40 protein-coding genes are annotated in these 56,764 nt (G+C 70.8%); 21 read left to right on the top strand and 19 right to left on the bottom strand.

Annotated elements, in window-relative coordinates:
• The first annotated feature begins 152 nt into the window (after positions 1-152).
• Positions 153-563: an RNA-binding S4 domain-containing protein gene (locus AAH991_RS34770; RefSeq protein ID WP_346230178.1), complete on the top strand. Its 411-nt coding sequence runs from the start codon at positions 153-155 to the stop codon at positions 561-563.
• 145 nt (positions 564-708) lie between these two features.
• Here the strand turns inward: AAH991_RS34770 and AAH991_RS34765 are convergent, their stop codons facing one another.
• A complete protein-coding gene (locus tag AAH991_RS34765) occupies positions 709-1,545 on the bottom strand; it encodes a helix-turn-helix domain-containing protein (protein WP_346230177.1) in 837 nt (278 codons plus the stop codon).
• Between the two features lie 157 nt (positions 1,546-1,702).
• On the opposite strand from AAH991_RS34765, the gene AAH991_RS34760 reads away from it, so the two are divergent.
• Positions 1,703-2,929: an MFS transporter gene (locus tag AAH991_RS34760; RefSeq protein ID WP_346230176.1), complete on the top strand. Its 1,227-nt coding sequence runs from the start codon at positions 1,703-1,705 to the stop codon at positions 2,927-2,929.
• Complete coding sequence (locus AAH991_RS34755; RefSeq protein ID WP_346230175.1) at positions 2,821-3,207, top strand: beta/alpha barrel domain-containing protein; 387 nt, start codon at positions 2,821-2,823, stop codon at positions 3,205-3,207. Before AAH991_RS34760 ends, AAH991_RS34755 begins: the two co-directional genes overlap by 109 nt.
• A gap of 26 nt (positions 3,208-3,233) precedes the next feature.
• On the opposite strand, the gene AAH991_RS40575 is transcribed toward AAH991_RS34755, so the two are convergent.
• A complete protein-coding gene (locus AAH991_RS40575; protein WP_428834062.1) occupies positions 3,234-3,440 on the bottom strand; it encodes a hypothetical protein in 207 nt (68 codons plus the stop codon).
• Between the two features lie 309 nt (positions 3,441-3,749).
• Between AAH991_RS40575 and AAH991_RS34750 the strand changes: the two genes are divergently transcribed.
• The 5 genes from AAH991_RS34750 to AAH991_RS34730 all read left to right on the top strand — a co-directional run bounded on the left by AAH991_RS34750 (position 3,750) and on the right by AAH991_RS34730 (position 10,272).
• Entirely contained in the window at positions 3,750-5,132 is a 1,383-nt protein-coding gene (locus tag AAH991_RS34750; protein ID WP_346230174.1) for an aminotransferase-like domain-containing protein, read from the top strand.
• A 399-nt stretch (positions 5,133-5,531) separates the two neighbouring features.
• Positions 5,532-6,860 carry a class II 3-deoxy-7-phosphoheptulonate synthase gene (locus AAH991_RS34745; RefSeq protein ID WP_346230173.1) on the top strand — a complete coding sequence of 443 codons (1,329 nt, stop codon included), beginning with the start codon at positions 5,532-5,534 and terminating at the stop codon, positions 6,858-6,860.
• A 67-nt stretch (positions 6,861-6,927) separates the two neighbouring features.
• On the top strand, positions 6,928-8,061 hold the full coding sequence (locus AAH991_RS34740) for an NAD(P)/FAD-dependent oxidoreductase (protein ID WP_346230172.1): 1,134 nt from the start codon (positions 6,928-6,930) through the stop codon (positions 8,059-8,061).
• Positions 8,062-8,112: 51 nt separating this feature from the next.
• Positions 8,113-9,045, top strand: a complete 933-nt coding sequence (locus AAH991_RS34735; RefSeq protein ID WP_346230171.1) for a cucumopine synthase-related protein — start codon at positions 8,113-8,115, stop codon at positions 9,043-9,045.
• A gap of 48 nt (positions 9,046-9,093) precedes the next feature.
• Entirely contained in the window at positions 9,094-10,272 is a 1,179-nt protein-coding gene (locus AAH991_RS34730; protein ID WP_346230170.1) for a cytochrome P450, read from the top strand.
• 239 nt (positions 10,273-10,511) lie between these two features.
• On the opposite strand, the gene AAH991_RS34725 is transcribed toward AAH991_RS34730, so the two are convergent.
• Complete coding sequence (locus tag AAH991_RS34725) at positions 10,512-13,289, bottom strand: ricin-type beta-trefoil lectin domain protein (RefSeq protein WP_346230169.1); 2,778 nt, start codon at positions 13,287-13,289, stop codon at positions 10,512-10,514.
• A gap of 509 nt (positions 13,290-13,798) precedes the next feature.
• Between AAH991_RS34725 and AAH991_RS34720 the strand changes: the two genes are divergently transcribed.
• The 4 genes from AAH991_RS34720 (at position 13,799) to AAH991_RS34705 (ending at position 18,855) form a co-directional block, all read left to right on the top strand.
• The gene (locus AAH991_RS34720; RefSeq protein WP_346230168.1) at positions 13,799-14,623 is read left to right on the top strand and encodes an ArsR/SmtB family transcription factor; all 825 of its coding nucleotides are present in this window, start codon (positions 13,799-13,801) and stop codon (positions 14,621-14,623) included.
• Positions 14,624-14,799: 176 nt separating this feature from the next.
• Positions 14,800-16,404, top strand: a complete 1,605-nt coding sequence (locus AAH991_RS34715; protein ID WP_346230167.1) for a serine/threonine-protein kinase — start codon at positions 14,800-14,802, stop codon at positions 16,402-16,404.
• Positions 16,405-16,499: 95 nt separating this feature from the next.
• Positions 16,500-17,213, top strand: coding sequence for a VOC family protein (locus tag AAH991_RS34710; RefSeq protein WP_346230166.1), 714 nt, complete (start codon positions 16,500-16,502; stop codon positions 17,211-17,213).
• 169 nt (positions 17,214-17,382) lie between these two features.
• Complete coding sequence (locus tag AAH991_RS34705) at positions 17,383-18,855, top strand: M48 family metallopeptidase (RefSeq protein WP_346230165.1); 1,473 nt, start codon at positions 17,383-17,385, stop codon at positions 18,853-18,855.
• Positions 18,856-19,001: 146 nt separating this feature from the next.
• On the opposite strand, the gene AAH991_RS34700 is transcribed toward AAH991_RS34705, so the two are convergent.
• The 7 genes from AAH991_RS34700 to AAH991_RS34670 form a co-directional block, all read right to left on the bottom strand.
• Positions 19,002-19,916 (bottom strand): alpha/beta fold hydrolase, encoded by a 915-nt coding sequence (locus tag AAH991_RS34700; protein ID WP_346230164.1) that lies wholly within the window; start codon positions 19,914-19,916, stop codon positions 19,002-19,004.
• A gap of 295 nt (positions 19,917-20,211) precedes the next feature.
• A complete protein-coding gene (locus AAH991_RS34695; protein WP_346230163.1) occupies positions 20,212-22,134 on the bottom strand; it encodes a YehQ family protein in 1,923 nt (640 codons plus the stop codon).
• Positions 22,131-23,249: a VWA domain-containing protein gene (locus AAH991_RS34690; protein ID WP_346230162.1), complete on the bottom strand. Its 1,119-nt coding sequence runs from the start codon at positions 23,247-23,249 to the stop codon at positions 22,131-22,133. The genes AAH991_RS34695 and AAH991_RS34690 overlap by 4 nt, the downstream gene beginning before the upstream one ends.
• Positions 23,246-25,489, bottom strand: a complete 2,244-nt coding sequence (locus tag AAH991_RS34685) for a DUF5682 family protein (protein WP_346230161.1) — start codon at positions 25,487-25,489, stop codon at positions 23,246-23,248. The genes AAH991_RS34690 and AAH991_RS34685 overlap by 4 nt, the downstream gene beginning before the upstream one ends.
• A 2-nt stretch (positions 25,490-25,491) precedes the next feature.
• Entirely contained in the window at positions 25,492-26,568 is a 1,077-nt protein-coding gene (locus AAH991_RS34680; RefSeq protein WP_346230160.1) for an ATP-binding protein, read from the bottom strand.
• On the bottom strand, positions 26,565-30,080 hold the full coding sequence (locus AAH991_RS34675) for a DUF4132 domain-containing protein (RefSeq protein ID WP_346230159.1): 3,516 nt from the start codon (positions 30,078-30,080) through the stop codon (positions 26,565-26,567). Before AAH991_RS34675 ends, AAH991_RS34680 begins: the two co-directional genes overlap by 4 nt.
• Before the next feature lie 237 nt (positions 30,081-30,317).
• The gene (locus tag AAH991_RS34670) at positions 30,318-31,289 is read right to left on the bottom strand and encodes a hypothetical protein (RefSeq protein ID WP_346230158.1); all 972 of its coding nucleotides are present in this window, start codon (positions 31,287-31,289) and stop codon (positions 30,318-30,320) included.
• 567 nt (positions 31,290-31,856) lie between these two features.
• Between AAH991_RS34670 and AAH991_RS34665 the strand changes: the two genes are divergently transcribed.
• The 3 genes from AAH991_RS34665 to AAH991_RS34655 all read left to right on the top strand — a co-directional run bounded on the left by AAH991_RS34665 (position 31,857) and on the right by AAH991_RS34655 (position 37,023).
• Positions 31,857-33,185, top strand: a complete 1,329-nt coding sequence (locus AAH991_RS34665; RefSeq protein ID WP_346230157.1) for a hypothetical protein — start codon at positions 31,857-31,859, stop codon at positions 33,183-33,185.
• 13 nt (positions 33,186-33,198) lie between these two features.
• On the top strand, positions 33,199-35,373 hold the full coding sequence (locus tag AAH991_RS34660; RefSeq protein WP_346230156.1) for an outer membrane protein assembly factor BamB family protein: 2,175 nt from the start codon (positions 33,199-33,201) through the stop codon (positions 35,371-35,373).
• A gap of 120 nt (positions 35,374-35,493) precedes the next feature.
• Positions 35,494-37,023 (top strand): hypothetical protein, encoded by a 1,530-nt coding sequence (locus AAH991_RS34655; protein ID WP_346230155.1) that lies wholly within the window; start codon positions 35,494-35,496, stop codon positions 37,021-37,023.
• 66 nt (positions 37,024-37,089) lie between these two features.
• On the opposite strand, the gene AAH991_RS34650 is transcribed toward AAH991_RS34655, so the two are convergent.
• From AAH991_RS34650 to AAH991_RS34640, 3 genes are read right to left on the bottom strand one after another with little or no spacing between them, the layout of a single operon-like run.
• The gene (locus AAH991_RS34650) at positions 37,090-39,270 is read right to left on the bottom strand and encodes a CotH kinase family protein (protein ID WP_346230154.1); all 2,181 of its coding nucleotides are present in this window, start codon (positions 39,268-39,270) and stop codon (positions 37,090-37,092) included.
• On the bottom strand, positions 39,261-40,085 hold the full coding sequence (locus tag AAH991_RS34645) for a polyphosphate polymerase domain-containing protein (RefSeq protein WP_346230153.1): 825 nt from the start codon (positions 40,083-40,085) through the stop codon (positions 39,261-39,263). Before AAH991_RS34645 ends, AAH991_RS34650 begins: the two co-directional genes overlap by 10 nt.
• Positions 40,082-40,687, bottom strand: a complete 606-nt coding sequence (locus AAH991_RS34640) for a DUF4956 domain-containing protein (protein WP_346230152.1) — start codon at positions 40,685-40,687, stop codon at positions 40,082-40,084. The genes AAH991_RS34645 and AAH991_RS34640 overlap by 4 nt, the downstream gene beginning before the upstream one ends.
• A 714-nt stretch (positions 40,688-41,401) precedes the next feature.
• On the opposite strand from AAH991_RS34640, the gene AAH991_RS34635 reads away from it, so the two are divergent.
• Complete coding sequence (locus tag AAH991_RS34635; RefSeq protein WP_346230151.1) at positions 41,402-42,862, top strand: M14 family zinc carboxypeptidase; 1,461 nt, start codon at positions 41,402-41,404, stop codon at positions 42,860-42,862.
• Positions 42,863-43,008: 146 nt separating this feature from the next.
• Positions 43,009-43,899, top strand: a complete 891-nt coding sequence (locus AAH991_RS34630) for a MurR/RpiR family transcriptional regulator (RefSeq protein WP_346230150.1) — start codon at positions 43,009-43,011, stop codon at positions 43,897-43,899.
• On the opposite strand, the gene AAH991_RS34625 is transcribed toward AAH991_RS34630, so the two are convergent.
• Positions 43,878-44,195: an ArsR/SmtB family transcription factor gene (locus AAH991_RS34625; protein WP_346230149.1), complete on the bottom strand. Its 318-nt coding sequence runs from the start codon at positions 44,193-44,195 to the stop codon at positions 43,878-43,880. The two genes, AAH991_RS34630 and AAH991_RS34625, sit on opposite strands and share 22 nt — an antisense overlap.
• Before the next feature lie 89 nt (positions 44,196-44,284).
• Between AAH991_RS34625 and AAH991_RS34620 the strand changes: the two genes are divergently transcribed.
• The gene (locus tag AAH991_RS34620; protein ID WP_346230148.1) at positions 44,285-45,286 is read left to right on the top strand and encodes a zinc-dependent alcohol dehydrogenase family protein; all 1,002 of its coding nucleotides are present in this window, start codon (positions 44,285-44,287) and stop codon (positions 45,284-45,286) included.
• A 208-nt stretch (positions 45,287-45,494) separates the two neighbouring features.
• Complete coding sequence (locus AAH991_RS34615) at positions 45,495-46,424, top strand: MBL fold metallo-hydrolase (protein ID WP_346230147.1); 930 nt, start codon at positions 45,495-45,497, stop codon at positions 46,422-46,424.
• An 8-nt stretch (positions 46,425-46,432) separates the two neighbouring features.
• On the opposite strand, the gene AAH991_RS34610 is transcribed toward AAH991_RS34615, so the two are convergent.
• The 3 genes from AAH991_RS34610 to AAH991_RS34600 all read right to left on the bottom strand — a co-directional run bounded on the left by AAH991_RS34610 (position 46,433) and on the right by AAH991_RS34600 (position 52,313).
• Positions 46,433-49,903: a discoidin domain-containing protein gene (locus AAH991_RS34610; RefSeq protein WP_346230146.1), complete on the bottom strand. Its 3,471-nt coding sequence runs from the start codon at positions 49,901-49,903 to the stop codon at positions 46,433-46,435.
• Positions 49,904-49,920: 17 nt separating this feature from the next.
• The gene (locus AAH991_RS34605; RefSeq protein WP_346230145.1) at positions 49,921-51,693 is read right to left on the bottom strand and encodes a discoidin domain-containing protein; all 1,773 of its coding nucleotides are present in this window, start codon (positions 51,691-51,693) and stop codon (positions 49,921-49,923) included.
• A 191-nt stretch (positions 51,694-51,884) separates the two neighbouring features.
• Positions 51,885-52,313, bottom strand: a complete 429-nt coding sequence (locus tag AAH991_RS34600; protein ID WP_346230144.1) for a MarR family winged helix-turn-helix transcriptional regulator — start codon at positions 52,311-52,313, stop codon at positions 51,885-51,887.
• 133 nt (positions 52,314-52,446) lie between these two features.
• On the opposite strand from AAH991_RS34600, the gene AAH991_RS34595 reads away from it, so the two are divergent.
• Both AAH991_RS34595 and AAH991_RS34590 read left to right on the top strand, forming a co-directional pair.
• On the top strand, positions 52,447-53,478 hold the full coding sequence (locus AAH991_RS34595; RefSeq protein ID WP_346230143.1) for an aldo/keto reductase: 1,032 nt from the start codon (positions 52,447-52,449) through the stop codon (positions 53,476-53,478).
• Positions 53,475-54,632, top strand: a complete 1,158-nt coding sequence (locus AAH991_RS34590) for a Gfo/Idh/MocA family protein (RefSeq protein ID WP_346230142.1) — start codon at positions 53,475-53,477, stop codon at positions 54,630-54,632. Before AAH991_RS34595 ends, AAH991_RS34590 begins: the two co-directional genes overlap by 4 nt.
• Positions 54,633-54,642: 10 nt before the next feature.
• Here the strand turns inward: AAH991_RS34590 and AAH991_RS34585 are convergent, their stop codons facing one another.
• Entirely contained in the window at positions 54,643-55,299 is a 657-nt protein-coding gene (locus tag AAH991_RS34585) for a response regulator (protein ID WP_346230141.1), read from the bottom strand.
• Positions 55,296-56,408: a sensor histidine kinase gene (locus AAH991_RS34580; RefSeq protein WP_346230140.1), complete on the bottom strand. Its 1,113-nt coding sequence runs from the start codon at positions 56,406-56,408 to the stop codon at positions 55,296-55,298. The genes AAH991_RS34585 and AAH991_RS34580 overlap by 4 nt, the downstream gene beginning before the upstream one ends.
• Between the last annotated feature and the right edge of the window lie 356 nt (positions 56,409-56,764).

The raw sequence follows: 56,764 nt of genomic DNA, 5'->3' as shown, positions 1-56,764 counted from the left end.
TGCAGGGGGCACCAGCAGAAGGGAAACACCTCCCGGCGCCGATCCGCCATCAGGCGGGTCGGCGATTTGCTTTGTGCGCACCTGTATCGCGGGCCGCCCTGGCCAGGCGGGCTCGCCTGCCGGCAGCGCGCCGCCCTCAGTACAGTGGCGGGGTGTCGGGTGAGCAGGTGGGCGCGCGGGTGGACATCTGGATCTGGTCGGTACGGCTGACCAGGACTCGTTCGATCGCGTCCGACGCCTGCCGGGGCGGTCACGTCCGGGTCAACGGGGTGCGGGTCAAGCCCGCGCACGTCGTCCGGGTCGGTGACGAGGTCCGTCTGCGGCACGAGGGGCGCGAACGCATCGTGGTCGTCTCCCGCGTCATCACCAAGCGCGTCGGCGCCCCCGTGGCCGCCGAGTGCTACGTCGACAAGAGCCCCCCGCCTCCTCCGCGCGAGGAGGCCGTGGCGGTCGCCGTTCGGGCTCGTGGCGCGGGACGTCCCACCAAACGCGAGCGCCGCAGCATCGACAAACTGCTCGGGCGTCCGGGAGCGGAGGGACGGAACCGCCGGACGCCGGAGTGAACAGGCATCCCGCACCGACCTGGTGCGGGCGTTCTCCCGTCGCCCACGTCGGCGGCGCTGGTCTCCGTCGGCCTTCTGGCCCTCAGGAACACCACCGCACTGGAGAAGTGCTGAGCCCGGCTTCGCCGGACGGGATCGCCGTGCGTCAGGAGATGGACCGGAGCCGGCCGTGGGACTGGCGCTGGAGTTGCTCGATGGCCTCGGCCGTCTGGTCGTCGGCCGGAAGGAAGACGACGACTTGTTGGGCCTCCATGGGGAGTTCGAGCGTCTCACGAAGCAGCCGAAGCTGGTGCCCGGCCGGGTGGTTGAGCCGGAGAACGCCACGTCGCGGCACCACATGACGGTTCAGGCGGCGAGTGAAGTCGGAGCCGGCGACGGGTGTGAGCTCCGCGGTGAGCCACTCGAGATTCTCGAGGGACGGCGCCTGCCACAGGTCGAAGGCCTGCTCGTCCGCGACCTCGTCCCAGTCGACGAAGAACGTCCGGGCGCGGGGGTCGGTGAACAGGTAGCGGTTGAGGTTCGGACGGGCGGAGTCGAGCAGTCCGGTTCCGCTGGTGACCAGACGGTAGCCGCTGGTGTGGGCGAGGACGTCGCCCAGCCGGTTGGTCACGATGGCCACGCCGGGTTCGAGGAGGCCGAGTGTCCGCAGGACAGCCGGGCGCACGCGCCGGGGCGGTGGCACGGGCCGGATCTGGACGGAGCATCCGTCACCGGTGATCTTCGCGAGGTAGCGCAGGTGGTTGCGCTCCGAGGGGTCGAGGCGGAGCGCGTCGGCGAGGGCGTTGACGACCGCCAGCGATGGATTGCGGTCGCTGCCCTGCTCGATGCGGGTCAGATATTCGACGCTGATGCCGGCCATGGTGGCGAGATCCACCCGGCGCAGACCCGGTGACCGGCGGCGGCCGCGGTCCGGCAGTCCAAGGGATTCCGGCTGGATGCTGTCGCGCTTGGCCCGGATGAAATTCCCCAGTGGCGTCCCCACGCCGACAGGCTACCCGGCCTCCCTTTGATCGCGCAGTGTCTTATCGCGTGGTGTCTCATCACGCGCTCATCCTGAGGTTCCTCATCCTCTCGTGCGGAGGGTAGCCCTCAGAGGGCTAGCCTGAGCACGGCCTGGTTGCCGGCAGCGGCGCGGCTTGATGGTGGTGTTCATGGAGAACACGTCGAGACGGCGTTCCGGTCAGGCGTTGCTGGTATGGGGACTGCTCGTGGTGGCAGCGAACCTGCGGGCGAGTCTGACCGGCGTCGGGCCGTTGCTGGATCGCATACAGGCTGATCTGGGTCTGGCCCCGGCCGTGGCGGGCCTGCTGAACACGCTGCCGTTGCTGGCGTTCGTGGCCCTGTCTCCACTGGTGCCTCGACTGGCCGCGCGGTGGGGAGCCGAGCAGCTCCTCGGGGCTGCGCTCGTGGTGCTGACGCTGGGGATCGCGCTCCGGTGGGTGCCGACGGCAGCCGGCCTGTTCGCGGGAACCGTGCTGATCGGGGCGGGCATCGCCGTGGGCAACGTGCTGCTGCCCAGCCTCATCAAGCGCGATTTCCCCACCAAGGTGGGACTGCTCACCAGCGCTTATGCCACTGTGATGGGCGGTGTCGCCGCAGTGGCGTCCGGGGTGGCGGTGCCGATCAGTGAGGTCGCTCCCGGCGGCTGGTACACCGCGTTGGGGTGCTGGGTCGTGTTCGCGCTGGTGGCTGTCCTGCTGTGGATTCCCCAGATGCGGGCTCCGCGGCGGGCCGCACAGGCGATTCGCGGACACCGGTTGCCGTGGGGTTCCGGGCTGGCGTGGGCGGTTACGGCCTTCATGGGATTGCAGTCGCTGGGCTTCTACGTCGTCGTGACGTGGTTGCCCCAGGTTTTCCAGGACAACGGCATGAGTGCGGCCACCGCGGGATGGCTGCTGTTCCTGTTCCAGGCGGTCGCGGTGCTGACCAGCCTGGCGGTGCCCGGCGCGCTGCGCTGGGCGCGTGACCAGCGCGCGCTGGCGACGATCTGCTCGGCGGTCATGCTCCTCGGTTACCTCGGACTTTTCGTGGCGCCGGGATTGGCGTTGCTGTGGAGTGTCATCCTCGGGCTGGGCGGTGGAGCCTGCCTCGTCCTCGCGTTGGCCTTCATGAGCCTGCGCGCCCAGGACGCGACCGTGGCGGGCGCGTTGTCCGCGATGGCGCAGTCGGTCGGCTACCTGCTGGCCGCCGTGGGGCCGGTGATTTTCGGGCTGCTGCACACGATGAGTTCCGGCTGGCAAGTGCCGATCATGTTGATGTGCGTGGCCGCGGCCGGCCAGACGCTGGTCGCCCTGGTGGCCGGCTCGGGCACGGTGAGCTCGGCCGACAGCCAGGTGCCCGATCGCGTCCCCGCGCCCGGACACTGATCCAGCCGACGGCGGGGCAACCGAACGTGGCGGATGGCGCGGCCGCGATGAGCGTGCTGAGCGACAGGAGGCACTTCGGCGGCCACTCGGACGACCTGCGCGCCGTGTGCGAGGTGGGAGGTGTTCCTCTGCCGCGCAAGGTTCTCGTCCCACGTCCCTGTCGCCGTCCCGGGGCCGCCGTCGCCGGGGCCGACCCGGTGCTGCTGATCGTCGCGGTATCGTGCCACCGGCGGGGTTCGCCGGGCATCGGCGACGGCGTCCGTTCGCCCGGTCGATGAAGTCGGGTTCTCGGCCCGTCCGGCAATCACGCCGGGCCGAAGGCCGCGGGACCGGTCAACGGGGCGAGCATGTTGAAGACCGCCGGCACGCCGAGTCGCCTGCGTGCCGGGAGAGCGTGACGCACCGACGGATGGAGCACGGGGGAGACCCACAAGGCGTGACCCGCCTCGGCGAGCACTCGCGGCACCGCCGCCGGCGGAAGGTCGACGACGACGACCGGTTTCCCGGGCAGGTCCGCAGGAACGCAGCCGAGTTCGGCGAGGTCCAGGCCGTCCGAGAGCGCGAAAGATTCCGCTTATCGTCTCCGAGCCGTGCCGACTGTGGTTTCCCGGGCGGTCATCGCTGCTTCTTCACTGTTCTTTCGCGTCAAGCGTTCAAGTCGGCAACGGCGCCGGCCAAGTCCAGTTCGCACCCCCGTGGGCGGGCCATTCCTCGGTGCTGAGAGGAAAGCCATCACTGGCCGGGTGAGAGTCAGCGCTCAAGAAGTCAGCGCCCGGGGGAAAGCCGGCGCCGCGGGGGACAGGAGCGTCGAGGGGGAACAATGTTACCGATCGCCATCGACCGGAATTCACGGCTGACCATGACCGAGCAGATCCAGTCAGCCATCCGCGGATGGATACAGGACGGCACCCTGCATCCGGGTGTCCGGTTGCCGTCGAGCCGCGATCTCGCCGGAGACCTCGGGGTCTCGCGCAGCGTCGTGGTCCAGGCCTATGTACAGCTGATCGCCGAAGGCTACCTCCGGGCCACTCAGGGGTCGGGCACCAGGGTGGCGACCCATCTGCCTCATCTCGGCCGACCCGGGAGCGAGCCGGCCAGAAGCACGGAACCCCGTTTCGACCTGCGGGTCGACGCGACAAGCACGGTGTTCTTCCCCTCACGTGAATGGTTGCAGGCCTACGAGCACGTGGGCCGATCCATCGGTGAACCCGGCCCGCGGCGGCACCCCCTCGGTGTTCCGGAACTGCGAGCCGAACTCGCGGCGTACCTCGGCCGTTCCCGGGGAGTCCTGGCGACCGCGGGGGAGGTCGCGATCACCGCGGACTCCGATCACACCGTCGGCGTCGTGTGCCACGTCCTCCGCGAACTCGGAAGCAACCACATCGCCGTCGAGAATCCCGGCGCGCCCTGGCAGGCCAGGCTCGCCGAGCAAGCCGGCCTGGCGGTGACCGCTGTGCCCGTGGACGGCGAGGGCATCGACGTCGACGCGCTCGAGCGGTCGGGGGCGCGCGCGGTCCTGGTCACTCCGGTGTCACAGGTGCCGACAGGGGTCGTGCTGTCATCGCGCCGACGGGAGGCGCTGCTGCGCTGGGCCGCCGACGTGGACGGCTGGGTGATCGAATACGACCGGGACGGGCACCTGTGGCTCGGCGTCGGCAGCGGTCCGCTCGCCCTGCAACGGGACTGTCCGGAACGGGTGATCTACGTCGGGGCGACCGGGGCCCTGCTCGGTCCGTGCGTACGGCTCGGCTGGGCGGTGGCGCCGGCCTCGGTGGCGGACCGGCTCGGCCGGATGCAGTTGGGCGCCCCGGACCCGCTCACCCAGCTGACGTTCGCCCACTTCGTCTCGTCTGGCGTGCTCGATCAGCACGTCCGACAGGTAAGGAGCATCTTCCGGGCACGGCGCTCGGCGCTGCGGGACGCCGTCGAGCAACACCTGCCGGGCGCCAGGATGACCGGCGTGCCTGCCGGTACCCACGCGTACATCCAGTGTCCCAGCGGAGTCGACGACGTCCGGCTGACCGCTGTCGCGCGGGCGAGGTCGGTCCTCGTGCATCCCGGCAGGCACTTCCAGCTCGGCCGCCGTCCGTCCGCACCCGGCGTGGTGGTCGGCTACGGCGCGGTGCGCAGTGGCCAGCTCCCGGATGCCGTCGGTGTGCTCGCCGCCGCGATGCGCCAGGTCACCGGTTTGCTCGCGTCGTGACGCGGGGCGGGTAGCCCGCCGCCATCGTCATGCCGTCGATGGCGGCGATGCTCTCCGGGTGGAACGGCACACCCTCGATGGGCAGGTCCCGCTGGCGCGGTCCCGTCAGCGGGCCTGGTCCTCGCCGGAGTGGGCAGATCCTCCCGCAGGAAGACCTCCTCGGCGCCGAGCCGTCGCCACAGCTCGTTTCGCACCGGCGGCCTTTGGCGGTGGTCCGCATGGGGATCCCCGTCACGGCGATATCCAGTAATTCGTCATTCCGGAAATCGGCCACATCCTTTCTCGCCTGCAAATGCATCAAACGCCATCTTTGTAGGGCAGACCATTCAATGCCCGACTGACCGGACCACTCGGACAATTCATTGCCTGTCGGCGAGGGATTGTGATGATCTGCTCTGCGTGACGAATTCCGAGTTGCTCGTCTCCTGGCGTGACGCGCCCGCGACGCACCAGCCGGAGTGGCCGGACCTCGCAGCCCTGGGGCATGTGCTGGCCCGGCTGGCGGCCGCGCCCGGTCTGGTGACGCCGAGCGCATGCGACAGCCTGCGGTCCAGGCTGGCGGCGGTGGCCGACGGTGAGGCGTTCGCGTTACAGGGCGGCGACTGCGCGGAGACGTTCGACGGCGTGACCCCGGACGCGATCCGCAACAAGACCAAGACCTTGCTGCAGATGGCCGTCATCCTCACCTACGCGACGGCGAGGCCGGTCGTGAAGATCGGCCGGATGGCGGGGCAGTACGCCAAACCGCGCTCCAGTCCCAGCGAGGCCCGGGACGGCGTGACGCTCCCGGTGTATCTGGGCGACGCGGTGAACGGCTTCGCCTTCGACCCGGCGGCCCGGGTGCCGGACCCGGCCCGGCTGTGGCGGATGTACGAGGCGTCGCGGTCCACATTGGACATCGTGGCCGGCCACGCGCGCGACGGATACGCGGGCCTGGACCAGCTGCACCGATGGAACAGGGACTTCGTGGCGAGCTCGCCGGCAGGCGCCCGCTACGAGGAGCTGGCCTACAAGATCGACCACGCGCTGCGGTTCATGGGCGCCTGCGGGGTCCAACTCGACGAGCTGCGTTCGGCCGAGATCTTCGCCAGCCACGAGGGCCTTCTGCTGGACTACGAGGACGCGCTCACCCGCGTCGACCCCGGGAGCGGGCTGAGGTACGCCACCAGCGGTCACATGCTCTGGATCGGCGAGCGTACGCGCGCGTTGGACAGCGCGCACGTCGCCTACTTCCGGAGCATCGCGAACCCCATCGGAGTCAAGCTCGGCCCGACGACCACGCCGGCCGAAGTCCGCGCCTATGTGGACATCCTCGATCCGGAGCGGCAGCCGGGGCGGTTGACCTTCATCACCAGAATGGGTGCGCGGCGGATCCGCGACCGACTGCCCGAACTGGTCCGTGCCGCCCGGGAGACCGGCGGGAGGCCGGCCTGGATCAGCGACCCCATGCACGGCAACACGTTTCTCGCGCCGAGCGGCCACAAGACCCGGCACCTCGCTGACATCCTCGACGAGGTACGCGGATTCTTCGAGGTGCATCGCGCCCTCGGCACCCACCCCGGTGGCATCCACGTCGAGTTCACCGGCGAGGACGTGACCGAGTGCATCGGTGGCGGCACCGGAATTCAGGCCGATGACCTGCACCACCGTTACGAGTCGACGTGCGACCCGAGGCTCAACCGCAGCCAGGCTCTCGACCTGGCCTTCGAGATCGCCGAACTCCTGTGACCACGCGCCCGCTGTGGGCCGGATTCGATGCTGCGATCACGCTCTGCCACAAGACATGGAGGGGACAGTGAAAACCGTAGGGGTGGTGGGGGCCGGCGTCATCGGAGCCTGCGTGGCTTTCTCCCTCGCGCAACGCGGGGTGCGGGTTCATTGCGTGGAGCGCGCGCGACCAGGGATGTTGACCACGGATGTCAGCTTCGCGCGGTTGAGCGCCTACCAGCAACCGACATACCCGCGGTTCGAACTGAGCCACACCGGGATGATCGAACACCTGCGCTTCGCCCGGCAGTTCGCCTCCGCGCCCTGGTGGCATCCCACCGGCAGCTTGGCGTGGAGTGACACAGCCGGCGCGGGCGGCGCCGGCACCGGCGAGTCGTTCGTGGAGGTTGTCGATCGACTCAGCGCTTGGGGTTATCGCGCGATCTGGTGCGAAGCGGCCCGGGTGAACCGGGAGTGGGAGCCGGGCATCGCGTTCTCGGACGCTCAAGCACCGATCGTGCGATTCCCGGACGAAGGATGGATCGACGGGCCGAAACTGGTCTCCACATTGCTCGAGACCGCGAAGCAGTCCGGCTGTCTGCGGTTGTGGAACGGCAAGGTCGAACACGTCGAGGTCAACGGCGACCGAGTCGTGGCGCTCCGGCTGGAGAACCAGGATCGCATCGAGGTCGATGCCGTCGTCAACGCCGCCGGCCCGGAGGCCGTCGCGGTGGCCGAGACGCTCGGAGCTCCCCTGCCCGGGGCGGTCGCGACGCGCAGCAGCCTCGTGATCGACCTCGCTACCGACGGCGATCCCGTGAAGCATGTCCTGCGCGGGGCGGAGGCGCATGTCAGGTCGGCGGGGCCGGGCCGCGTCCGGGTGCGATCCGATCAGGTCGATGCCCGCCTTCCGGCCGGAAACCCGGCCGAGCCCGGCGACGAGATCGTCAAGGACCTGCTGGAGCGGGCGTACCGCACGGTTCCGGCGTTGGCGTCGTCCACCGTCGAGCGGACTCGCGTCGGCACCGCGGTGTTCCCGGCTGACGGCTTTCCCAGCGTCGGCGCGCTGTCCGGCGTCTCCGGCTACTACGAGGCGTTCGCCAACAGTGGCATCACTCTCGCTCCGTTCATCGGGCGAACCCTGGCAACGCAGATCGTCACAGGGGAGATCCATCCCCTGTGGGCCCGATGCTCGCCCGATCGTCTGCGGGCGGCGTCGTAAGGGTCATCGAGAGAGCAAGGCGCATCATCGCGTACATCGATTGGGGGACAGGTGTCTGCATTTCCAGAACTCAGAGAGCTCACCGCCAGGTTCATTACCGAGGAACCCTCGGAAATCCAGAAGATGCGAACCGGAAAGCTTCCCGACCTGCCCGGGTCGTACGATCAGTACTTCACCGCCTGGGATTTCGCGAACAGCATCGTCCGCGACTATTCCATGAACCTCTACCAGCTGGTGAAAATGGCGACGGACGAGAGCCTGTCCGTCGAGAACGTGCTCACGGTCTTCCGCACGCTGGATCCCATCTACAGCACCTTCCTCGGCTACAACGGCTTCCCGACGCTGGCGGAGTACGCCGTCAAGGTCGGGCAGCCCGCAGCCGATCGCCGAGAGCTCGTGGACAGGCTGTCGACGTTCACCGAATACGTGAACCGGTTGACCGCCTGGTCGCATCACTACTTCCCGTGGCACGTCGGCGAGCACTACCGGTACGCCTCGAGCGACGTCACGACGCGGCCGGACTACATTCCCGCGCCGGTCGACGCCGAGGGAGACCCGCTCCGGCGCCTTCCCATCAAGCTCACGTGGCAACCGCTGGGGATCGAGGTCGACGCCGAGCTTGCTTACGATCTCAATGAGCAGCTCTGCGTGGACTTCATCAAGTCGCTGCCGTTCACGGTGCTGCAGGACCACGCGGTCGTCAGCGGCGAGTCCATGTACGCCTGGGTGCCGCTGGTGAGCGTGGCGCCGACGCCGGTCCGGGAACGCATCTGCGACGCGCCCATCGGCAGGCTCCGGTTCAGCCAGGCGACGGGTAACAAGCTCGTCGTCCAGTACGGGCCGACCTCGGAGACACTCAGCAGTCCCGTGCTGGGCAAGGTGATCGACGATCACACGTACCGGCTTCCCGAGGTCGGCAAGGCCGTGTGGGAGAGCACGTTCCGCACGAAGGAACACATCTGGCTCACTGTCGAGCTCCTGTAGCGGCACCACGTGTCAGGACGCGTGGCCGGCCGGAGAAAAGGTGAAGGCATGACCAGCACATCAAACAAGCCGACCAGGGATCTGCTGTTTCCCGAGCTGAGCGACTCGATCGAGGAGCGGATCTCCTGGTTCCAGGAGATGCACAAGAACGAACCGTTACGCTTCCGCCCGGAGCACAACCTCTGGGAGGTGTTCCGGTACGAAGACGTCAATCACGTGCTCAAGAACCCCGACACCTTCTCGGTGACGAACAAGACCCACATGGGCCTGCCGTTCTCCTTCGGCCGGGCGGACATACCGGAGCATCGCTTCCTACGAGGTTTTGTGGCGCGATCGTTCGTCCCGGGAAACATCGAGAGCCGGGCGCCGGAATTCACCTCGATGGTCGACTCGCTGCTGGCGAGCGCCCTCGCCTCCGGCAGGATGGAGATACTCGGGGAGCTGTGCTACCCGCTCATGGAGCGCGTCATCGCGGACATGTTCGGACTGCGGATCACGGGTGCCGGCCGTTTCCGTGAGTGGTCCGACCAGATGTTCGGCCAGCTGATCGGAGTTCGTTCTCCGGATCACGCCGACGTGGTCGAACTGTTCACCGAGCAGCTCGACGCGCGTAAGCGCAACCCGGGCGACGACCTGATGAGCGTGCTGCTCGCGGAGCGGAGCAAGGACGGACGATTGGCGGAGGAGAAAATCGTCCACATGTGCCTGGATCTGGCAACCGCCGGCAACGCGCCGCTTTCCCTCATGCTGGCCTACGCCGTTGCTCGCTTCTGCCTGGACCAGGAGTTCTACCAGACGCTGCGGCGGGACCCCTCGCTGATTCCGGGGGCCATCGAGGAGATCCTGCGCTACGACTTCTCGTGGTTCAACCTGTGGCGTACGGCACGGCACGACACCGTCCTCGGCGGGCACGAGATCAAGGCGGGTCAGTACGTGGTGGTCTGGGACTCGGCGGCCAACTTCGACGAGAGCTACTTCCCCCACGCGCAACGATTCGACATCAGGCGCTCCCCGAATCCTCATCTGACCTTCGGGCAGGGCATGTACATCTGTCTTGGCCTGCCTCTGGTGCGGGTGCTGGGGCGCATCGTGCTGGAGCGGCTTGTCGCCTCCTTCTCCGACATTCGCTTCGACTCGGACAGGCCCATGCGCTCTCTGGATCAGATGAAGGACTACATCGTGTCGATGGATGTGGTCGTGACGCCGTCGGCCGCGACCGTCTCCTGACGTCCTGGCCGCCGGCCCGCGACGAGGGCGGCACAGGTGGCACGACGAGGCGGCGGAGGAGGTGACGATCGCTCGCCTTCTTGGCCGCCTCGGTCGGCTTTCGCGCCGGACACCGTCGTCCGGCAGCGCGTCCGGGCCGCCGGATCCGGGCAGTCCCCTGCACGGACTCCCGACCGCCGGCAGGAGTGGGCCGCGGGCGGTGCGCGTGTGACCGCCCGCGGCCCGGTAGGACCCTCACATCAGCTGCGCAGGCTCCACTGCTGGTTCGCGCCGCCGTTGCACGCCCAAAGAATGAGCTTCGTACCGTTGGCGGTGCCGGCCGCGTTGGCGTCCAGGCACAACCCGGACTGCACACCGGTGATGGTGCCGTTGGAGTTGAGGTTCCACTGCTGGTTGTTCTGCCCGTTGCAGTCCCAGATGATCACCTGGGTGCCGTTCGAGGTGCCCCGGTTGTAGGCGTCCAGGCACTTGTTGCCGAACACCTGCAGTTGCTTGCCGGACGTGTACGTCCACCGCTGGTTGGTCTGTCCGTTGCAGTCATACAGCTGGACCTGGACGCCGTTGGTCGCCGAGGCGCCGGTGACGTCCACGCATCGGCCGGACTGGCCACCGACGATCGAGCCGGTCTGCTGGCCGGTCCCGCCGCCGTTGCCCTGCCTGACGAGCGACTTCGACTCGGCCGATCGGTTCCCCTGGGCGTCCACGACGTAGAGCCGATAATCACCGGCCGACGCCGGGACGGCGATGGAGGTCGCGGTTCCGCCTGCCCGGGTCATCGTGGTGCCGGCGGTGAAGGAGGTCGTGCCCGAGGGGGCCAGCCACACCGTCTTGCTCGCATCGCCGGTGCTGCGGATGGGAACCGATGTCACCCCGGCGCCGACGAACGTGCTGGCGGGCAGGACATAATCCGGCAGAGAGAGATTGCTCTGGGGAATGATGTTCCGGTACGCGTCCTCGAGTCCGGAGTTCACGGCGATGCCGTAGGCCTGCGACGGCCAGACGTAGTCAGAGGATACGAGGATGTCCTGGACCGTGCTGTTCGGCAGGTTCTTGTTCGAGACTTTGTTGATGGGGCCGTACGTCTGCGTGATGCTCAGATCATGCTTCCGGCCGAAGTCGTCGGAGTTGATGAGCCACGTGACATTCTTGTCCACGCTGAGGACGTTGTCGCGGAAAGTCATGTACGCCGAGCCCTCGTCCGGATGGAGTCCGTACTTGTGCCCGGACGGAACGCCCTGCAGATAGTTGTCGGTGATGGTGGTGCCCGGCTGGCTGCCCAGCGTGTAGATGGGAGCCGTGTCGCTCAGCCGCTGCACCGTGTCGATGATGTGGTTGTAGCTGATGGTGTTGTTCTTCGCCGTGGTCGTCGGCCGGTTGGGCGCGATCGAGCCTGATGATCCGTCGAAGTTCCACCACCCCCAGCCGAGCGTTATCCCGGACCACGGGCTTTTCTCGATGCGGTTGTGCTGGATGGACAGGCCGTCGGCGAAGTACGCCGAGATGGGGCTGTGCCCGTTGAACAACACGGCGCTGTCGTAGATGTAGTTGTTCTTAATCTCGATGTTCTTGGGCGCCCCTTCGACCTGGGCGGGATACTTCTCGCGATTCGTCGAGGTGTAGTCCCCGATGTAGACATGCTGGGGATGGCCCACGGAGATGGCGGATCCGGCGATGTCGTTGGTGTAGTTTCCGATCAACTGTGTGTTCACCACGTCGTTGGCCATGGTGATCCCGTCGACGCCGGTGTGCTGTATCCGGTTGTTCTGCAGGACGAGCCCGTCGGCGTTCTCGATCTGGACCATCCCGGGTGCCAGGTCGACGTTGCGGTAGTAGTAGACGTGGAAGTTCTGCTTGGCATAGGCGAGCGCGCCGAGGTTGCCCTGCTGGGCCTGCTTGAGCACCGAGCCGGCCACGTTGAACAGGTTCCAGTCGGAGTGCTGGACCGTGAGGCCGGAGAACGTGATGTTCCGGACGCGGCTGCTCGTGGAGGCGCCGGCGACCCTGATGAGGGTGGACACGTTGTTCGGTGCCCAGACCGCCGCGGTCGTCATGTCCTCCGAGCTCGCCTTGTAGTAGTACAGCGTGCGGCTCGTCTTGTCGAAGTAGAACTCGCCCGGCGTGTCCAGGAACTCGTAGGCGTTCATGACCTTGTGGGTGCCGCCGATCTGGGCGTTGCCGTTGAAGGCGCCTTGGGCGATGGCCGCTCCCGGCTGCTGGAACAGCGCGATGCGGTTCGAGCCCTCAGTGGTGACCTGCCGGACTCCCACGATGGCCGTGGTCCAGGTCGTCGACGTCTCTATCTCGATGTCGTCCTGATTGGCCGCGATGGCGGGAAAATCGCTCAGACTGTATTTCGCTCCCGCGCACTGCGAACCCGATTCCCACGCCCAGGACGCCTGCCCTGCCGTGATGGTGTAGGTGCCGTAGCACCCCTGCGAGCCCATCGATTTCGATGCCATGTACGCCCGCTTGTCGTTGACGTAGAGCGCACGGAGCTTGTTGCTGCGATTCAGCGGGGCTTTCCAGATGTTGCCGCTGTGCTGCGTCCACCCGGTCACCTGGACGCCTCCGGTGAGGATCGGCGTCTCGTTCTGGTACGCGGCGTAGACGACCCGGAATCCATTCGTGCCGGAGTCGGCCGGCGTGAAGTCGATCGTGCTGCCGACCGAATAGGTGCCCCCGCGGAGATACACATAGATGTCGCCGGTCATGCCGGCGTTCACCGTACGGACGACGTCCCTCGCGCGCTGCAGGGTTCTGAACGGCGACGTAATCGTTCCAGGGTTGGCGTCGTTGCCGTCGGGAGCGACGTAGTAGGTCGCCTGGGTCGCCGCCGAGGCCGGGGTACTACCGGTGAAAGCCGGCAGCAACACAGCGGCGACGAACACCGCAAGCGCTGCCAACGCCTTCCCAGTGGTGGACAGGGCTGACTTCACGCTCTGTTCCTTTCGCTGGTTCCGAGCAGATTTCCGCCGCGAAATCACCCCGCCCTGGCAGGAATCCATCGGGGTGTGCATTGCGCGGACGTGGCGCCTTGTCGTGCAGTTGCGGACATCGATCGGCGGGCCGTGCGCCGTTGCGGGCCGAGGGGCCGGCCGCCCTCACCCATGCGCGGCGATCGCCGTAGAGCGTGGGCCTCGGCAGGCTCGCCGTCGGGAAGGCCGAGTGTCCTCACCGCGGGAGAGCTGCGCACCGAGTATTTGACGAGGGTCACGCCGCCGGCGCGCGAGGTCGCCTCATAACACGCCCTAAGGATCTGTGGCAGACGTGGCGCTGCCATTTCGAGACGAAACGTATGACGTATGCCGACTGATGTCTAGCGGCGCGGTCGCTCAGCGGTGATGAATCACATCCCCGATGAAACTTTCATCCGTGAATCACATTCCACCGTCCTGCGGGCGGGGCCGGAAGCGTGACCGTCCGGTGGTGCGTGTGCGCCTCTTTGGCGGAGGTGCGGCGTGGCCGCGTCTCTTGACAGGCAACCATCTGGTTGCCTAACTTACAGGCAACCGAAAGGCTGCATATCGTGGACGGCAACCCGGGTACGAGGGCGGGCATGGACGAGGTGTTCAAGGCGCTGGCCGATCCGAGCCGGCGCGCGCTGCTCGACTCGCTCAACGCCCGCAACGGGCAGACGCTGCGCGAGCTGTGCGCCGGACTCGACATGACCAGGCAGTCCGTCAGCAAGCACCTCGCGGTGCTGGAGGAGGCCGGGCTCGTCGCCACCGTACGGCGGGGCCGGGAGAAGCTGCACTACCTCAACGCCGCGCCCGTGCACGAGATCGCCCATCGGTGGATCAGCCGCTACGACCGGGCCAGGGTGCAAGCCCTGGCGGACCTGAAACTCGCCCTCGAGGAGACCCCGATGGACGCGCCGACCTTCGTCTACACCACCTACATCCGCACCACGCCGCAGAAGCTCTGGCAGGCGCTGACCGAGCCCGCCTTCACCCGCCGCTACTGGGCCACGGAGTTCACCACGGACTGGTCCGTCGGCTCACCGATGACCTGGGACAACCACGGCGTGCTGATCAGCGACCCGGAGCAGGTCGTGCTGGAGGCCGAACCCTACAGCCGGCTCTCCTACACCTGGCACGCCATCACCCCGGAGCTCGCCAAGCGCTTCGGCTGGGACGAGGAGTTGCTCGCCCGGCTGTCGGGCGAGGCCCGCTCGAAGGTCACCTTCACGATCGAGGAGGCCGCCGCGCAGGTCGTGAAGCTCACCGTCGTGCACGACGGCTTCGAGCCCGGATCGAGCATGGCCGAGATGGTCAGCCACGGCTGGCCGAACGTGGTGGCGAGCCTGAAGTCGCTGCTGGAGACCGGCGAGCCGCTGCCGGAGGATGCGTGACCTCCCCGATCAGGGCTCGACGACGTCACGACGTGCCGTCCGGAGGAGGGCCGCGGAGGTGCTCGATGAGAGTCTGTCCGGGCGACACGGAGTGGCGTGGGCTCGTCTCCGTGGCCGGCGTCCGGTCGTCGTGAGGCATACCGGACCGCGCCTCCGCGTCGCTAGGGTTCGGTGCCATGGTCACTCCTCTGGAGCCCGACGACCCGCGCGTCCTGGGTGAGTTCACACTCGGCGGACGGCTCGGCGAGGGCGGGCAGGGGGTGGTGTTCCTCGGCCGGTCGCCGCGCGGGGAACCGGTCGCGGTGAAGGTGCTCAAGTCGGGGCTCGACTCGCCGGTGAGGGAGCGGCTGGTCCGCGAGCTCGACGCGATGCGCGAAGTCGCGCCCTTCTGCACCGCGAGGGTGCTGACGGCGGTGGTCGACGGGCGGATGCCGTACGTGGTGAGCGAGTTCATCGACGGGCCGTCTCTGCAGCAGCGGGTCGACTCGGGCGGTCCGCTGCGGGGCGGTGAGTTGGAACGCCTCGCGGTCGGCACGGCCACGGCGCTGGCGGCCATTCACGCGGCCGGGATCGTGCATCGGGACTTCAAGCCGGCCAACGTGCTGCTGGGGCCGGACGGCCCCCGGGTGGTGGACTTCGGCATCGCCAGGCACGGCGCGAGTGACACGATCACCGCGGGCCCGGTCGGCACCCCGGCCTACCTCGCTCCCGAACAGATCGCCGGGGACCCGGCCACGCCCGCCTGCGACGTGTTCGCCTGGGGAGCCACGATCGTCTTCGCCGCCACGGGCCGCGCGGCGTTCGGCGCCGCCGGCGTCCCCGCCGTCATGCATCGGATCCTGACCGCGGAGCCCGACACGTCGGCACTGCCCCGGTCGCTGCGCGGGGTGGTCGAACGATGCCTCGCCAAGGACCCCGCGCACCGGCCGGCCTCCCGCGACCTGCTGCTGGAACTCGTCGGGTCCGCACCCGACCCGCTTCAGGCGGGCGCGGCCGCGGCGGCCACCAGGCCGGAGGGCGTACGGCAGGCCGGGACGACCGCGATCCTCCCGGCCTTCCCGGCTCCCGGCTCGGCCGGAACGGTCCCGTCGGGCCCGGAGACCACCGAGGCGGGCGGCCGCAGGCAGCCTTCCCGCGCCGGGATCGTCGCCGGGGTGGTGGCCGCCGTGGCCGCGGTGTCGGTCACCGCCGCGCTGCTGGGACCGCGCCTGCTGTCCGGCGGCACGGCCGCCGGCTCGCCGCACACCGCCCCGACGACGACCGTCTCGCGCACCGCCGGCTCACCCGCGCCGCCCGCCGACGCCACGCCGGAGGAAAGCGTCACAGACTACGGCGACGGCGCGGGGCAGGACGACACCGCGACGACGGACGACACGGCGACGACCGACGACACCGCGACGACGGGCGACACCGCGGGGGACGCCACGACGACTCCGAAGGCCGCTCCCGTGCCGTCGACCACGCCGGGCGGGACGGTTCCGGCCGCGTTCGCCGGCACCTGGGGTGGCCATCTGGAGCCCGACCAGCTCGTGGGAACCAGCGAGACCGACGTCCAGATCGTGCTGGAACCGGGCACGCGCACCGGAAGCTGGAAGGACACCAACAACTCCTGCCGGGGAAGCCTGACGCTGACCCGTAGCTCCGGCACGGCACTGGTCTTCCGGCTGGACGCGTGCGCCGCGGGCAGAGTCACCCTGATCCAGGACGGCGAAGGACTCGCCTACCGATGGGACGGCGACGAGGGCGACGTCACCTTCCGGGGCCTCCTGGTCAGGGACTGACCGTTACGAACCGGATCTTCTGCCCGCTCGAGCCGGAGCTGCGCGGGGTCCGCGGCCGATCTAGGGTGGGCGGCGTGGCGCTGCGACTTGGTCTGGTGAATGTTAAAGCCCGGGACAGCTCGGCGCTCGGCCGGTTCTGGGCGGAGGCGCTCGGCTGGGGTGTGTTCAGCGAGGGACCCGCTGTGACAGGGGTCGGGCCCGTGGGCTCCGTCTGGCCTGACTGCCTCGCCGTCTGTGTCGTCGCCGTGCCGGATCCCGAGACGGTGCGATACCGCGTGCACCTCGACCTGGCCACCGCTTCCGCGGCTCATCAGGCGGAGTTGGTGGCGCGGCTGAAGGAGCTCGGTGCCACGCCCGCCGACGTGGGCCAGGGCGAGGTCCCGTGGACGGTGATGGCCGATCCGGAGGGCAACGTGTTCTGCGTGCTGGAGCCCCGGGAGGTCTACCGCGACACCGGGCCGATCGCCGCGGTCGTGGTCGCCTGCGCCGACCCGCGGGCCATGGCCCGGTTCTGGGCCGAGGCGGTGGACTGGACGCTGCACGAAATCACCGACGACTACGCGCGGCTGCGTTCGGCCGAGGGGGTCGGGCCGTACCTCGAGTTCGTCCGCACGACGCCCGGTGCGACGCCGGTGTGGACCCGCGTCCATCTCGACGTGCTGCCCCGCCCCGGCGACGATCAGGCGGCGGAGGCGGCCCGGCTGCGGGCCCTCGGCGCGACGCCCGCCGACGTCGGCCAGGGCGAGGTCTCGTGGATCGTCCTCGCCGACCCGGAGGGCAACGAGTTCTGCGTCCTCGCTCCGGCCTGACGCGGAGCGTCCGTGCCGCTCCTCCGCTGCTGACGCCGAGCGGGACGACCGGTGACGCGTCTCCGCCCTGGGCAGGTGCGGGCCCCGCGGTCTTTCGTACTCCGGATGACAAATTCGACAAGATCCGTTAATTTCGGCCTCCCGTCCCCACCGCCTCCGGAGTAATGACATGGTCACCGCCTTGCGCGCGACGATCGCGTTCGGCCTGCTGGCGGGCTTCTACGTGCTGGTAGCCGCCGTGTTCGGGGCCACGGTGCTCGTCGACGTCGCCGCCCTGCGGCACGTCACGGCGGGCTCCGTGAAGATCGCGATCGTGCTCACCCTGGCCGCCCTGGCGCTGCTGCGCGGACTCGTCCTGGTCAACCGCCGCGGACGTCAGGAGGAGCCGGGCGTCGCGGTCGGCCGCGGGGACGAGCCGGTGCTCTGGCAGACGGTCGAGGAGCTGGCGGCACGGGTGGGGACCCGCCCGCCGGACGAGATCCGGCTGGTCGCCGAGGTGAACGCGGCGGTGCGGGAGGACACGAGCTGGCTCGGGCTGCGGGCGGGCCGACGCGTCATGTACGTCGGTCTGCCCCTGCTGATGACGCTTTCGGTGGACGAGATGCGCGCGGTGCTGGGGCACGAGCTCGGCCACTACAGCGGTGCGCACACGCGGCTGGGCGCACCGGTGTATCGCGGCAGGATCGCCGTGCTGGCGGCGGTCGCCTCCCTGCGTAACCACGCCTTCGTCCAGAAGCTCTTCTCCTTGTACGCCAAGCTGTTCCTGCGGGTCTCCCAGGCCGTCTCCCGGCGGCAGGAGCTGGAGGCCGACCGGTTCGCGGCCGCCGTCGCGAGCCGTGAGGCGGCCGGGACCGCCCTGCGCAAGGTGCACGGCACGGCGGACGTCTGGAACCTGTTCATGGAGAGGTACGTCGGCCTGACCGGCATGGCGGGCAGCCGTCCGGCCGATCTGTTCGGCGGCTTCCACGCCCTCGCCGACGTGCATCGGGCGGAGATCGCCCAGGCGGACGGGGGCGGCGAGGATGCCGGGCCGTACGACTCCCACCCGAGCCTGCCGGAGCGGCTGGCCGCGCTCGCCGTCCTGCAGGACGTCCCGCACGCCCGCGATCCGCGTCCCGCGCTGGCGCTCCTGCGGGACCCCGCCGTCGCCGCGCGCGCTGTGGAGCACACCTTCTGGACCGAGGAGGCGCTCCGGCTGCGCCCGCTGCCCTGGGAGGAGATGGTGGCCCAGGGCATGTACGTGGGCGTCAACGACGAGGCGCTGAAGGACCTGTCGGCCGCCGGCCAGCGGATCGCCGGCGGGCCGGAGCCGTCCCTGGACGCCGCCCTGGAGGCGCTGGCCCGCGGCCAGGCCGCCGCCCTCCACGAGGAGCTCGTCCGCCTCGGGTGGCGGCCGTCGCCGGACCTGGTGGCCAAGGTCCTCGCCCGCGCCGTCGAGGGCGTGCTGATCGGCAGTGGCCGGGCCCGGTGGACGCTGTCGTGGACCGGCCCCGCCACCTTGCGCGACGCGACGGGCAAGGAGGTCGACGTCGAGGAGTACGCCGCCCGGGTCGCGGCCGATCCCGCCCATGTGCCGGGCCTGCGCCAGTGGTTCGCCCAGATGAACATCTCGCTGCGGCCGCGGACGCCCGTCACCTCCTGACGCCCGCCGCGAGCCGGACAGGTCGTCCGGCCGGTGGTCCGGAACCCGCATCTGAGCGACCACTGCTTCATCGCCTGGCTGCGCCGGCCCCTGTTCGGCGCGGCGAGGGCGTGACGGGCGTCGGGCCCGAGTCACCGGGGTGTGTGTTATTCACCGTGCGCTTGACGCGCGGCCTGCGCGGTGACGCGTTCGATGGCCTTGACGGCGACATCGGGCTGGTCGACGTAGATGTAGTGGCCGCTTTTCGCGGCCGTGGTCAGCTTGGCGTCGCTGGACAGCGCGAGCCACTTGCGCTGGCCCGCGGCCCACGCCTGCTCCAGACGCGGCCCGTACTTGGGGACGGCCGCGAGGTACGGCGTCCCGTGCTGGATCACCTCCACCGGGATGCTCCCGGCGGAACGGACCTTGCCGTCGGGGACGACGAGCTTCTCCGGGTTCTCGCCCTGGAACACCGCGAGGTTCTGCGCGCGCAACTCGGCCGCCGGGCCCGTGGCGGACTCGGGGATCGCCTTCGTCATGTCGTTCGCCATGGTGGGCGGGGTGGCGTCCATGAGGACCAGCCCCTTGACCCTGTCCTGGTGCTCGGGGGCGTACCTGGCGGCGATCAGCCCGCCCAGCGAGTGTCCGGCCAGGACGACCGGGTTGTCGCCGGCGACGCGGTCGAGCACCCCGGTGAGGATCTTGCCGGTGTCGTCGAAGCTCTGGGTGCCCTCCGGCTGGTCACTCGCGCCCGCGCCGAGCCGGTCGTAGGAACAGACCCGGTTCCGCTCGCTCAGCGTCTTCTGGATGCCGGCCAGCTTGTCCAGCCCATCGCCGGCCCCGTGCATCAGGATGACGACCGGCCCGCCCTTCTCCGGATCGCCCGAACAGGACACGTTCACCGACCGGCCCGCGACGTCGATCTTCTCGGTCCCGGAGATCGGGGTGGCGCCGGGCGTCCGTGAGGCGGAGGCCAAGGGGTCCCAGTTCTCCAGCGCGTCGCCGCCGCAGCCGGCGACCCCCGCGCCGAGCACGGTGCAGCACAGTGCCGCCACAAGAGATGTCCTGGTTCTGCGGAGCATGAGGTCCTCCAGTGAGGGAGTCGACGAGGAAGTGACGCGCACGGCGATGCGGCGGGGAAAGCGACGGAGCGCCGTGGCTGCGTCGTAACGCTACGGATCACGCGGTCCGAGATCGTCACCGCTCAGTGGACATTCGCCGGTAGCTCGCGCGGGGGACACACGTCATGTGCCGGGCGCTCGCTGCCCAGGTCTCCGGGGGAGTCGCCAGCAAGGAATCGTCCGCAGCGCTCCGGCCTTCGGCTTGAAGGCGTCACGCGACTGCTCGCTGCCGGACAGGGCAAGCCCCCCATATCGGTCAGCTCAGGTCCAGGGCGACGTCCAGGCGCAGGTACGCGTCGATCCAGGCCTGCTCGGCCGCCTCCTCGGAGTCGTGGGTCCGCCTCGCCGCGAAGGCCGTCACGGCCTGCGCCATTCTGTGCAGTCCGAGCATGGTCAACCGCTCCGCCGCGGCGGCGAGCCGGTCGTCGTAGCTCGGCGGCAGGTGGGACAGGCCGTGATGAGCGACTTCGGCGAGCAGATCCCGGGTGTCGATCAGGGCCGCGGTGAGGGGTTCGTGCCGGTCGTCCTCGGCGACCACGAGCCTGCTGCTCTCCCCGGCCGGCTGTAGGTCGGGAGCGATGACTCGGCCGCCTGCCGCCAGGCCGAGCGGTTCGACGACGAGGCCGCCCGCGGTCCGTCCGACCACCCCGCTGAGGTGACGCGGTTCGCCCTCCTCGCCCGCGAGCACGGCGGCCAGCGAGTCGAGGCGTCCGGGGGCGGCACCGGTGTGGGTCGCCCTGACGGTGGCGGTGTTGCCCGCCCGGTCGACGATGACGGCGTCGAGACGCTGGTCTCCGGGCGCGTAGGTGACGGCCTCCACCCCGGCGACGGCGACGACCCGGACGAGTTCCGCTTCCACCCGCGGGCGGACGTGCCGGAGGGGGAGGGCGTCGAGCTCACGGCCGAGGGCGGCGAAGTCGGTCACCACCAGAGACGGTGGCAGCTCACCCCACGCGCCCCGCGACGGGCTGATCGTCGTCTTGGAGATCCGTCCACCGGCCAGCCGCACCGTACGGCTGGCGCTGCGGACAGCGGACTCCGTGACCAGGGTGCCGGTGGCCAGCGCGGCCAGCGTGGACGTGCCGATCCGCCGCAGTGCCAGCGCCGCGCCGTCGTCGTCGCCGTCCCACTGACGGCGGAGTACCAGCACCATGGCACTGTCGCCGTGGACCAGGTAGACCTCGGCGATCCGCCGGCCGCCGACGCCACGGACGCGGCAGCCGAGGCTCTCCAGCCGGGCCCGGCGCAACGGCGTCTCGGCGGCCTCGGCGGTGCCGAGCACGCTGCCGCGCGGAGTGGCGTCCGGCCGCGTCACCGTCCGATGCCGGGCATGTAGTTCCGCGATGTGACTCGCGAGCAGCTCGGGACGGTAGTGGGCGCCACGGTCGCGGTAGGAGGTGAGCTGTTCGGCGAGGTCGCCGACGGCCAGCAGCGGCCAGCGCAGCCCGGCCGCGTCCAGGTGGCGCCGCACGTCGGCGATGGTGGCGTCGAGGCCCTCACCGAGATGCGCTGCGCCCTCGCGCAGAACCGTGCCGGCCAGACCCAGGGCCCGCTCCAGCCCGGATCCGGCGCCGGACTCGGCCCGGCCGCCGACGTCGACCCGCACTTCCGGGACGCCGGGGAACAGCGCGTCGGCGACCCGGAACGCCCACACCGCCAGGGCGATGACGTCGTCGCGGCTGCCGGCGACGGCGTCCGTGTGGACGAACCCGAGATCGCCGGGGACCAGGAAGCGCACCGTCGCGGTGGCCAGCTCCACCTGCGGCACCGGGTCGGCGGAGGTCGCCCGGCGGACCCGCGCGGTGAAGCCGGCTCTCTCCGTACGGCGGGCGGCGGCCATCAGCCGGGCACCGATCTTGTCGGTGAGTTCGTCGTCGGTCACCTGCCCCGGTGACCAGGGCAGGGGCGCCGGGGGAGCCTCGGCGGACAGGCGTTGATAGGCGAGGATCACCCCGATGACGTGCCGGCAGACGCCTGCGGCGCCGCAGGTGCAACGGGCCGCGTCGAGGCCGCCGGGAGGCAGGGTCGTGGCCGGGCCGTCGGAGAAGCTGCCGTGCACGGTGCCGTCGGGGTCGGTGCGGAGCTCCGGCGCGGCCTCCTTGCCGGCTCGTTTGACCAGGCCGCGATTGGTGAGCGCGGCGAGGGAGTCCGTCGTGAGCCCGAGCAGATCCGTCCTCATCGGCCCACGTGCTCCGCGACGAAGGACGCCAGTTCGCCGGGTGTCATCGCACCCACGTAGGCTCCGGCGTCGGCCAGGCGCTGCGCCAGCTCCCGGTCGTAGGCGGGATTGGCCTGCTCGTCGAGGGCGGCCAGGCCCAGCACCTTGCTGCCTTGCGCCACCAGGTCGCGTACGACCCGCACCAACCGGCGCGGATCACCGCCCTCGAAGAAGTCGGTGATCAGCACGACGATCGCTCGGCGCGGCTGGTCCACCAGGCCCGCGCCGTACGCCGCCGCGCGGGCGATGTCGGTGCCGCCGCCGAGCTGCACCTTCATCAGCAACTCCACCGGATCGTCGACGTCGGCGGTCAGGTCGACCACTTCGGTGTCGAAGGCGACCAGGTGGGTGCGCACACCGGGCAACCCCCACAGGCAGGCCGCGGTGACCGCCGCGTGGATCACCGAGCCGGCCATCGACCCGGACTGGTCGACGAGCAGAATCACCTGCCACCGCTCCAGGTGGCGGCGGGTGCGGGAGAAGAAGTACGGGGTCTCGATCACCACCTTGCCGGTCTCGGGCTGATAGCGGCCGAGGTTGGCGCGCAGGGTCCTGACCATGTCGAAGTTGCGGGCCAGCCGCATCCGGCCGGGCCTGCGCACCTTGGTGCCGGAGAACGCGCTGCGAACCTCGGTGGCGAGCTTGTCCATGAGCTGCCTCACCACCTGCTCCACGATCCGCCTGGCCAGCCGCAGCACCTGCGGGTTCATCAGGTGCTTGGTCCGCAGCACCGCCTTGAGCAGCGCGGGGTTGGGCTCGACGCGCGCCAGCACTTCCGGGTCGGTCACCACGTCATGGATCTCGTAGCGCTCGACGGCGTCACGGTGCAGGCGTTCGACGGTCTCCTTGGGAAACAGCCGTGCGATGTCGTCCAGCCAGTCGAAGGTGGTCAGCGTCGACTCACCCGTCCCGCCCTGCCGCACACCACGCCGGCGTAGCTCCTCGTCGCGGCCGTAGAGCCAGTCCATGGCCGCGTCACGGGCGGCGGCCTGTGTGCCGAGCCGTTGCCCGGCGAGGCAGGCGCTGCCCGCTTCGCCGAGCAGCAGGCGCCACCGTTCGAGGGTGGGGTCGGTCATGGTGTGATCAGTCCCTCCCGGCGCAGCGCCGCGTCGACCCGTTCGTCCAGTGCCCTGCCGGCGGCCACGAGCTCCGGCGCCGCGTCCAGCCGCGTCAGGTCCCATGCGGACGCACCCCCGGCGCGCCGTTCGACCAGACGGGTGGCGATGAGGTGCCGTTCGCGAGGGGGGAAGAAGCCGAACGCCTGGCGCAGCGCGGGCAGAGCCACCAGGAAGTCGTGATCGGTCAACTCTCCGACCAGCTCGTCGAGCAGCTCCAGCATGCCGCCGGTGTGCAGCACCTCCTCCCGCGCGAGCGCGAACAACCCGGCCAGCCAGTCCCCGGCCGACGCGGGGACGAACGCGCCGCGCACCGCCCGGGCCGGGTCCGCGGCGGCCGTGCCCCGCAGTGACCAGCCCAGGCCCAGCGACGCCCCCCGCAGGTCGGGCGGCGCGTCCTGACGGACGGCGATCCGGTCGGCGACGCCCAGCGCCGCCTGCGTGTCCAGTCCGAGCGACGGGCCGGCGTGCCGGAGCGCGTCGCGTACGGCGACCACGGCGCCGATGCGATGGAGGTCGGCCGGTGCCGGGCCGCCGCGCACATCTTCGGCCAGCCACAGCGCCCGGCGGGTGGCGGTCGCCACGACCATGCCCAGGGTGGTGCTGCCGCTGGTGCGGAACAGGTCGTCGTGGCGCCACATGGCCAGGGCGACGGTGAGGGTGCGGCCCAGCGATCCCAGGTCGGTCGCCGCGCCGACGGCCCGCGCGAGGTCGTCCAGCACCTGCCCGGTCAGCTCGCCGAGGCCGCACAGCGCCGTGTCGAACAGGACGTCGGCGAGCTGGTCCAGGCCGGCGCCGGGGATCCGTTCGGCGAGGGCGGCGGCCGCCGCCTCCTGCGGGTCGACGCCATAGCCACCGGCCTCGATCAGCGCGGGCAGCCGGTCGTCGGACTCGGTCAGCGTCCATCGTTCGACGAGCTCGGCGCCGTCCATCAGACGAGGTCCCGAGGTTCGGACCACGCCGGGGATCCGCAGCACCCGCAGCCGGTGCAGCAACCGGCTGCGCTCGCGGCCGGCCTCCTCGCCGAGGTCGAGCCGTTCCTCACCCGGGCCGCCCACCACCGGGAGAACCGCGTGGACCAGCGGTGGCAACGGAGTCGAGTGATGCAGGCGGCCCACCCGATCACCGCTGAGGGCCGCGATCATCTCCACGATCACGGGGTGGGTGCCGGCCCGCAGCGAGCCGCGGGTCGCCCAGGGCAGCGGGACCTCGATCGCCTCGTCGACCAGTGCGCCTGCCAGGCCGTCCAGCACGTCGACCCGGGCCGGAAGCGGATGACCGCGCATCAACGCGAGACCGTCCGCGGTGGCCCGGGCGGCGATCAGGTCCGCGGTGGACACCGGCTGACGCCGCTCCCGCAACCGGGCCGTCACCGCCTCGGTGAGCCTGCGGGCGGCGTCGGCGGGACCGGACTCCCACAGGTGCTGGTAGTAGCCGGGCGACGGCATGCCCGACTGGTAGCCGTCGAGGGCGTCCAGCCGCCGGAACGAGTAGGGCACCAGATAACTGGCGGCGACCGCGTCCACGGGCGGTTGTGGCACCTCCGGCCAGCTCCGGTCGCCCTGCTCCGCCAGCCGCATCAGCGCGGGGCGGTGGAATCCGCCCGTGACCACGACCACCGGCCCGTCGCCCGCGTCGGCGGCCGCCGCCCGGATCCACTGCGCCATGTACGCCTCGCGAGCCATGTCGTCGGAACCGGTCCGCGTGTCGCCGCGCACCAGGTCGAAATAGGCGGCCAGCCGTTCGGCCAGCCCGTCGGCCGGTTCGATCTCGAATAGGTGGTCCCACAGGGCGTCCACGTTGTCCACGGAGAAGGCGCGGCACAGCCGTCCGGTCACCTCGTTGTAGCGCGCCTCCGCGTCGGCGTACCGGTTGCGCACCTCGGCCAGCGCCGGATGCCAGGCGGGCAGGTCGATGAAGCGCAGCTCGGCGCCGACGTCACGGCCGGCGGTCAGCGCCGTCCACTCCGGGGAGTAGTCGCACAACGGTGTCCATGAGCCGTGCCGTCGTTCCGGATCCCGATAGCCGCTGTAGACCGCGATCGGCAGCTCATGGCCCAGCAGGAGCTCGTCCATCCTGTGGTTCATGTCCGCGGGGCCCTCCACCAGCACGTACGCGGGCCGTACGGACCGGATGGTGTCGGCGACCAGCCGGGCGCAGGCGGGGCTGTGGTGCCGCACGCCGAGGAACGTGACCGCCATGGTCAGCCCGGCAGCAGGTGACGGGCCTCGTACAAGGCCTTCCACTGGTCTCCGGGCCGCCTCTGCTCCAGATATCTGCGGAGTTTCGCCAGGTCTTCCGGGTTGTCCTTGGCCGCCGTGCCGGCGAGGCAGGAGACCACGTCGGCGGCGTCACCGGGCTCCCCGCGCAGGAACCACCCGCGCAGCCCGACGGCATGCGCGACCGAGACGGCCTCGGCGGTGCTCATCACTCCCGACAGCCGGTCGGTGGCGTCACCGCGCGCCGTCTGCCCCTCGCGCAGCTCCCGGAACGTGGTGACCAGGACCTCCAGCACGTCGCGCCGTGGCGGCGCGCCGACGCCCGACCGCTTCAGGAGAGCCGTGGCCTCCGCCTCCACCAGCAGCAGCTCGGTGTCGAAGTCGGCGATGGGGAAGACCGTCTCGAAGTTGAAGCGGCGCTTGAGCGCGGCGCTCATCTCGTTGACGCCGCGGTCGCGGGTGTTGGCGGTGGCGATGACGGTGAACCCCTCCCGGGCGAACACCATCGCCTCCGGGCCGGTCAGCTCCGGTATGGCGAGCACGCGGTCCGACAGCGGCGACAGCAGGCAGTCCTGCACCTCAAGGGGGCACCGGGTGATCTCCTCGAAGCGCACCACCTTGCCCTCGGCCATACCGCGCAGCAGCGGTGCGGCCACCAGCGACCGGGGGGACGGGCCCTCCGCGACCAGCAGCGCGTAGTTCCACGAATACTTGATCTGGTCTTCCGTGGTGGCCGCTCCGCCCTGGATGGTGAGCGTCGACGTTCCGCTCACCGCCGCGGCGAGCAGCTCCGACAGCAGCGACTTGGCCGTGCCCGGCTCGCCCACCAGCATCAGCCCGCGGTTGGTCGCGAGCGTCACCAGGGACCGGTCGATCAGCGAGGGGTCGCCCACGAACTTGCGGCTGATGCCGAGCTTCTCGTCCCCGAGGACGAAGCGCCGGGCGGCCCGCAGACTCAGCGCCCAGCCGGGCGGCCGGTCGTCGGTGTCACCGTCGCGCAGCCGGGCCAGCTCGTCGGCGTAGCGGATCTCGGCCGGGGGCCGCTGGACGTGCTCGTTCATCGGGTGATCTCCCGCAGGTCGCGCAGGATCTCGGAGACGGTGACCGGATCGAGGCCGTCGAGAGCGATTCCCTCCAGGGTCTGCTCGTCGGCGAAGTCGAGGTGGCCGATCGCGATGCCCGGGCTGATCCCGATCGTGATGATCTGGCCGCCCGGCACGTCCCGCTCTATCCAGAACTGGAGGCCGGCGTCCTGCGGGTAACCCCGCCGCCAGCCGCGCCGTTCCAGGCCGATGATTTTCACGGTGGGGATCTTGGCCGAGTGGATCTCGGCCAGCAACGTCTCGTCCGGGCCGTACGTCTCCCGGCCCAGTTGCGGGAACGGCTGCAGGATCTCGTAGTCGGCGAACACCTCCGCCCAGGCGGCCAGGTCCTCGCCCAGCTCCAGCGGGTGCGCCACCCCGACGACGGCGTCGTCGGGCAAGGTCAGCGTGTCGTCCTCGACGTCGGCGAAACTGCGGTCCTCGGCCACGCGCAGGGCGCCCACGAGCCGGCCCGAGGGGTCATAGAGCCCCCACACCAGCCGCCGCACGATGTGCCAGAGCAGCGGGTGGCCGACGAGCAGCCGCCTGAAGTCCGCACCGCTCCAGCGGCGCCGGTTCATCATGGCCTGCTCCAGCCGGTGGATGTTGTCCGCGGCCACGGCGCGCACGTCCTTCTTCAGCCCGGCGAACCGCTGGTAGGCGGCGGGCGCGAGGTCCGGATCGTCGTTCGCCCCCGGCTTGGGCAGGTTCTTGAGCCGCTTTCCCGCGGCGTCGGCCACGTAGGGCTTGAGCTGCTCGTCGAAGCCGACGACGAACCGCCTGCGGCCGTAGTCGAGGGTCAGGCTGCCCTCGGCGGACAGCCCGAAGTCCGGCACCAGGCGGTCGGCCAGTTCCTGCGGCGTCAGACCGAGATCCGCGGCGACCTCGTCCATCTTCTGCCTGGCCCGGTTCTTGAGCCCGCTGAACTTGACCTTCTCGGCGATGCCGTGCAGGTGCATCAACGCGACCTCGGAACCGATGCCGGCCAGCAGGTCCAGGCCCGCGACCGCACGGGCGTGCCCGCCCTCGCCGGGCCAGGCCCTGATCAACGGCGTCAGCCGCCGGACGGTCTCGTCGTCGCCGAGCAGGCCCAGCGCGTCCATCACCCAGCTCTCTTTGGACGGATAGCCGGCCGTCTGCCAGCGCTGGAACAGCGACCAGACGAAGTCCGCGAGGCTGCGGGCGTCGCAGGCCTCCTTGACCAGGGCGAGACCGGCGTACGGCTCACCGGGCCGGGAGATCGCCAGCATCGTCATCAGATGGCGGACCGACTCGGGCGGCAGCGCGCCCGCGTCGCCCCGCAGGTGGATCGGGGTCAGGATCGCGGCCTCCGCCCACTCGGGCAGCACGGGCATCTTGGCGGGCAGCGCGTCGAGCGGGTCGGCCGCGAGCAGGTCGGCGACCGCGGCCTCGGCGGCGGGGCCGTAACCCGCGGCGGCCTGCGCGACGGCGTCGCGGGCGCCCCCCGCGGCCAGCACCGCCAGCGCCTGCTCGGCCTGCCGCCGGGCCACCCCGGGCTTGCCCAGCGCCGGCGGGATCAGCGCCCTCGCGGCCGCCTCGGGGTGACGGGCCAGCCACGCCAGCGCGGTGGCGCGCACCGACTTAAGCCGCGCCAGCCACCCGGCCATCAGCACGGCGATCTCCGGGCCGGTGAACGGAAGCAGCGCCGGAGCGACCGACGCGGGGCCACGCCGGGCGCTGTCCAGCACCGCGGGCAGCGCTGCCAGCTCGAACCTGGCGACCACCCTCGGCATCCACTCGGAGGCCCCGTAAAGGTCGGCCGGGCGCCACCTCCCGATCAGCGGTGCGGCCAGTTCGTCGGGCCCGGCGACGAACAGGGCGATCTCGTCGTGCCACACGGCACCCCGGCCGTCGGCGATCCGGGCGGCGACCGCTTCCCAGCTCTCACGCCAGGGCCGGTTCCATGCTTCGTCACCCGGCCGGGCGGGACGCCACGTGTCGCGCTCGCCCGGCCTCCACACCACGGCCGGCTCATCGGTGCACACCAGGCCGGCCACGACGACCGGCCTGCGGGCCGTACGCCGACGGGTCCAGGGCGGGCTGACCAGCACCTCGGGCAGGGCCTCGGCCGGAGCGGTGGCGGCCGTCGCGGCGGTCGCGATCGCGTCGATCCGCCGGGCGGCGGCGTCGCCGACGGCCGCCCTCACCTCGGCCACCAGGTCGAGATGGGACAGCACGTGGGCGCGTAGCAGCAGGTCTGTGGTCTTGCCGTCGTGGGCGGCCAGCATCCGCATCGCCCGGCGCGGGAAGCGGGCCGCCGCGCGCAGGAGGGCCGGCTGGGTGTGCTTGTGCTCGATCCGGTCGAGGAGCGCCTGCATCGCCGCGTCGGTCGGCAGTTCGGCGAGCACGCCCAGCAGCCGCCGCTGACTGTCCGCGTCGTGGACGTCGTCGAACCACCCGGCCAGCACCGGCACGGCCGCGTTCCCCAGGCCGTCGACGACCGTGGCGAGCAGGGCGAGGGAGTCTGCGATCCAGTACGCCTGCGCGTGGGTCGCGATCAGCGTCGCGAGCTCCGGCGTGCTGATCGCGGTGATCAGGATGAAGGCGAGCCCCCGATTGAGGCGGCTCATCTCCGCGCAGTCGGCCGCGACCCACTCGGCCTCGGTCGGCACCAGGTAGGAAGCCGCCACTCGGTGGTGGAGCCCTCCCTCACGGCTTTGCGCCAGCGCCGCGACGACCTCGGCATACTCGGCGTCCGACGCGGTGGCGAGGACGGCGCGGACCCGCGTGGCGGGCTTCAGCCGATTCCAGTCGCGCCAGTGCGTGGGGGAATCGTGGTCGGCCAGCCGCTGGACCGGCCGCATGCCCGAGAAGAAATTGAAATGCAGCGAGGCCAGTTCGGTCGCGGCCACCGCCGCGAACGTCAGGCCGCGTTCGACCAGCCATGCTTCGGCGAACAGAGGGAGCGACATCTCCTCACTCGAAGGCCAGGACGCGCCCACGATCGCGGCGACCACCGCGGCGCCCAGCGGCGGGGCGTCGGGCTCCCCGGCCAGGTACGCCGTGCCTGCGGAGGCGATCTCCGGATCGGAACACTTCGTCAGCACGTCAATGAGCTGCTTGCGGTGCTCGTCCAGCAGCGCGGCGAGTTTTTCGGGTGCACGCGCGTCGGGCTTCTTCACGGTCACCTTCGCTCCGCCCCGCCGCGGATGAAGAGCGCGCAGCCACGCGGGCGGCATCGTCAGCCGGTCCTCGTCCGCGACGCTGTCGGTTCCCGCCGGGGAGGTCGCCGGCCGGGCGGTCACCGGCGCGGCGGCCGCGTCTTCCGTGTAGCCCTTGCGTAACTTCTCCGCCACCAGTTTGCCGGCCGCCGCCTCAGCGGCGGCAGCGGAGTCGAACGACTTCACCTGCGTCTGACCGGCCGTGCCCACCCGCCCATAGCGGATGTTCAGCTCCGTGCCGTCCTGGCGAACCTCCCAGAACTTCGCCGAACCGCCGCCGACATAGGTCAGCACCCGAGCCGCGCTCATGCCGATACCTCCACAAAGGTAGAGCTCCTCGTTGAGGCGACACGACGGAACGGTGCCATCTCGGATGCCTCATCCTCGTGATCGCCAGCGGCGAGTATTGCGCGGATGACTGACAAACAGGCTTCCAGCGCATCGGCCGGTGGGGATCCGCTTGATGGGGTGTCACAGAGAGGTGCTCGGGCCGGTCCGCGACCGGCACCACGGCGGGCCCCGGTCGCAGTCGAACAGGGCGCGGGCTCAGCCTGCGATGAGCTTCTTCAGCAGGTCGTAGGCCGTATTGACCGCCACTCCCTCCAGGAGTTTCGATCCGGCTGCGAGCAGATACGGTGTCAGAGAGAGCGCCGGCTCGGCGGAGGCGTACACCTCTCCTGGGGCCAGGGCGCGTAAGGCGGCCGGATCCGTGTCGTCCCGCCAATCGCTCAGCGTCTCGACCACCTCACCCAGGCTGTGACTGATATACCGGCTCTTGGAATCCAGCAGCCGAACGCCCTTGAGGGAGAGCCAGTCGTACTTCGTGGTGGAGCCGTTGAAATACACCATCACGCTTACCAAGTCGGCCGTGCCCGAGAAATGCCAGGGTGGTCGGGTCACGGGTGCGTGCGGCGATATCAGAGCCGCCTTGTGCTCGCTCTCCACATGCTCTCGTATCTCATTGAAGCCCCGGGCGTCGAACCTCCACCTGTTCAGGATCGGCACTGCTTCGTATCCTGCGACGTACAGGTCCCAGCGCAGTCCGGAACGGATGTCTATATATGCGTGGTTGCGTCGGAGGTCTCGGTAGACGATGGATTTGGGTTGTGTGAACAGGATGCTGACAAGGGCGGAGTCCGCTGCTGATTTCTTGAAGCGCGCGGTCACGAGTTCGTGGAGTTCGCCCCATCCGTCCACTTCGAACGGGCTGTACATGACGGCTTCGCGGGAAGCCAGGATCCGCCGGTTCAAGTCGATCAATGCGGCGGCGGTCCCCTGAACGACCTCGGAAGGGTTCTTCCGTACGAGCTGTGCGAACGATTCGTCTTGTAAGGCCTGTCCGAGCGCTTTCCGATAGTCGGGCTCGCGAAGCGGCGGGACGGCCAGTAGCTCGCCCTCGTCGAACTGCCGTTCCAGATGCTCTTCCACCAACCGCCGGCCCTCGGGAGAGGAAACGAATTCCTCGAATGCGGCGACGTGATCCGGATAGTTCTCGGGGCTGTACGGTCGGGTGAACATGCTCCTAGATTAAAAGGTTCACCGGGCGTGATGACAGGGAATGCTCCGGCGCGCCCGCCCGGTTCGTCGCCGCGCTCCCTGATTGCTGCCGGATGACGCGGACGTCGCTCCATAGCGGTCGTCACGGTGCCAAGGATGACTGGTCCCTCGCTTCTGTGAAATGGATCGTTCCATTTGCCGCCGATACGGACGTGTCGATTGGCTCGAATGGCCGCGGGTCCCTGCGGATCGTCCGCCAGGGTCTGGCACGTTCGGCCGATGGAGTGGAAATCCGCTGGTCAGATGCCTTACCGAAAGCATGGGGGTGCGGCGGGGGAAGCGCCCGTGGGCGCTTCCCGGTCGCTGGTACGATTTACGCCTTTCGGTAACTGTGATCATTACGGGGCAGAAGTGACGACGGGGCCCGATTATCAGCAGCAGTATCCGCCTCAACCGCCGCAGTGGCAGTCTCCACCTTCTTCTCAGCCGCAATGGGGGTACGGTCCTCCACCACCACAGCAGTGGCAGTCGCCTCCTCCACCCCCCGCCCCAAGACGCAAGACCGGGCTGTGGGTGACGCTCGGCATCGTGTCTCTCGTCCTCGTCGTCGCGGTGGGCGCGGGGGTGGGCCTGGTCCTGCGGGGCGGAGGCTCCGGTGGCGGCGCCGCGGGTGACGGCGTCACCGACCCGAACACGGTCGTCGTGAAGGACGAGGAGATCGCCGAGCTGGTCGAGGGGCACAGCAAGGCGCTGGCCTCGGGTGACGCGAAGGCGTTCACCTCGATCTTCGACCAGGAGAACACCGCTCTGGTCCGCGGTCAGGCGAGGGTCTTCGCCAACCTGCGCAAAATGCCGCTGGCCGAGAAGTCCTACCAGGTGCTGCGCCGCCAGGGCCGGGCCGAGGACAGCTTCGGGCGGGGCGTGAAGTTCACGCAGGACGTCGCGTTCGTCCACCGCTTCGCCGGCATCGATCTGCGTCCGGTCGCCGAGTGGTACCGCTGGACCATCGAGAAGGCGTCACCGCACGCGCCTCTCGTCGTGACGAAGGTGGCAGGCGCGCCGCCGACGATCAGCGGCGAGGAGTCGAAGACGATGTACTACCCCGGGCCGTGGGACATCTGGCCGGACATCGCGGTGGTCAAGGCGGGGAGCAACCTGGTTCTCGCCAGGCCGCAGGACGCCGCCCTGGCCCGGCGTGTCGCGCCGACCGTCTCCGCAGCCGCCGCGGGCGACCTCGCGTTCTGGCGGAAGAACGGCGATCCGAACGCCGCCGTGCCGGCCGGGTTCGTCGTGGCGCTGGTCAAGGGACAGGCCCAGCTCGGCAGGCTGTTCCGTACGGCCAAGGCGGAGGAGGCCGGCATCTCGATCGGCATGCCGAGCTGGGGGGTCGGAGACGACACGGTGAAGGTCGGCGGCACCCGCGTCGTGATGGACACGACCACCGCGTTCTTCAAGGACGACCAGGGCATCTTGGAGATCTCCGAGCACGAGCTGGCGCACTCGCTGATCGCCGGCCTCGACAGTGCGGAGTTCAGCTTCCTCGGCAGGTCGAAGTGGATCGTCGAGGGCTTCGCCGAGTACGTGGCCGGCCGGGACCGGCCGATCACGGAGAACCGGCGATTCCCGGAGGGCCGCGCCTACCTGCAGGGACGGCTCGCCATGCCCTTCGAGGGCACGCTGCCGACCAACGCTCTCTGGGACTTCAAGGGGATGACGAACACCAACTACTTCATGGGGCATCTGGCCATGCGGTTCATCGCCGAGAAGTACGGCGAGCGGAAGCTGGTCGAGGGCGTGGTCGCGGCCTACCGGGCGTCCGGCGACGACAGCGAGGCCGCCATGTTCCAGGCGCTCGGGGTGACGAAGGCGGGCTTCGAGCGGCAGTGGGCGGGCTACGTCCGCGCCCAGCTCGCGTGATCGGGGGAGAGACATGACGGATCAGCATGCCGGGGACCCGCACATCGGCTCCAACGCGCCCGCGCCGTACCTCGACGGGCAGGAGCAGCCGCACCCGGGCCAGGGGCAGCCGGGTGCGGCGGGGGGATGGGGCCGGCCCGCCCCCGGCCAGTCGGCGTACGGTCAGCCGGCGTACGGTCAGCCCGGGGTCGGCCAACCCGGGTATGGCCAGTCGGCCTACGGCCAGCAGGCGTACGGGCAGCCTGCGTCCGGCCAAGCAGGGTACGGGCAGCCCGTGCCAGGCCAGCCGGCGTACGGTCAGCCCGGGGTCGGCCAACCCGGGTATGGTCAATCGGCCTACGGCCAGCAGGCGTACGGGCAGCCCGTGCCAGGTCAAGCAGGGTATGGGGAGCAGGCGTACGGCCAGCAGGGTGGTCAGGGGCAGTGGGATGCGCCCGCGCCGCCGGGGCAGCCCGGGCCGGGCCCGCAGACCCCTCCCGGGTACGGCCCGCCCGGCCAGGCCGCGACCTGGGGCCCGGACGCCCCCGGCGTTTCGGCACCGTACGGGCAGCCGGGTCAGGGCCAGCCGGGGCAGGGCCAGCCGGGCCAGGGGTACCCGGGGCCGGGCCAGTCAGCTCAAGGCCAGCCGGCTCAGGGCCAGCCGGTTCAGGGCCAGCCGGGTCAGGGGTATTCCGGCTCGCCGTACCCGCAGCCCTGGCAACAGCAGCAGCCGGGTCAGGCCGCTCCGGCCCCCCTTCCGCCCGGGCAGGGCCAGGCGCCCTGGCACCCGGGTCAGCAGGGCTACGCCGCTCAGCAGGGCGGTTACGCGGGCCAGGGCTACCCCGGCCAGCAGGGCTACGCCGCTCCGGCATTTCCTGCCCAGGGTCCCCCGCCACAGCCGTCGGCACCCGGAGGCAGCGGCAGAACGCTGCTGTTCGTCGCGCTCGGGCTGGTGGTGCTGCTCGCGGTGGGCGCCGGAACCGCCTGGTTCGTGGCGGGCGGAGGTTCCGGCACCGGACCCGGCGGCGGCGGGGGGAAGGAGTGGTCCGTCCCGCTCGCGAACGCCGACAGCATGGATTTCTCCCAGGGGCTCGCGTTCGCGAGCTGGCTCGGCGACAAGACGGTGATGCGGGTGCAGCGGGACGGGGTGCTCGCCTACGAGCTGGCCTCGGGCAAGCGCGCCTGGGGCACGCCCTCGCCCGGTGACCAGCTCTGCGGCGCCACCCCCGACCTGGCCGAGGGCAAGGGCGCCGTGGCGTACGGCAGCGACCAGCTGTGCGACCACCTGGCCGGGATCGACACCGCGACAGGGAAGATCACCTGGAAGGTCAGGATTCCGGCGGAGAAGTCCCGGCTGGCCAACCTGCTCATCGTGCCTCAGATCATGAGCGCGGGCGACGTCGCCGTGGTGTACGCCGACCGCGTCCTGTCCGGCTACCGGCTGTCGGACGGCGGCAAGCAGTGGACCTACCAGTTGCCCGAAGGCTGCCATGTCAAGGACGTGAACGCGGCGGCCACCCGGGTGGCCCTGCTCCTCGACTGCGCCTTCCGGGGCTCGGGCGGCGTCGTGCAGGCGCTCGACCCGAAGACCGGCAAGGCCGGATGGCAGCACAAGATAGGCGAGCTGCGCCTGATGAGCACGATGCTGTCGGCCGACCCGCCGATCGTCAGCCGGGAGGACGGCGACAGGAACACCTTCACCGTCCTCGACGACCGGGGCGGCGAGGTCAGCGAGTTCACGACGGGCAAGGTGGACATGCTCGCCATGAACACGGTGCCGTTCGTGAACGGGATGTTCGAGCAGCGCCGCTATGCCGTGCACGGTGACCGTCTCTACCTCATGACCTTCCCGGAGAACGTGAAGGGCGCGGGGCGGTCGAGCGACATGGCGCTCGCCTTCGACCTCAAGACCGGCAAGCAGGTGTGGCAGTCGTCCGGCACCAAACCCACGATGCTGACTCTCGTCCGCGCGGACGACCACGGCCTGCTCGCCCTGGAGGTCGGCGACCGGCGCGACCTGCCTCCGCGGCTCGTGCGCCTGGACGCGGCCACCGGCAAGGCGGCGGAGGTGGCGGAGTTGCCGCAGGAGTACGGCACCGACGGGGAGGACGCCCGGGTCTTCGAACGGAGCGGCGCCGTGGTCATCGTGCCGTGGACGCCCGTCGCCGTGAAGCACGCGGTGATCTACGTCGGCACCGGGGAGAGCTGAACGCGCGACGATCCTGTGCCCGCGGCGACGGCCGCGGCACGGGATGGCCGTGCCGACGGCTTCTCCGCCATGTCGGGCGGGAACGTGCCGTGATGATCAAAGCCAAGGCAGTATGTCCCTGTGGACCATGTCCTGTACGGCCTCGCGGTCAATCCGGCCCTGCCGTCCGATCTGCTGGACCGGCTGGTCAGGACCGCGGACGAGGTCGTCGCCGCCGGCCTGGCCGAGCGCGCGGACCTGACCCGCGAGCAGGCGGCGGCGCTGGTCGCGCGTGACGAGGACAGCGCGGCGGGGCTCGCGGAGCGGGGTCTGCTGACGGCCGGCGACATCGATCCGGTGGCGCAGCCGTCCGCCGCGCTCGCCCTGCTCGCCGAGGGAGCGGGCCGTCCGGAATGGGCACGCCTGTTCGCGGCGGATCCGGACCCCGGCCGCCGGGAGCGGCTGGCCGGCTGCCCCGGTCTTCCGTCCGATGTGACGGAAGTCCTCGCGGCGGACGCCGACATAGGGGTCGTCGCGGAGCTCGCGCTGTGGACGACGCCGGACACGGCGGCGCGGCTCGCGGAGCACCCGCATGCCGAGGTCCGCCGCGCGGTGGCCGTCAACGAGGCGACACCGCCGGAGGTGCTGGCCGCGCTGCTCACCGGTGAAGGCGTCTCCCCGGCTCGGCGGTGCCTGGTCTGCGACCGGAAGCGGACGCCGTTCGTCCACGACCCGGACTGTCAGGAGCCCGACTGCGGGCTGCCGTCGGACGCCTCGTGTGACGGTTCCCACGAGTCCACGGTCCATGCGACGCAGCAGTACGCGCTGCGTAACCCGGCCACGCCCGCCGCGGCCGTGGCCGGCTTCGCCGATCACCCCTCGACGTTGCTGCGCTGGGAGCTGGCCGGCCGCACCGACCTGCCCCCGGAGGTGTACGAACGCCTCGCCGGCAGTCCGGAGGCGGGCATCCGCGGCACTCTCGCGGAGAATTCCTCGATCGGTGACGCCCTGATCCACCGGCTGGCCGAAGACGCCGGTTACGACGTGCGGCGCAGGCTCGCCCACAACCCACGCGTACCGCTGGAGGTGCTCACCCGGCTGGCCGGGGCCGTCAGGGTCGGTCCCACCCTGCTGCCGCGGATCGCCGCCGCCTCGCGGGCGGAGGTGGAGGAACTGGCCGCCTCGCCGGACCCGGCCGTGCGGATGTTGACGGCCGAACGGCGCGATCTGCCGCCCGCGACCCGTGACGCGCTCGCCGCCGACCCCGACGCGAAGGTCGCCAAGTCTGTCGCGCCGCATCCGGGCCTGTCCGAAAGCCGGCTGCGCGCGATGGTCGCCCGGCACGGCGTACAGGTCGTCGCCAGGGTGGCGAGGAATCCGGACGCCCCGCCGGAGCTGCTGGAGGACCTGGTCCGGCACGATCCGCCGGCGCGCAAGGCGTTCCGCGAGGTGGCGCGGCATCCCAACGCGACGGCCCGGGCGCTGTCGGCCTGCCTGCGGGATCCGCGGGCCAGGCCCGTCGCCGCGGGTCACCCGGCACTGCCGCCGCGGGTCGTCGTCGAGCTGCTCGCCGACGACGACTGGGCGGTGGGGCAGGCGGCCGCGGCCAATCCGGCACTGCCGCCCGCCGTGATGTCGGCGCTGGTGTCCCGGCACGTCGGAGGCGGCTGACCGTCACGCAGGTGTGCGGAGGTCCCGCCCGGGCCGATGGCCGGAACGGGACCTCGCCGTCCCCCGTCAGGGGCTGGTGCAGGTGGCCGCGGGGGTGGCCGACGAACCGTTGCCGATGAAGCCGAAGGTCGTGCTCCCGTTGGCCGCGACCGAGCCGTTCCAGGTCTCGTTGCGCACCGTCACGGCCGAGCCGGAGCCGGAGCTCAGGCCTCCCCAGAGCTGGGTGATGGTCTGCCCACCGGGCCAGGTCCACTTCACGGTCCAGCCGTTGACCGCCGCGTTGCCCGCGCGCACCGTGACCTCACCCTGGAACCCGCCGGCCCAGGAGTTCACCACCCGCATCGTCGCCGAGCACGCGCCGGTCGTCCCGCCGGACGGCGAAGGGCTCGGCGAAGGGCTCGGCGACCGGCTCGGACTCGCGCTCGGCGAGGGACTCGGCGAGACGCTGGGGGAGGGGCTCGGTGAGGGACTCGGGCTGGGCGAGGGACTCGGGCTGGGCGAGGTGACCGGGCCGCCCCACCCCGACGTCGAGTCCAGCCACGCCGCGCGGTTCAGCGTCCAGTCGCGCAGGTACTGCACCTGCCCCTGCCAGGTGGACGCGGTCGGCGTGTTGAAGAAGCCGATGGTCCGCGTCGTGAGGTTCGGCCAGCGCTGGAAGTTGCGCTGCGCCGCGTTCGCCAGCGGCGCGGAGAGAGCCTCGATCCTGCTCCGCAGGGCCGAGTCGGACAGCAGGCCACGGCGCAGCGTCTGCCAGCGCGACCTGACCTGGTCGACGAAGGCGGGATCCCGCATGAGCTGGGTGAACCAGTCGTTGGCGACCGGCTGCCGGGTCTGCTGGTACTGCCAGCCCGCGGCCTGGTCGTTCTGGAAGAACCCGCCCACGCCGAAGGTGAGGTCGTAGTCCCACAGCGGGCCCGCGAAGATCTTGGTGTCCCGGTCCTTGTAGAAGTACGCGCTGCGATAGTTGGCGTCCATGTTCCGGCTCAGCTCGTAGACGATGAGCTGGTCGACGAAGGAGTTCACGTCGATGTACGCCCGGTAGCCGGTGTTCGGGTCGGCGAAGTTCTGCGCGTGCAGCACGTTGTGGAACTCCTGGATGTGGCCCCGCAACCAGTCCTTCTGCTGGGTTTGCAGGGGCGAGGGGTCGACCACTTCGAGGTAGGTCCAGCAGGTGGCCGCCGCCCCGGTGCACGCCAGTGTCGGCTCCTCCGCGGCCATCCATTCGAACTTGAAGATGTACCCGCCCGTGATCTTCGGCAGGGTCGTGTCGTCCTCGTCCAGCTTCTTCAGGTCGAGACGGTTCTTGCTGTTCTTGATCGTCTCGGTGAGCAGGTAGACGCCCATGTAGTCGTCGGCGCCCACCGGACCGGAGTCGCCGTTCACGTAGAGCTCCACGAACCGATACCGGGGCACCTTCAGCCCCATCTCCTTGCCGAGGTCGTACACCAGGGCTTCGCGGATCAGCGACTTGTCGGGGAAGGGCCCGCGCAGCACCCAGTCGGAGTCGGCGGGCATCCCCAGCACCGGGTAGTCGGCGTCGTCGTTGTCGTTGTCCCGGAACTCGAGGCGGTACGGCGCCTTCTCGAAGCTGGCCGACGACTGTCCCCGCAGATGGAATCCGGAGCGGGTGGCGACCGCCGGGGCCGCGGCCAGCGACGTCGTCGCTCCGCCGCCCGGCTCGAAGATCATGGTCGCGGCGTCCAGGTACTCCCGGCCGGGCTTGCCCTTGCCGTACGAGTCGATCAGGACCACCGGCAGGTCGTGGGCCGTGGTGGTGTCGCGGGCGACGTACATGGCCGTGCCGGGTTCGCCGGACGCCGTGCCGCCGGCGAAGGCCTGCGCGCGCAGCTGTGTGGTGCGGGTGAACTGCAACGGCTGGCCACCGTAGAGCGCCGACTGCGCGGTGGGCGGCGTTCCGTCGGTGGTGTAGCGGATCTGCGCGCCGCTGACCGCGGTGCTCAGCGACACCGACACCTGGCCCTGGAAGGTGCCGCTCGGCACGGAGAAGACGATGTCGCCCGTCAGGTCGTCCGCCGCGGCGGACGCGGCTGCCGATGCGGCGGCGGACGTGGCGGCGGACGTGGCGGCGCTCGCGACGCGTCCGGCCGGCCCGGCGCCGGACGCCGATGCGGCGCCGGCCGGCGGCGGGTACGCGTTGAGCAGTCCCGCGAGGACCACGGCGGCGACCGCGGCCCTCGTGACGCGGCGGGCCGCGGCCGCGCCGGTGCTGCGGAGGGTCAGACGCACGATGCCTCCTGTTCGGGGAGGGGGGAGAGTGTGGGACCGGCCGGTGACGCCGCGCCGTGGAAATGGCGGCGCAGCGTCCGCCGCCACGGCCCGTCGGGCAGGTCGGGGCGGAGAGCGGCCAGGCCGGTGGCGTACTTGGAGATGCGGGCGGGCCGCATGCCCGCACGCCACAGCATGCGGTCGACCAGCGTCGCGGCCGAGGCGGTCTTGGTCTCGACGACGGCCAAGCCGGGCAGCCACAGCGTGGCGTCGCCGTGCCGCCAGGTCAGTGCGGTGTCGACGGTGACCCGGCTCGCGGTGTCCGGCAGCAGCAGGGTGGCGCGCCGGTACTCGGTCACCAGGATCGGGTCGAGGCGGCTCCCGGCGGCGGGACCGATCGACTCGCGGGCGAGCGCCTCGTCGACGAAGTCGCGCCCCGGGTCCACGGTGCCGCAGTCCCCGGGGTGATAGGGCAGCCGGTGCTTGGTGATGCTCCCCCGCGCGCCGTTTATCTTGACCTCCAGCCAGCACTCGGCGGAGTCGAGATAGGTGCGGGTGCGCACCTTGAAACGCCGCCGCCTGCGCTGGGCCGCGCGGTGATAGCTGACCAGCTGCGGGGTGTCGAAATACACCGACCGATAGCGGAAGCTGCGTTCGCCGTCGATGTCCAGCACCCGGGCGTACGGCGTGAGCCGTTCCAGCAGAAAGGGCAGGGACTCCGCCGGAACCGGATACTTGCGGTCCACCCGGGTCTGCAGCGCGGCCCGGTCGACGAGCTCGGCGAGCCCGACCGGGGCCAGTCGCGCCAGGGCCGGCCCGATGGGCGTCGTGGTCATCGGTGCGCTCCGGCGTGTGCGGGTGCGCCGGGTTCGGTGATCGGCGCGCGGCCGGTCCGCGCGTAGCGGACGTCGACCACGGTGGTCTCGTTGACCAGGTCGAGCCGCTGGACGGTGACGGCGTGCACCCGGGCGTCGAGCAGTTGTTCCAGGTGCGCGACGAGCGCGACGTGGTCGGTGAAGGCAGAGTCGAGCACCAGGATCTGGTGCCGGTAGTGCCGGAACAGCCGCCGGTGGTCGCCGAGGAACATCACCACGAGGATGAGCGCCATCAGGCCGGCGCTGAGCCACACCGAGGTGGTGCTCAGGGCGCCGAGGATCCCCAGGGCGAGGGCCGAGAAGTAGTACGCGACCTCGTGCTGGTCGAGCTCGGTCGAGCGCAGGCGGATGATGGACAGCACGCCGAACAACGCCATCCCCAGCCCGAGCCCGGCGCCCGTGTCGGTGGCGTTCAACGCGCTCGCCACAGCGAGGACGCCGATGTTGACGCCGAGGAAGGACACGACCAGGTCGCGTCGGCGGTGCCGGGGGAAATAGAGCCCGAAGACGAGCAATACCACTGCGCAGATGTCGATCGCGAACAGAACGAGCTGGGACAGCACGGTCGTTCCTCCTGATTCGCTGCCGGGACGGGCAGGGCACCACCCGCTTCCTCGCAGGGGTCCGCGGAAGAGTTGCGCGAAAGTTTCGTATAACAAAAGAAACTTTCGGCAACCCGTGCGGAACGATAGGTGAATGACGAGTGGCGCGTCAATGAACTTCTGGTACGCCGTCCTGCCGGAAATGGGCCAAGTTCCCTGGTCAGCCTTGACAATGGGCATGTACGTCGTTGTTTACCCGGAGTGAAGAGTGATCCGGATCGGGGCGTATCGGAGTGAAACTTTCACCCCCGCCCGGGTGCTCGAAGGCCCCCGCCTGTGTCGGGCGGGACGGTTGCTGCCGCGCCGCGAACGGGATCCCGCCGCCCGGTCGCGGTGGCGCGACCGTGCGCCCGGCGCCCAACCCGGGCCGCGGACGCCGACTGCCCGAATCGCATGCACGGCACCGTGCGGAGAACCGCCGATGAGACTCGGGGCATCGGCGTGCTCTTCTCGCACTTCGGCTTTCGTCCATGTGCGAGAAATCACTGACGCTTTTCGAAGGTGTGCGGAGAAGGCCGCCGATCGATGGTTGACAGGTGATTATTCAACCCGCAGACTTGGTGAAAATTTGCAGTCAGCGGCTGTTCGGGGGGTGTCGCGTACTGCCGAAAGACGGCTCGGAGAAAAGGACGCGTTCGCGTTTCCCGCTCTTCCGTGGCTGAGAAAGGTTTCAGCATGTCTTCAGGAGGCACGTTCCCCTCCACTGCCTCTTCCGCCGGAAAACGCGTTCTCGCGCTGGCGTTGGGCGTCGGTTTTCTGGCAGGTCTCGCCGTTCCGGCCGCCGGCGCCGGCGCCGCCGTCACGGCGGATTCCCAGGCGATAGTCCGGCAGGCGGCGCCGAGCCTGCCCAGCGGGCGGACCACCTACCGCACCATCGCCGACTACAACGACGAGATGCTCGCGCTCGGCGCCGAGCACCCCGGCCTCGTCAAGCACATCACTCTGCCGCACAAGACCCGGCAGGGCCGGGAGGTGTACGGCATCGAGGTCAGCCACGACGTCGACGCCGCCGACGGCAAGCCGGTCCTGTTGATGATGGGCGTCCACCACGGCAACGAGTGGCCCTCCGGCGAGCACACGATGGAGTTCGCCCACGACCTGATCGGCAACGACGGCAAGGACCCCCGGATCACCGGCCTGCTCGACCGGGCACGGGTCATCTTCGTCCCGGTCGTCAACGTCGACGGGTTCGTCATCAACCGGCGTACGAGCTGCGGCGTGTCCCCGACGTGCGCGAGCAACGCCGGCGTCGACATCAACCGCAACTACCCCTTCGGCTGGGGCAGCAACGCCGGTTCCAACGCCACTACCCGCGGACCGGGGCCCGGCTCCGAGCCCGAAGTGCAGAACGTCATGGACCTGACCAAGAACAACCAGGTCACGGTTCTGATCACGAACCACACCTCCGGCCACACCGTCCTTCGCCCGCCGCTGGAGAAGCGCGCGGGCGACACCCCGGACGAGGCCGTCTACGCCGCCCTCACCGACGCGATCACGGCCGAGAACGGCTACACCGGCATGAAGTCGGGCTTCGACTACGAGACGACAGGCGAGACCCCGGACTGGTCGTACTACGCGACCCGCGGCCTCGGGTTCACCTTCGAGATCATGAAGACCCAGTCGACCAACAACACCTACTCCGAGGTGATCGAGGACTACACGGGCACCGGCCGCTACGAGGGCAAGTCGAACCGCGAGGCGTTCATGGTGGCCCTGGAGTACGCGGCCGATCCGGCCGGCCACTCCGTCATCACCGGTAAGGCGCCGAAGGGCGCGGTCCTGAAGGTCACCAAGGACTTCGACCTGTGGACCGCGCCGATCAGGCAGGCGAACAACGTCGTCGACGCGCCCCAGAGGGTCCCCACCCACCTGGAGTCGACGCTGGTCGCGCCCACCAACGGCACGTTCGCCTGGCACGTCAACCCGTCCGTGCGCCCGGCCCCGGCCTACACCGAGACCGGCGTCGTCGCCACCGGGCCGGGCAACTTCATCAAGGAGAGCTGGACGCTGACCTGCGCCCGCCCGACCGGTGAGGTCCTCGAGACGGTGCACGTGACCGTCGACCGGGGCGAGCGGGTCGACGTGCGGCTGCAGGAGTGCAAGACGCGGTTCAACGGCAACGGCCCGAAGAGCTGACCGACACCACACAGCAGCAACGAAGCCGGGCGGTCCCCATGGGGGCCGCCCGGCGGCGTTGCATCCGGCGGGCGCTTCGCGATTCATGAGTGAGGCGGCCGGCCCGGGGGCGGGCCGTCACCCACGAGGAAGGGAAGTGTTCGACGATGAGGCACGTCCCGGAGACCGGCCGGCCGCTCGCCGTGCTGGACGCATCCCGGATCGCCGCGAACCTGCGTGCGCTCTTCGACGGCCATCGGCTCTCGCCGTCGCAGCGCCGGATCGCGCGGTATCTGCTGGACAACGCGCAGGAGGCCGTCTTCTTCACCAGCGCGGACCTCGCCGAGCGCGCCGGGGTCAGCCAGCCGTCGGTCACCCGGTTCGCCGCCGCGCTCGGGTTCCGCGGGTTTCCCGAGTTCCGGGAGGCGCTGCGCGTGTCCGTGTTCGGCGATCGGCCGCCGGACACGACGGGCGGCCGCTTCAACGAGATCCAGGAGCTGGTCAACTCCGAGATCCGCGATTTGGAGCGGCTGCGTGACGGCCTGGCCGATGCCGGTCAGCTCCGGCGGGTGGCGGGACGGCTGGCCGGGTCGAGCCCTCTCCTGGTCATGGGCATGCGGATCTCCGCGCCACTGGCGCATCTGTTCGGCTACCTCGCCGAGAAGGTGCTCCCGGACGTACGCGTGCTGGACGTGCCGGGGTCGGTCCTGGAGGACCGGTTGAGCAGGGCGGCCGAATCGGGCGCCGAATGGGTGCTCGCCATCGGGCTGCCGCGCTATCCGCGTGAGCTGGCGCAGGGGCTCGTCTGGGCGCGGCGCGCCGGGCTGAAGGTCGCCCTCGTCACCGATCAGCCGGTCGGCCGGCTCGCCGAACTCGCGGACGAGGTCCTGCCGGCCCCGGTGAGCTCGGACTTCGCGTTCGACTCCCACGCCGGCCCGACGGTCCTGTGCACCGCGCTGCTGCACTGCATGCTGGACGTGCTCGCCGCCGAGGGGCAGACCCGGCTGGAGGCGTTCGACGACAGGGCCGCGGAGCGTCAGGTGTTCCTCACCGGCTGACCGGTGATCGCGTCCAGTAGGCCGGGGAACGCCGCGTCCATGTCGGCGCGGCGCAGCGAGTTCATCCGTGAGGTTCCCACGTAGTACTGCCGGATCAGGCCCGCCTCCCGCAGCACGTTGAAGTGGTGGGTGGCGGTGGACTTGCTGACCGGGATGTCGAAGCCCCCGCAGGGGATGTCCGCGCCGGAGGCGTCGAGCTGCGCGACGATGCTCCGGCGTACCGGGTCGACGAGGGCCTCCAGCACCTGCTGGAGGCCGAACTGCGACGTCTCTGGGTGTGGCGGCGTACGTCCCATGGCACCAATAGTACGACACTCATCAAAGTTTGACAGGGATCGTACTTATGTCGCACAGTGAACCGCGATCACCACGAGCGGAGGACGACATGGCGAGGACTGTGCGGTTCCACGAGATCGGCGGGCCCGAGGTGCTGCGGCTGGACGACCTGGAGCCGGGAGAGCCGGGACCGGGCGAGGTGCGGATCCGGGTCGACGCGATCGGCGTCAACAGGGCCGAGATCCTGTTCCGGCGCGGCCGGTACATCGAGCCGGTCACGCGTCTGCCCGCGAGGCTCGGCACCGAGGCCGCCGGTGTCGTGGAGGCGGCCGGCCCGGATGTGGCCGGGTTCGCGGAGGGCCGGCCGGTCAGCGTCCTGCCGGGCTTCTTCTCTCAGAACGACTACGGGGTGTACGCCGAGCGGGCGATCGTGCCGGCCTCCGCGCTGCTGTCCCGCCCCGACGGGTTGGACGCGGTGTCCGGCGCGGCGGTGTGGATGCCCTATCTCACGGCTTACGGCGCGATGGTGGAGGTGGCCGGGACGCGAGCGGGCGACGTGGTGGTGATCACCGCGGCGTCCAGCAGCGTCGGCCTGGCCGCGATCCACACGGCCAATCGCATCGGGGCCACGCCCATCGCCGTCACCCGCACCCGCGCCAAGAGGCGGCGGTTGATCGAGGAGGGCGCGGCCGAGGTCGTCGTCTCCGACGAGGAGGATGTCGCGGGGCGCGTGCTGGAGCTGACCGAGGGCAGGGGCGCCGGACACGTCTTCGACGCCGTCGCCGGACCCGGGGTGACGGAGCTCTCCCGGGCCATTGCCCCCGGCGGGACGTTGCTCCTGTGGGGTGGGCAGAGCGGGCAGCCGACGCCGTACCCGGGATTCGACCTGGGCATGCCCGCCCTGAACATGCGTACGTACACGGTCCTGGAGATCACCAAGGAGCCCGAGCGGCTGCGCCGCGCCGTCGCCTTCGTGACCTCCGGCCTGCGCACGGGTGCCTTCCGCCCAGTGGTGGATCGCCTGTTCCCGCTGGAGGCGGTCGTACGCGCTCACCGCCACATGGAGTCCGGCACCCAGATCGGCAAGATCGTCCTCACCGTGGACCACTGAGCCCCGGTGCCGTGGCACAACCGGCCGCGCACATACGCGCGGACCGACACGGCGCGTCACGCGACCCGCGCTCGCCGTTCGCGGGCATGCTCCGGGAGTGCCGGCCCGGCACGTTCGCGGTGCGCGACAGCGCGGTGGACGCGCCCCACTGCGGGGCCCCTGTCGGTAGGGTCCCCTGGGCGGGACCCCGACGAGAGGAGTCGCGAGCGTGGTGGAGCGGGCCGGCGAGGCGCGATTGCACGAGGTGGAGCGGGGAGTTTTCGCGTGGGTGCAGCCGGACGGCACCTGGTGGCTGAACAACGCCGGAGCCGTGGCGGACGACGGGGGCGTCCTGATCGTCGACACCTGCGCGACCGAGGCACGCACCCGGCGTTTCCTCGGCGCGGTCGCCGCGGCGACCGGCGACGCCCCGGTCCGCATGGCGGTGAACACCCACCAGCACGGGGACCACTGCTACGGCAACAGCCTGCTTCCGGACGACACGGTCGTCTTCGGGCACGCGGCGATGAGAGAGGCGTTGCTGGTCGATCCGATCATCGACGGCTGCCCGCCGGTGTGGACGCCGGTGCCCGACTGGGGACACGTGACGCGCCGCCCGCCGTCGGTGGTCTTCACCTCCGAGCTGACCGTTCATGTGGGGGCGCGCCGCGTCGAGTTGCGGCATCCCGGCCACGCCGCCCACACCCCGGGGGACGTGGTGGCGTGGCTCCCCGGCGAGCGGGTGCTGTTCACCGGGGACCTGCTGTTCAACGGGCTCACCCCGATGGTGCTGATGGGGTCGATCGAGGGGGCGCTGCGGTCGCTGGACTGGCTGGCGGCCTTCGAACCCGAGCACGTCGTGCCGGGACACGGACCGCTCGCCACCGCCGCCGAACTGCCGCAGGTTCTGGCCGCGCACGAGCGGTACTACCGCTTCGTCCTCGACACCGCCCGGGCGGGACGAGAGAACGGGCTCACCCCGCTGGCGGCCGCGCAGGCGGCCGAGCTGGGGGTGTTCGCCGAATGGGCGGACGCCGAGCGCCTGGTGCTCAACCTGCACCGCGCCTACGCCGAGGCCGAAGGCGGCGAGGTGGATCTCCTCGCCGCCTTCGGCGACGCGATGGCCTGGCACGGTGGGCCGCTGCCGACCTCAGTGTGAGACCGGCGTCACGACCAGCCCTGCAGGCCGGCTCCGTACGGGTAGAGGGGGTTGCCGTAGGTGGTGGGGACGGTCTGGCCCGCGTCGATGCGGGCCCGGATCTCCGACCGCTGGGCGGCGGTGGCGCCCAGGTCGTAGGGGAGGTTCCAGTCCTCGACGGCGTCGGCGAGCACGTCGCCGCCGCCCGGTTTGAGAATCTGGTCGAGACCGCGCGGCAGCTGCCACGGCAGGCGCCCGCGCGGCGTGTAGTCGCCGAACAGGAGGCTCGCCGTCGCCGGCCCGACCTCCTCACCGCCCCGGTACGTCACCACGATGGCGTCGGCCAGGCCGTTCCACTCGCCGATGACGATGGGCCGGGGGAGGGTGAGCACGACGACCACCGGAACGCCCTGGTTCTTGAAGTTCTGGATGACGGCCAGCTGGTCGGCGGGCAACTGCGGCTGCTCCTTCACCCAGGCGGTGGCGTGGGTGTAGGTCGGTTCGCCGACCGCCACGATCGCGAGCTTGGGCGAGGGACCGGCGTCCTGGTGGACGTTGACGCCCGCGGTGGCCGCCCGCGCCCTGACCGCGTCCAGCAGGGTCTGCGAGCCGTACTCCTGGTGGAAGAAGCTCGTCCAGATGCAGCAGGCCGATCCGTCGGTGGCCCGTGGCCCGGCGACCACGACGTTGTCGCCCGCCTTGAGCTTCAGCGGCAGCACGCCGTTGTTCTTGAGCAGCGTGATGGACTCCCGGGCGGCCTGGCCGGCGAGCGCGACGTACGACGGCTGGTGGAAGCGGTAGGGACCGTTCACCGGGTCGCCGTACGGGCGCTCGAACACGCCGAGCGTGAACTTCAGGCGCAGGATCCGGGTCACCGCGTCGTTGATCCGCGCCATCGGAACTCCTGCGAGGAACGTCGTCATCGTGAACCCGGTCGCTCCGGGGTCGGCGCCGCCCATCACGTCCGAGCCGGCGTTCGCGGCCTTGACCCAGACCGAGGACGGCAGCCAGTCGGTGGTGATGAGGCCGGTGTAGCCGAGGTTGTTCCGCAGGTAGTCGAGGATCGGCTTGCTGTCGCCCGCACCCGATCCGCCCGGGTCGAGGTAGGAGCTCCCGGCGTAGCCCGGCATGATGTCGACGGCGCCGGCCTCCATCGCGGCCCTGAACGGGATCAAGTGGTACTTGATCGTCACCGCGTCGTAGGTGATCCCGGCCTCGCCGCCCGCGCCCTCGCCCGGCCAGTGCTTGACGGTCGCCAGCACGGACGCGGGGTTGAGCTCGGGGCCGCCCTGCAGCCCGGCCACCAGCGCGCGGACCTGGGCGGCCGCGACGTCGGCGTTCTCGCCGTTGCCCTCCTGGATGCGGGGATACAGGACCTTGGTGCCGACCTCGGCGAGCGGGCCGAGCACGCCGCGCGCCCCGACCTCCAGCTCCTCGCGGCGCTGCATGTCGCCGAGCTTGTAGTCGAGCGCGTAGTCCTTGCCCGCCGCGAGCGCGCTCTGCAGCGGGTAGGTGGTCTGGTATCCGGCGATGGTGTCGCCGGCCGAGACCGGCGGGATGCCGAGCCGGGTCCCGGACGCGTTCAGCAGGACGGCGTGCAGGTCGTTGGGCAACGCGGGACCGAAGTGCCAGCCCGAGAGCGGGTAGCTCTGGGCGTTGTAGAACATCTGGTACGCCTTCTCCTCCGGCGTCATCCTGCCGAGCAGGTCGTTGACCCGGGTTTCGACGGGCAGCCGCCAGTTCTCGTACGGCTCGGTCGTGCCGTTCTTGTTGAGGTCGCGGGCGCCGTTGACGATCGGGACGCCGTCGGCGACCTGCTCGAGGTCGGGCAGGTAGAGGCTGAAGGTGCGGATGTTCGAGGTCGTCCTGGCGCCCGACCCGCTCACCGCGACGACGAACCACTTGTACGTCCACCGGTCGGGGATGTCCCAGGCGGGCGTGTAAGTCGTGCCGGCCGGCTCGGCGACCTTGGTGTAGAGGTCGATCAGGTTGCCCGGGGCGGTGAAGTCGTAGTCGGTGCGGCTGACGTTCAGCCAGACCTCGTAGCGCACCGCGCCGGAGACGGCCGCCCAGGAGAACGCGGGCCTGCGTGTGTCGGTGACCATGGCTCTGTCCGCGGGGGCGGACAGCGCGAACTGGCCGGTGGTCGCCGGGGCCTTCGTGGGCGGGGACAGCAGGGGCGCGGTCGTGGCCGCCGTGTCCACGGTGCCGAAGACCTGGAACTCCCACAGCGAGTAGCCGTAGCCGGTGGCCCGGGCCGTGCCGACGAAACGGACATAGCGGCCGTCTCCGGTGACGGTCAGGTTCTCGACCCCGCCCTTGCCGCTGGTCGTGGCGTGGATCGGCGTCCACGACGTGCCGTCGGCGGACACCTCGATCCGGTAGCCGGTGGCGTACGCCGACTCCCAGTTGAGCGTGACGCCGGTGATGTGCCCGGCGCCGCCGAGGTCCACCCGCAGCCACTGGTCGTCGGAGTACTGGCTCGACCAGCGGGTCGTCGTGCGCCCGTCGAGCGCCGCCGCCGGAGCGTTGCCGCCCTCCCAGGACGAGGCCGTCACCTGCTTGTACGCCGAGATCGGTGTCCCGGTCGGCGGCGGATCGGTGGTGCCGCCGCCGCTCGTGTGGACCGCGAACTCCCACAGGGAGTAGCCGTACGCGGTGGCGCGGGCGGTGCCGTAGAGGCGGACGTACCGGCCCGAACCGGTCACGGTGAGGGTCTGGGTGCCGCCGGTGCCGGTGGTGGTGGAGTAGACGTCGGTCCAGGCGGAGGCGTCGTCGGACACCTGGATCTTAAAGGCCGTGGCGTAGGCGGCCTCCCAGCTCAGGACGACGGCGCAGATCGTCCTGGCCGAACCGAGGTCCACCTGGAGCCACTGGGGATCGGCCGCAGCGCTGGACCAGCGGGTGCCGGGGTCGCCGTCCACCGCCGCCGAGGCGGGGGTGCCGGCGTTCTCGGTGGACGACGCCGTCGCGGGCCGGTTCAGCGCCGCGTCGGCGCCGCAGGTGCCGCTCGACGGGGTGCCGTAGACCTGGAACTCCCACAGGGAGTAGCCGTAGCCGGTGGCGCGGGCGGTGCCGTAGAGGCGGACGTACCGGCCCGAACCGGTGACGGTGAGGGTCTGCGTGCCGCCGGTGCCGGTGGTGGTGGAGTAGACGTCGGTCCAGGCCGAACCATCGGCCGAGACCTGGATCTTGAAGGCCGTGGCGTAGGCGGCCTCCCAGTTGAGGGTGACCTGGCTCAGCGTCGCGGTGGTCCCGAGGTCGATCTGCAGCCACTGGGGGTCACCGAACGCGCTGGACCAGCGGGTGCCGGTGTTGCCGTCGACCGCCGCCGCGGCGGGGGTGCCGGCGTTCTCGGTGGACGAGGCGGTCACGGTCTTGCCCTGCGACAGCAGGACGGGCGCGGCGTACGCGGGCCCGGCGACGACGCTCGCGAGCAGCGCGAGCGCGGCGGCCAGGCCGAGGGAGAGCGCGCGCCGGAGGGTTGAGGGGTGTTTCATGGCGTCTCCTGCCCGCGTTACCAGCCGACCGCGACCAGCAGCCACTGCGGGTCGCCGTGCGAGATGAAGGACGAGTGGCCCGCGTAGTCGTCGTAGGGGAAGCCGTAGGCGAGCTTGCCGATGGCGTGGTCGTGCCAGAACTTGGCGTAGTAGTTCGCGGGGGCGGCCTTGTAGTAGTTCGACGGGTCCGACTGCTGGGCGTCGGACAGCCCGGCGACGTGCCGGTTCAGCGCCGCGCACATCTTCGGCGCCTCGGCGAGCGGCCCGGCGCACCCGGTGACCTGAGAGGTCGTCGCAGTCACGCCCTGCTGGGCGGCGTAGCCGGTGAAGTAGTTCGCGTACGCCCCGCCGGGCTGGAAGATCGAGGCGCTGCCCGGCGCCGGGATGCGGTACGGCGCCTGCACCTGGGCCAGCTGCTTGAACTCGGCGGGCACCTCGTCCATGAACCGCTGGAACGTCGCCGTGCGCGACTCGGCGAAGGTGGCGTAGTCCTCGCCGACGGCCACGTCGTAGCCGTCGCGGGCGTGCAGGCGCATCGCGAGCTTCAGGCCGAACGCGTCCACCCGGGTGGTGTTGCCGTTGAAGACCGACGGACCGACGGTGAACTCGATGAAGTCGTAGTACTGGCTGTCGGGGGAGCCGAGGTAGAAGTACATCCGGCCCGCCGTGTTGGCCGGCATGTCGAAGTAGGGCTGCTCGGCGATCGAGTGGACCTGGCCGTTGTAGCTCCAGTAGACCTGCGAGTCGGGATACTGGCCGTTGGTCCGGTTGAGGATCTTGACCATGACGACGTTCCTGGCCGCCGGGATGGCCGAGGTGTCGCCCCAGAAGGCGTCCGGCGGGGTCGTCGGCCCGGTCGTCGGATCGGTCGAGCCGCCCGTGGCGTTCACGGTGAAGCTCCACAACGAGTAGCCGTACGCGGTGGCGCGGGCGGTGCCGTAGAGGCGGACGTACCGGCCCGAGCCGGTGACGGTGAGGGTCTGCGTGCCGCCGGTGCCGGTGGTGGTGGAGTAGACGTCGGTCCAGGTGGAGGCGTCGCCGGACACCTGAATCTCGAAGGCGGTGGCGTAGGCCGCCTCCCAGCTCAGGACGACCCTGCAGATCGCCCTGGCCGAGCCGAGGTCCACCTGGAGCCACTGGGGGTCGCCGAACGCGCTGGACCAGCGGGTGCCGGTGTTCCCGTCGACGGCGGCCGATGCGGGCGTGGACGCGTTCTCGGTGGACGAGGCGGTCGCGGGCCTGCCCTGGGCGGCGTCGGCCGTGCCGCACCCGCCGCTTGACGGGGTGCCGTAGACCTGGAACTCCCACAGGGAGTAGCCGTAGCCGGTGGCGCGGGCGGTGCCGTAGAGGCGGACGTACCGGCCCGAACCGGTCACGGTGAGGGTCTGGGTCCCGCCGGTGCCGGTGGTCGTGGAGTAGACGTCGGTCCAGGCCGAACCATCGGCCGAGACCTGGATCTTGAAGGCCGTGGCGTAGGCGGCCTCCCAGTTGAGGGTGACCTGGCTCAGCGTCGCGGTGGTCCCGAGGTCGACCTGGAGCCACTGGGGGTCGCCGAACGCGCTGGACCAGCGGGTGCCGGTGTTGCCGTCCACGGCCGCCGAGGCGGGGGTGCCGGCGTTCTCGGTGGACGAGGCGGTCGCGGCCTTGCCCTGCGACAGCAGGACGGGCGCGGCGTTCGCCGGCCCGGACATGGCCGCGCCGGCCACGACGCAGGCCGCGACCAGGACCAGCCCGCCGATCACGGCTGTCAGGGCGCGGCGGGCGGAATGAAGCGTGGGACGTCTTCTCATGGTGGCGATTCCTCTTCGGGGGGTGAACAGGGCGAGCCCTGCCCCAGAGGATGATCGCCTTCGATACTTAGGTCAATACTTGAATTTAGTAGCCAAGAAAAAGATCTTGACCGGCGATGTCCACAGGGCCGCCGGCCGGGAGTCGGAGGTCGCCCGGTATCCGGCGGCGCCGACGGTGTCGCGTTCCGGTCCTAAAACCGGCTGAAGACCGAGGTCAGCGTCTCGATCTCCGGTGCGGACAGCTTGTCGGTGAAGTGGCGGCGGACCGCCGCGTCCAGGCCGGGCTGCGCGGCGGCGATGGCGGCGCGGCCGGCGTCGGTGAGGGTGACGATGACGCCGCCGGCGCGCTCGCGGGCGACGAGTCCGCGGGTGCTCATGCGGGTGAGCTGGTGGGAGACGCGGGTGCGATCCCAGCCGAGCGACGCGGCGAGTTCGCTCTGGCGCAGGGCGCCTCCCGCCTTGCCGAGGGTGACGAGGATCGACAGGTCCGGCTCGGACAGGCCCGCCGCCTCGGCGGTGTCCGCGATCACGCGGGCCCGGACGACCTCGTGGGCGCGCTTAAAGGCGGTCCAGAAGTCGACGGGGTCCGGCGCGGCTCCGGTCGCGGCCTCGTCCGGCATGGCTGTTTCGTCGTTCCGTGTTGACATATCAACATGCCTCTTCCTAATGTTGAAATATCAACGCTAACAGACGGCTGTGTCCGCGGCAGCCCTGTCGGCGGCATCCATGCTTCCCCGCCCCGTAGGAGGCGCCATGCACACCCGACCTCTTGGAACCGGCGGCCCTCTGGTCGCCCCTCTCGCCCTGGGCTGCGCCGGCATGTCCGACCACGCGGCCCCCGCCGACGAGGCCGACGCCATCGCCACGATCCACGCGGCCCTCGACGCCGGAGTCACCCTCCTCGACACCGCCGACTTCTACGGCATGGGCCACAACGAGGACCTCATCCGCCGCGCCCTCCGCGCCGGTGATCGCGACAAGGCGCTCCTCAGCGTCAAGTTCGGCGGTCTGCGCGGCCCCGACGGAGCCTTCGTGGGCATCGAGGGCCGGCCCGCCCACGTCAAGAACGCGCTCGCCTACTCGCTGCGCCGCCTCGGCGGCGACCACGTCGACATCTACCGCCCCGCGCGCCTCGACCCCGCCACTGCGATCGAGGACACGATCGGCGCGATCTCCGAGCTGGTCCGGGCCGGGTACGTACGCCACATCGGGCTCTCCGAGGTGGGGCCGGAGACCATCCGCCGTGCCCACGCCGTGCACCCGATCTGCGACGTGCAGATCGAATACTCCCTGTTCAGCCGTGACCCCGAGACCAACGGCATCCTGGACACCTGCCGCGAACTGGGCATCGGCGTCACCGCCTACGGGGTCCTCGCGCACGGCCTGCTCACCGGCTCCTACCGGCAGCCCGCCGGCGGCGACCCGCGCGCGGGCTGGCTGCCGCGCTTCCAGCCGGGCAATCTCGCCGCGAACCTCGCCCTCGTCGAGCGGCTGCGGCCGCTCGCCGACGCGCACGGGATCAGCGTCGCGCAACTCGCCACCGCCTGGGTCGTCGCGCAAGGCCGCGAGCGGGGCACCATCGTGGCCGTCCTCGGCGCCCGCCGGCCGCACCGCGTCGAGGAGGCCCTGGCCGCGGTCGGCGTCGCCCTGACCGACACGGACCTGCGCGCTGTCGACGAGGCCGTCCCGCCCGGAGCGGCGGCCGGCACCCGGTACGCCGCACCCCTCATGGCTCTGCTGGACAGCGAGCGGTCGTCAACAGAAAGAACAGGTAGCGAATCGTGAACGCATCCACGTCACCGCTCGCCGAGCGGGTCCGGTCCGGAAAGCCGATCGGGGTGGGGATCATCGGACTCGGGGCGGACGGCAGCTGGGCCGGGCGCTCACACCTGCCGGCCCTGCGCGCCGTCCCGGGGTACGAGCTGAGAGCCCTGAGCACGAGTTCGAAACAGTCGGCGGAGCGCTCCGGACACAAGCACGGAGTGCCGCACACCTTCGGTACGGCGGCCGAACTCGCCGCCTGCGACGAGGTGGACCTCGTGGTCGTGGCGGTGAAGGTGCCGCACCACCGCGAACTGGTGCAGGTGGCGTTGCGCGCCGGCAAGAGCGTGTTGTGCGAGTGGCCGCTGGGCAACGGGCTCGCCGAGGCAGAGGACATGACGCGGCAGGCGCGCGAGAGCGGGGTGCCCACCGTCGTCGGCCTCCAGGCGCGGTCGCACCCGGCCCTCGCCTACGTGCGGGATCTCGTCGCCGATGGCTACGTGGGGGAGGTGCTGTCCACGACGGTCGTCGGCTCCGGTGGCGCCTGGGGCGCCACCGTGGGCCCCGGCGACCACTACGTGCTCGACGCCGCCAACGGCGCGACCCTGCTGACCATTCCCTTCGCGCACACCCTCGACGGACTCGCGTCCGTCCTCGGCGAGCCCGAGGAACTGCGGATCCACCTGGCCTCGCGGCGTACGTCGGCCGTGGACACCGAGAGTGGACGGCCCGTGCCCATGACCGCCGCCGACCAGGTGGTGGCCTCGGGACGGCTGCCGGGCGGCGCGGTGGTCACCTTCCACTACCGGGGAGGCATGTCCCGGGGCGTCAACTTCCGCTGGGAGATCAACGGCACCGAGGGCGACCTGGTCCTCACCGCACCGGTCGGCCATCTCCAGCTCAGCCCGATCACCCTCGAAGGCGGCCGCGGGACATCCGGACTCGCGCCTCTGACGGTGCCGGAATCGTATGTCCGCGTCCCGCGCCTGGACCCCCACGCCGACGCGCCGGCCTACGCGGTCGCGCACGCCTACCAGCGGTTCCTGGACGGCCTGCGCGAGGGCGGCACCCCGGTCGTGCCCGATTTCGAGCACGGCGCCGCCCGGCACCGCAGCATCGAATCCGCCCTCACGACGGCCCGAGCAACGGCCCGAGCAACGGCCCGAGCAACGGTCTGAGCAGGAGACCTCAGCCGCCGGGACGTACCAGGCCGCTCTCGTAGGCCAGGATGACGAGCTGGACGCGGTCGCGGACGTCCAGCTTGGCGATGGCCCTGGCGACGTGGGTCTTGGCGGTCAGAGGGCTGATGACGAGGCGCTCGGCGATCTCGCCGTTCGACAGCCCGAGCGCGACGAGCCGCACCACCTCCAGCTCGCGGGTGGTGAGGGCGTCCAGCCGCTGCCCGGCGTCGGGCGCGAGGTCCTGACGGCGGGCGAACCGCTCGATGACGCGCCGGGTGACCCCGGGGGACAGGAGCGCGTCGCCGGCGGCCACGGCGGTCACCGCGCGGCGCAGCTCGGCGGGTTCGACGTCCTTGGTCAGGAAACCGCTGGCCCCGGCGCGCAGCGCCGCGAAGACGTGCTCGTCGGTGTCGAAGGTGGTGAGGATGACGACCCGGCAGTCCTGGCCCGTGACGATGCTCCGGGTGGCCGTGATGCCGTCCGTCCCCGGCATGCGGATGTCCATGAGGACGAGATCCGGCCGGATGCTCGCGGCCAGCCGTACGGCCTCGGCACCGTCGGCGGCCTCCCCGACGACGGACACGTCCCGCGAGCGGGCCAGCAGGCTGCGGAAGCCCGCCCGTACGAGCGCCTGGTCGTCGGCGAGGAGCACTCTGATCGTCACTCCGGTGAGCCTGCCACAGGGATCTCCGCCCTCACGGCGAAGCCCCGGGGCGCCGGGCCCGCGGTGAGGGTCCCGCCGAGGGCGCGCACCCGCTCGCGCATGCCGATGAGGCCGTTCCCCTCGGTGACGCCGCCGGAGGGGGCGCCCTTTCCGTCGTCGGCGACCTCGACCGTGATCGATCGCGGGTGGCGGGTGAGCGTCACCTCGGCCATGGTCGCCCCCGAATGCCTGAGCGTGTTGGCGAGGGCCTCCTGCACGATGCGGTGGACCGCGACGGAGGCGGTCGCGGGGATCGTGGACAGGTCCCCGTGTTGGCTGAGGGCGACGTCGAGCCCGGCGGCGCGGGCGTCGGCGACGAGGACGCCGATCGCGGACGCGTCGGACTGGGGCTTGGTGCCGGCGGGGCCCTCCCGCAGGACGGCGATGAGCGCGTTGAGGTCCTTCATCGCCCGGTTCCTGACGTCCTGGGCCAGGCTCAGCGCGGTGGCGGCCTCGGCCGGCTCCTCGCGCAGGGTGTCGGCGGCGACGTTGAGGTGGACGCCGACGACGGCCAGCGTGTGGGCGACGATGTCGTGCACCTCGCGCGCGACGCTCAGGCGTTCCTCCGCGGCGCGGGCGCGGTATTCGGCCTCGCCCAGCAGGTCGCGCCGGCGCAGCGACGCGGCGTAGGCGAGCCCCGCGGCGACGAGGGCCGCGAGCAGCAGCCCCTCGCCGAGGGTGTGCACGAGATACCGGAAGAGGTTCCTGCCGATGATCCACCGGGCGTCGACGGCGGAGTAGACGAGCTGGGCGACGCCGATGGCGACCACCCAGCGGGTGCGGGAGACGGTGGCCGCGGTGAAGTACGCCGCCGCGACGGGCCAGATCCATCCGGCGGGTGAGGGATGCCCCAGGTGATAGGCGAAGACGGCGGCGGCCGAAAGCAGCAGCACGGTCATCGGCCATCGGCGCCGGACGAGCAGGAGTGCGCCGAGGATCAGTGCGACGGGGATGACGCCGTTCCACGGCCCTCGCACCCCGGTGGCGAGGGCGACGGACACGAAGAGGACCACGGTGAGAGCGGCGAGCGCGACGTCGGCGATCCAGCCGGTCCGGCGAACCCGGCTCACAGGGTGGGCGGAGGCGGGCACTGTGTGCGATGCGGCCATGCGGGCCCTTTCACGAGGGAACTGGTGACGACGCAACGCTAGGCGGGGCCGCCTCCGCGCCGCGTCGTCCGGCCACAGGCACCTCGGGCCTGCTCCGCCCGGTGTACGGCTACTCCGCCGGGAGTATCCCGGCTTCGCGCAGACCCGACGCGGGCGAGCCCGGAACGGAAGCGGGTGCCCCGCGACTCGCGTCACGGGGCACCCGGGGTGGACGGTCCTTTGCCGACGACGGCGTCCCGGTCTGTGCGTGAGCGTCCGGGGCCTGTGCGGGTTCGCACAGGTCCCGGACCTCACACCGGGGCGATGGCCTCCCGTCG

The organism is Microbispora sp. ZYX-F-249, from assembly GCF_039649665.1.
Lineage (GTDB): Bacteria > Actinomycetota > Actinomycetes > Streptosporangiales > Streptosporangiaceae > Microbispora > Microbispora maris.
The sequence above is the reverse complement of the archived record's forward strand: the minus strand, read 5'-3'. Positions and strand labels throughout refer to the sequence as shown.

Coding starts and splice junctions, on each gene's coding strand:
- AAH991_RS34760 (WP_346230176.1), top strand. CDS start 1,703: ATGGTGGTGTTCATGGAGAACACGTCGAGACGGCGTTCCGGTCAGGCG.
- AAH991_RS34750 (WP_346230174.1), top strand. CDS start 3,750: ATGTTACCGATCGCCATCGACCGGAATTCACGGCTGACCATGACCGAG.
- AAH991_RS34730 (WP_346230170.1), top strand. CDS start 9,094: ATGACCAGCACATCAAACAAGCCGACCAGGGATCTGCTGTTTCCCGAG.
- AAH991_RS34725 (WP_346230169.1), bottom strand. CDS start 13,289: ATGCACACCCCGATGGATTCCTGCCAGGGCGGGGTGATTTCGCGGCGG.
- AAH991_RS34715 (WP_346230167.1), top strand. CDS start 14,800: ATGGTCACTCCTCTGGAGCCCGACGACCCGCGCGTCCTGGGTGAGTTC.
- AAH991_RS34705 (WP_346230165.1), top strand. CDS start 17,383: ATGGTCACCGCCTTGCGCGCGACGATCGCGTTCGGCCTGCTGGCGGGC.
- AAH991_RS34700 (WP_346230164.1), bottom strand. CDS start 19,916: ATGCTCCGCAGAACCAGGACATCTCTTGTGGCGGCACTGTGCTGCACC.
- AAH991_RS34695 (WP_346230163.1), bottom strand. CDS start 22,134: ATGAGGACGGATCTGCTCGGGCTCACGACGGACTCCCTCGCCGCGCTC.
- AAH991_RS34690 (WP_346230162.1), bottom strand. CDS start 23,249: ATGACCGACCCCACCCTCGAACGGTGGCGCCTGCTGCTCGGCGAAGCG.
- AAH991_RS34685 (WP_346230161.1), bottom strand. CDS start 25,489: ATGGCGGTCACGTTCCTCGGCGTGCGGCACCACAGCCCCGCCTGCGCC.
- AAH991_RS34680 (WP_346230160.1), bottom strand. CDS start 26,568: ATGAACGAGCACGTCCAGCGGCCCCCGGCCGAGATCCGCTACGCCGAC.
- AAH991_RS34675 (WP_346230159.1), bottom strand. CDS start 30,080: ATGAGCGCGGCTCGGGTGCTGACCTATGTCGGCGGCGGTTCGGCGAAG.
- AAH991_RS34670 (WP_346230158.1), bottom strand. CDS start 31,289: ATGTTCACCCGACCGTACAGCCCCGAGAACTATCCGGATCACGTCGCC.
- AAH991_RS34660 (WP_346230156.1), top strand. CDS start 33,199: ATGACGGATCAGCATGCCGGGGACCCGCACATCGGCTCCAACGCGCCC.
- AAH991_RS34645 (WP_346230153.1), bottom strand. CDS start 40,085: ATGACCACGACGCCCATCGGGCCGGCCCTGGCGCGACTGGCCCCGGTC.
- AAH991_RS34635 (WP_346230151.1), top strand. CDS start 41,402: ATGTCTTCAGGAGGCACGTTCCCCTCCACTGCCTCTTCCGCCGGAAAA.
- AAH991_RS34630 (WP_346230150.1), top strand. CDS start 43,009: ATGAGGCACGTCCCGGAGACCGGCCGGCCGCTCGCCGTGCTGGACGCA.
- AAH991_RS34625 (WP_346230149.1), bottom strand. CDS start 44,195: ATGGGACGTACGCCGCCACACCCAGAGACGTCGCAGTTCGGCCTCCAG.
- AAH991_RS34620 (WP_346230148.1), top strand. CDS start 44,285: ATGGCGAGGACTGTGCGGTTCCACGAGATCGGCGGGCCCGAGGTGCTG.
- AAH991_RS34610 (WP_346230146.1), bottom strand. CDS start 49,903: ATGAAACACCCCTCAACCCTCCGGCGCGCGCTCTCCCTCGGCCTGGCC.
- AAH991_RS34605 (WP_346230145.1), bottom strand. CDS start 51,693: ATGAGAAGACGTCCCACGCTTCATTCCGCCCGCCGCGCCCTGACAGCC.
- AAH991_RS34600 (WP_346230144.1), bottom strand. CDS start 52,313: ATGCCGGACGAGGCCGCGACCGGAGCCGCGCCGGACCCCGTCGACTTC.
- AAH991_RS34595 (WP_346230143.1), top strand. CDS start 52,447: ATGCACACCCGACCTCTTGGAACCGGCGGCCCTCTGGTCGCCCCTCTC.